Here is a 40,654-nt window from a genome sequence, read left to right as displayed (position 1 = left end):
GATTGTATAAAAATCACTTTGAAATCAGTTTCCCCATCACATAATCTTCCATCAAATACCCTTTTCCAATTTCTATATCCACGGTTTCTTTAATTTCAAAACCTATTTTTCTATAGAAATTCAAAGCGGTATTAAAACGATTTACGTTTAATAAAAGTTGATTGGAATTATTTTCTAAAGCCATTTTTGCGATTTCTTCAAATACTATTTTACCAAAACCTTTTCCTTGTGTTTCTGGCAAAAGATAGATTTTATGAATTTTGGTTATAGCTTCATTTTTATAATTGTGTTCAATTCCGATAAAACCAATTATAGAATCAGCATCGGAAATCATATAAAACAACTGCTCCTTATTCTGAATTTGTTTTGAAAGCGCTTCATCAGAATATATCATATCCAACATATATTCTAATTGTTCTGCAGTTAGAATTTCGCCATACGTAATGGGCCAAGTTATATGTGCAATCTCTTGAATTTTGGCAATATCTTTAATTGACGCTTCTGTAATTTGAATCATATTATTTTTTAAAAACTTGATTTTCTTGTTCGCTTACGCGGATGAAAGTGGTTCGTTTGGTTAACTCTTTTAATCTTGAAGCTCCTACGTAAGTGCAAGTGCTTCTTATTCCGCCTAAAATATCCAAAACAGTATGAATAACATCTCCTTTAAACGGAACTTGAACTGTTTTGCCTTCGCTAGCTCTGTATTCTGCAACGCCACCAGAGTGTTTATCCATGGCTGTTTTCGAACTCATTCCGTAAAATTGCTTGAATTTCTCTCCATTTGCTTCTATTAGTTCTCCCCCGCTTTCCGTATGACCTGCCAGCATTCCGCCTAACATTACAAAATCGGCTCCTGCTCCAAAAGCTTTGGCAACATCGCCTGGAGTTGTACAACCGCCGTCGCTTATAATGTGTCCGCCTAGTCCATGGGCAGCATCGGCACATTCAATAATAGCTGAAAGTTGCGGATAACCAACACCTGTTTTTACGCGAGTCGTACAAACTGAACCTGGTCCGATTCCGACTTTTACAATATCGGCTCCTGCCAACAATAGTTCTTCGGTCATTTCACCTGTAACGACATTTCCAGCGATAATGATTTTATCAGGATATTGTTTTCTGGTTTTCTTTAAAAACTGGACAAAATGTTCAGAATAGCCGTTAGCTACATCTATACAAATAAATTTCAGTAACGGATTTGCGGTGATTATTTTTTCAATCTTTTCAAAATCTTCTTTTCCTGTTCCAGTACTTACTGCAATGTAATCGTAAATATCAGGAACTGCATTTTTTAAGAAATTATTCCATTCCTCTAAAGTGTAATGTTTATGAATTGCCGTAAACAGCTTTTCTTTGGCCAAAACCTTCGCCATTTCAAAAGTTCCTACGGTATCCATATTAGCCGCCATAATTGGAATTCCTGTCCAAGTTGCAGTACTATGCAAAAATTTGAAATTTTGTTCTAAGGAAACTTCAGATCTGCTTTTAAGCGTTGATCTTTTAGGTCTAAACATTACATCTTTAAATCCTAATTTCAGGTCCATTTCTATTCTCATAGTTCGAGATTTTGGTTACTCTCAAATGTAAGAATTTCTGATTTTAGATTTCAGATATTAGATTAACAAAAACTTGAACTTTTGAACAATTAGGGTAACAAATCTGCTTTAGAATTCCACAGAGATTGACAAAAGATCTCGCAGAGATCCGCAAAGTCTAATGACAAAGAACGTTTCGACTTCGCTCAACGTGACAAACTTGAAACTTGAAACAAAAACTTATCCGTGAATCGTTTCGTTTTTCCCGTAATTGGTAATGATAGATTCTTCAAAAGCTAACCATTCTCTCCAACGTTTTTCAACATCAATTCCAACTCCGTATTTACGCGCGTAGGTAATAAAAGTGGTATAATGTCCTGCTTCACTTTCCATTAATTCTCTGTAAAAAACAGCCAATTCTTCATCTTGAATATTTTCTGAAAGCACTTTAAAACGTTCGCAGCTTCTGGCTTCGATCATAGCAGAGAAAAGAAGTCTTTCTACAAGACCAGAAACGCGACTTCCGTCTCCACTTCTTTTCATATATTGATATAGTTCGTTTACATATTCGTCTTTACGCTCACGACCTAATTTTAGTCCTCTTTTGATAATTATATTATGAACTTGTTCAAAATGATCTACTTCTTCTTTTACTAAAGCCAATAAATCCTGAACCAAATCCTGATGCTCTGGATTGTTTGTAATAATCGTAATGGCATTGGTTGCTGCTTTTTGCTCGCACCAAGCGTGGTCGGTTAGAATTTCTTCTATATTCTTCTCAACAATATTTACCCATCTTGGGTCGGTTGGCAATTGTAGTCTTAATACGCCCATTTCTTTAATTTGTTTCAGGTTTATTTTGTTTTAGGTTTCAAGTTTTTATTCTAAACGAAAAAAGTTTAAAGTTTCATAATGCGTTTATTATCACATTACAAAACTTTAAACTTGAAACCTTAAACTTTAAACTAATTAATAAGCAAAAATCGGTCTTTCGCTCATCATTTCGTTTACTTGTTCAGCAACTTCTTCGATAACCGCTTCATCTGTATGGTTAGATAAAACTTTATCGATAAGTTCAACAATAGTTTCCATATCTTTTTCAACTAAACCACGAGTTGTGATTGCAGCTGTTCCAACACGAATTCCAGATGTGATAAATGGAGATTTATCGTCAAAAGGAACCATGTTTTTGTTTACTGTAATTTCAGCTTTCACTAATGCATTTTCAGCTTCTTTACCAGAAATATTTTTATTTCTTAAGTCAATAAGCATCATGTGGTTATCTGTTCCGCCAGAGATAATGTTGTAACCTCTTTTTACGAAAGCATCAGCCATTGCGTTTGCATTTTTTTGTAATTGCATTGCATAAGTAAAGAATTCATCTTTTAATGCTTCACCAAAAGCAACTGCTTTAGCAGCAATAATGTGCATTAAAGGTCCACCTTGATTTCCAGGGAAAACCGCTAAATCCAATAATGAAGACATCATTCTGATTTCTCCTTTTGGCGTTGTTAATCCTTGTGGATTTGGGAAATCTTTACCCATTAAAATCAAACCTCCACGTGGTCCTCTTAATGTTTTGTGAGTTGTTGTAGAAACAATATGACAGTGAGGAATTGGATCGCTTAATAATCCTTTTGCGATAAGACCAGCTGGGTGAGAAATATCAGCAAATAAGATTGCTCCTACACTGTCAGCAATTTGTCTGAAACGAGCAAAATCCATATCACGAGAATAAGCAGAAGCTCCAGCGATGATTAATTTTGGCTGTTCTTTAGTTGCAATTTCTTGAATTTTATCATAATCTAAACGACCAGTTTCAGCATCTACACCGTAGAATACTGGACGATATAAACGTCCTGAAAAGTTTACAGGAGAACCGTGAGTTAAGTGACCTCCGTGAGATAAGTCAAAACCTAAAATAGTATCACCAGGATTTAAACAAGCGTGGTATACAGCTGTATTTGCCTGCGAACCTGAGTGAGGCTGTACGTTTGCATATTCAGCGCCAAACAATTCTTTAGCTCTGTCAATTGCAATCTGCTCAATAACGTCAACTACTTCGCAACCGCCGTAGTATCTTTTGCCAGGATAACCCTCAGCATATTTATTAGTTAAAACAGACCCTGCTGCTGCCATTACTTCATCACTTACAAAATTCTCAGAAGCAATAAGCTCTAGTCCGTGAATTTGTCTTTCTTTCTCCTCTTGGATAAGATCAAAAATTTGTTCGTCGCGTTGCATTTTTTTGTTTTTCGTTAATTTCACGCAAAAATACAAAAAAACGTTTGTCAAACAGCTAGATTATGATATATTTGACATGTAATTTTTCAACAAACAATTAACATTAAACATGCCAATAACCGCCAACGATACCAGTAGAAAATCATGGTTAGAAGTGCCTCAAAATAGCGACTTCCCTATTCAGAATATTCCTTTTGGTGTATTTCTTACCAAAGAAAATGTCGTTACAGTAGGAACGAGAATTGGCGATTATGCCATAGATTTAGGGGCTTTACAGCAATTAAACTATTTTGAAGGAATAGAATTGACCGATGATATGTTTATGCAGGATACGCTGAATGATTTTATTTCTGACGGAAAAAAAACATGGCGTCTGGTTCGAAATCGTATCGCAGATATTTTCGACGAAAACAATCCGCAACTAAGAGATTCAACAAAACACCGAGATATTGTTATATTTAAAATTGAAGATGTAGAAATGCAGCTTCCTGTTTTAATTGGTGATTATACTGACTTTTATTCAAGCAGAGAACATGCTACAAACGTAGGTAAAATGTTCCGTGATCCTGATAATGCATTATTGCCGAACTGGCTCCATATTCCGGTTGGATATCATGGAAGAAGTTCTACAATTGTGCCATCTGGAATTCCAGTTCACCGACCAATGGGACAAACCTTGCCTGCTGGCCATGACACGCCTGTTTTTGGTGCTTCACGCTTAGTAGACTTTGAATTAGAAACTGCTTTTATCACAACAGATGTGAATGTAATGGGCGAAAATATTTCAACTTATGAAGCTGAAGACTATATTTTCGGAATGGTTTTATTAAATGACTGGAGCGCTCGCGATATCCAGAAATGGGAATATGTGCCACTTGGACCATTTTTAGCTAAAAACTTTGCCACATCCATCTCGCCTTGGATTGTTACTATGGATGCTTTAGAGCCTTTTAGAACAAAAGGTCCAAAACAAGATCCGTCACCGCTTCCTTACTTACAGACAAAAGGTAAAAAAGCTTTTGACATTCATTTAGAAGTTTCGTTACAACCAGAAGACCAAGAAGAAACTGTGATCTCAAGATCTAACTTCAAATATATGTACTGGTCTATGGCTCAGCAATTGACACACCATACCTCAAACGGATGCCGTGTAAATTCTGGCGATATGATGGGTTCTGGAACTATTTCTGGCCCAACTCCTGATAGTTTTGGTTCTATGCTGGAATTAACTTGGGGTGGAAAAAATCCATTGAAGTTAAAAGACGGAAGCGAACGTAAATTTATTGAAGATAATGACACTGTAATTATTCGCGGTTTCTGTGAAAATAACGAAGTAAGAATTGGGTTTGGAGAAGTTTCTAGCCAATTGTTGCCTCCTTTTACAAGACAATGAAGAGCAGAACAGTCTGAAGAAATATAGAAATAGAAAAACCTTGGCGATAACCAAGGTTTTTTATGCTTTTTAATCTCTTAAAATCGTAGAAATTTTAAACCATATAAGTGATTTAAGCTCATTTAATTCAGACTTAATTTTCTTTTATTACTTATATGGCTTTATATATTAAGCAGGAATCTGCTGACTTAAGCAATGCAAAGTTCCGAATCCCCAGATAAAATCAATACAACTGATACCGATTACTTCTCTATCAGGAAAACATTCTGCTAATATGTTTAAGGCTACACGATCATTGCTGTCATTGAAGGTCGGAACTAAAACACAATTATTCAAAATCAAGAAATTAGCATAACTTGCTGGCAAACGTAAATCTTCAAAATCAACACGTTTTGGCATTGGAAGCGCTACAATAACTGGAGATTTCCCGTTTTCTAATTTTGCATTCTGAAGACGTTTCAAATTATCCTGCAAAGGCTTGTAATTTGAATCATTTTTATCTGTTTCAACAATCGTTACAATCGTATCTTCATTTACAAATCGACATAAATCATCAATGTGGCCGTGAGTATCATCACCTTCAATTCCATCTCCAAGCCAAATTACATTAGTCACACCAAGATATTCTTTAAAAACGGCTTCGTAATCTTCTTTGGTAAAACCTGGATTTCTAACCTGAATTGTTGGATGCATTAAACATTCTTCAGAAGTCAGTAAAGTCCCTTTTCCATTTACATCAATTGCTCCGCCTTCAACAATTACTGGCTTTCCTTTATACATGACCTGTGTTAGTGGAACATCAATAAAATCAGCCACTTTACCTGGAACAAATTTATCTAATTGATAATTTTTATATTTTGCCCAACCATTAAAATTAAAGTTTAACGCTTCTCTTTTTGAACCATTCTTTACAATAATTGGCCCTGAGTCGCGCATCCAGCTTCTGTTGGTTTTATGAAGAATATAAGAAACGTTTTTGATATTTACGCGGGCTCTTTCAAGCATATCAGCAACTTTTTCTTTTAGTTTTTCATCGGCAACCACCAAAAAAACAGTTTCAAAAGTGGCTACTTTTTTTATAAATTCTACAAAAGCCCATTGAACTGCTTCGTATTTTCCCGGCCAGTCATTGCCATTGTGCGGAAAACACAATACAATTCCTTGCTGTTTTTCCCACTCTGCAGGAAATCTTCTATTATTTGTTGACATAAATAGGTTCTAATTAAGAAAGTGCAAAGATAAGCATTCGTTAGGATTTTAAAACAAATGAGTAAAAATCATACTCCATTTCACAATAAATATCCTTCAAAAATTAAGTTAAAGATTAAATAATACATCCTTAATATTTAACAGAGACCTCAGAATTACTTTTGCCAAAACTAAAAACTAACACATGAAAAATTTATCAATCTCATTATTAGCGGCACTTTTCATATTAGCAAGCTGTAACAATGATGAAAATTCGAACACCGAACCTGAAGTTGTTGTTAACGAAAATCCTGGAACTTTTAAAGAAATTGGTTCTATCACAATTGGCGGAGAAGCTGCAGCTGAAATTTCTGCTTACTGCGAAAAAACAAAAAGACTTTTTACAGTAAACAACAGTGGCGTAAACCAGATTGACGTTATTGACATTACAGACCCTACAAAACCAATGAAAATTGGAAAAATTGATTTAACTGCTTATGAAGGTGTTGCGAACAGCGTTTCTGTTTTTGACGGAAAGCTAGCTGTTGCTTTAGAATCTACTGTAAATAAGCAAGGAAACGGAAAAGTAATTATTTTTAATACTTCTGATTACAGCTTAATCAAACAAGTAACTGTTGGAGCATTGCCTGATATGATTACTTTTTCTCCAGACGGAAAATTTATCATGACTGCTAATGAAGGTGAGCCAAATACTGATTATACACAAGATCCTAACGGAACGGTTTCTATTATTGAAACAAGCGCTTATAATGTTACAACACTTGATTTTAGCTCATTAGCTGGTCAAGCTGCGGCATTAGCAAAAGATGGATTTAGAGTTTCAAAATTTGCTAAAACGAGTTTTGCTCAGGATATTGAGCCTGAATACATTACAATTTCTGACGATTCTAAAACTGCTTGGGTAACTTTACAGGAGAATAATGGTGTTGCAAAAGTTGATTTAACTTCTAAAACTATTACTGCGATTTACCCTTTAGGATTAAAAGACTACAATACTGCTGAAAACGCAATTGACGTAAGCGACAGTGACAGTAAAATTGCTTTTAACCCTTGGAAAGTAAAGGGTCTTTATATGCCAGATGCTATCAGTCATTTTACTGTAAACAATACCCCTTATTTTGTTACAGCTAATGAAGGAGATGCAAGAGAATACACCGCCTATACTGATGTGAAACGTATGAAAAGCATGACACTTGATGCAACAGTTTTTCCAGATGCAGCAACCTTAAAATTAGATGCTAATTTGGGCAGATTAAATTTAGTTGCGGATATGGGAGATACTGATGGAGATGGCGATTTGGACCAAATGGTAAGTTTTGGAGGAAGATCGTTTTCTATATGGAATGGAAACACTGGAAAAATTGTTTTTGACAGCAAAAATGATGTTGACAAAAAGACCAACGAAATAGGCACGTACGACGATAAAAGAAGTGATGACAAAGGTTCTGAGCCAGAAGCTGTAGTTGCGGCTAAAATGGGAAATCAAAACATTTTGTTTGTTGGTCTAGAAAGATCTGACGCTTTTATGGTTTACGATGCTACAAATCCGACTTCACCACAATATTTGCAAACTGTAAAAACAGGAGATGCGCCAGAAGGAATTCTTTTCATCCCTGCTTCAAAAAGCCCTACAAAAAGAAGCTTATTAGTGGTAAGTAGCGAAGGAGATGGATCTGTTAAAATTTATCAGCCTGATTTAAAATAATAACTTTTTTTTTAGGATAGCAAACGGGACAAAATGTGAATTTTGTCCTTTTTTTATGCATTCTATTATACTAATATTAACGGATTTACACAATTAAATGCCAAAAGATGGGAATTATGTAAGGGTATATACAACACAATCTAAAATTCGACCTCTAATTTTGCTTCAGAGTTTAAAATAAAAACAATTTAATTTTTGATATCATGAAAAAGAAATTAGTATCAGTATCCTTATTATTGCTATCATTTGCTGCGGGCGCTCAAAATATGGCTACCACTTCTACCAAACCTAGTGTAGATCAAGAATACAACAAATGGTCGATCGAACTAAATGGCGGGGTTAATAAACCAACTAGAACAATGACTCCAGGTTATACTACAGAATCATTAAATTTTTTCCACGGTGATTTAGGTGTTAGATATATGTTTAGTCCAAAATTTGGGGTGAAATTAGATGTTGGTTACGATCAATTTAAAGAGAAAAAAAACACTCCAGATTTTGAAAGCCGTTATGTTAGAGCAAGTTTACAAGGAGTTATCAATGTTGGACGTGCTTTAAATTTTGAGACTTGGACAAACACAATTGGTCTTTTAGCTCATGGTGGTTTCGGGGTTTCTCAAATTAGTACTGAAACTGGATTTGGGGGTCAAGATTACATGGCTCACGGAATTGCCGGTTTAACGGGACAAATCAGATTGAGTGATCGTGTTGCTTTGACAGGAGATCTTACTGGAATTGTTAACGGAAGACAAAACTGGAACTTTGACGGAATGGGAACTACTTCTACAGGTGCTTTTGATGGTGTTTTATTAAACGCTTCTGTTGGTTTAACATTCTACTTAGGTAAAAACCAAAAACATGCTGATTGGGTTGGTGAAGAAGACAGAATTAGCGAATTGGAAAAAAGAGTGGACTTAATCGAAACTGGCCTTTTGGACACAGACAAAGATGGAGTTGCTGATTTATACGATTTAGAACCAAATTCTATTGCAGGAGTTGCCGTTAACACTAAAGGACAATCTATTGATACTAATCAAAATGGTGTACCAGATGAGTTAGAAAGCTACTTAGATAAAACTTACGAAAAGAAAGGTGCAGGAACAGCTACAAACAATACAGTTGAAGAATTAATCAACGGAGGTTATGTAAATGTTTATTTCGATTTCAATTCGTCTAAACCAACAAATGCATCTTTATCTGGTGTTGATTTCTTAGTGAAATACTTGAAAAATAATCCTGGAAAATCTGCTGACATTATTGGTTATGCTGACGAAATTGGAAATTCAAACTACAATGTTGAGTTATCTAGAAAAAGAGCTGAAGCTGTGAAAAAAGTAGCAGTAAATGCTGGAATTGACGCTTCAAGATTGAATGTAATTGCTAATGGAGAAGATACTTCTGTTAACAAAAATTCTAAAGAAGCACGTCAAATCGTGAGACGAGTTACTTTCCAAGTGAAGTAATCTATATATAAAGCTAAAAACGAGAAAAGGAGCTATTCAATTGAATGGCTCTTTTTTGTTTATAAAAATTAGAGTTTAAAAAACCAAATTTTGAAGACTGATTATAAAGCTTCGGAGAAGTTAAATATTTATAGCAAATAACAAATGTTTATAATATAAAGCTCAAGAGGAATAACATGCTCTTTTGAAACTTAATATATATCGCTCCTCCGGAGCTTTTCCATTTGCCGCTATAAACATTTAACTTCTTCGAAGCTTGCATAAAAAAAGGACAAAATTCACATTTTGTCCTTTTTTATATTTTAGATAAATTGATTATTTATCGATTGCTCTTTTTGTAATATCTCCAAAAGCATCAATTCTTCTGTCTCTGAAGAATGGCCAGTTCTGACGTACATTTTCTTGAAGATCTAAGTCAACCTCAGCAATTAAAATTTCTTCTTTATCATGTGAAGCTTGAGCTAAAATTTCTCCTTGCGGTCCAGCAATAAATGAAGCTCCCCAGAATTGAATCCCTTCTGTCCCGTCGATATACTTTTCTAAACCGATTCGGTTTGCAGCTGCAACGAAAACACCATTTGCTACAGCGTGACCTTTCATCACGTTCATCCAAGCGCCATATTGATTTTCTCCATATTGCTCTTTTTCTTTTGGATGCCATCCAATTGCTGTTGGATAGAATAAAACTTCTGCTCCTTTAAGCGCTGTGATACGAGCCGCTTCTGGATACCATTGATCCCAGCAGATTAAAGTTCCAACAGTTCCTTTTTTAGTTTCAATCGCTTGGAAACCTAAGTCACCTGGAGTGAAATAGAATTTTTCATAGAAATGAGGATCGTCTGGAATATGCATCTTACGATATAAACCAGCTTCAGTTCCATCAGTATCGATGATATAAGCACTATTATGATAGATTCCAGCCATTCTTTTCTCGAAGAAAGGAACAATAATTACTACTCCTAATTCTTTTGCCAATTCGCTGAATGCGATAAATGAAGTGCTGTAAAGTGGTTCTGCTAATGCAAAATTCTCTACATCTTCACTTTGACAAAAATAATGACTGCTATATAATTCAGGCAATAAGATAACTTCTGCACCTTGACTCGCAGCGTCTCTTACCCAGCTGATACATTTTTTAAGATTATTTTCGGCAACATCATTCAGGTTTAACTGAATAACCGATATTTTATACTTTCTTTTCGCCATGACATAAAATTTAGAGTGCAAAAATAGTACTTTTTAAAGGAATGGCAAAGTCGATAACTTTTATATAACAACTAATCGACCTGTATTATTTCATATAAATCAAAAAACCATTTTACATTGATTCAAATCTCTGTAAAATGGCTTTTAACCTAAAAAAATATCAGCTAAGCTTCTTATTATTCGATAACTACTTTCTGAGTTAAGAATTCTGTTTCTGATTTCTTGAATTTGATTTCAAAGGTTCCTTTTGTAGTAGACTTGAATTTATAAACTGTTTTCTTTGGTTCTGGCACTTGCTGGGTACAAACTTCTGATGGGTATTTCGCAATTACTTGCAAACCTTTTACAGATCCAATTGTTACTTCTGAGATTTTATCAAATTCTGCACAAGCGTTATCAACTGTGTAAGTCACATCGTAGCTTAGTTCATCATTAACTTTTCCTGTTGCCGGTCCTTTAATTTCTGTTACTAAAGCTGCCTTTGTGGTTGGAGCTGGTACTTGATCCTTATCATCATCACTGCTGCATGAAACAAATCCAATTGATAAAAATAATACTACTAAAGCTGTTTGTAATCTAAAACTTTTCATATAAAATAATAATTAATTGTTAATTACTATGAAGACAAGACTTAGTTGCAAAGGTTGCTTAGAAGAAATGTTAAAAAATTCAGATTATCAATTAATATTTTAAAAATCAACAACTTATTCAATAAAAATTATTTAAAAAAATACGGTTATTTCTTATAAAAACAAAAACTCTCTAAAATAGCCCCGATAGAAACGGCATCTTTTTGTTGTGGGGTTCACAACAAAAAATATAGTGGATAGCGGGACTGAACTTTCTTTTAAATGAATTGTTCCTGCTCCTAAACAAAAAAAACACCAGCGTCTAACTGGTGTTCCTTTTATTATTTTTAAAGCTGAATTAAGCTGTTTTCTTTTGAAAAATCTTTTTGAAAAGATTTATAAAAAGTAAAACTATAAATCCTAGAACCAATCCAACTGTAAATTCTTTGAAGATTGAAGGGATTTTAATTTCTTCTGACAAATGGTGAAAAAATGGAATATAGTGTACAAATATTCCTCCAGCCACTAAAAGCAATGCAATCGTCCCAATTACGGTTAAACTTTTGATTACAAATGGAAGAGCTTTTACTAACAGGTTTCCGATAAATCTTGAAAGACTCTTTTCACTTTTGCTAGATTTTATAAGCTTGAAACCTGCTTCATCCATTCTAACGATAAGCGCTACTATTCCATAAACCCCAATTGTTGCCACAAGTGCAATTATCGAAGTTACTATTATCTTCTGCATGAGAGGCTGTTCCATTACTGTTCCTAATGCGATAATCACAATTTCAACTGAAAGAATAAAATCAGTTACAATAGCTGATTTTACTTTGTCTTTTTCGATTAATAAAATTTGTTCTTCAGTAAGAACTTCATCTGTAATTCCCTCAGATTCTTCATGTTTATGAGGTACGATAAACTCGTAGATTTTTTCGGCTCCTTCGTATGCTAAAAAAAGCCCTCCTAAAACTAATATTATTATAATGGCAATCGGAAAAAATGCACTTAAAAGGAATGCAACTGGAAGAATAATGATTTTATTCAATAAAGAACCTTTACTGATAGCCCACAAAACCGGTAATTCTCGTGAAGATGCAAATCCAGAAGCTTTTTCTGCATTTACAGCTAAATCGTCACCTAAAATCCCTGCTGTTTTTTTTGCGGCAACTTTACTCATTACTGCAACATCATCCATAATTGCTGCGATATCATCTAATAGTGCGAAAAAACCTGAACCCATTTTTTAAATTTATTTTTTAGTGACGCGAATCTAGACATTTTGGCTTAATCTGCCCAATAATATTGCATCAAAATTTATCTTTTTATTCGTATTTTTCTGTACAGGATTTAGTTGCATTGTCCTAAAAGAACCCAAAGAATAATAAAAACTATAATGGTTCCGAAACATCCGCCTCCTAATTTTTTAGCACCATATCCTGCTAATAATCCTCTGAAAATATTGTTCATGATTTTAATTTTTTAATTAATAATTTGCTGATTTTTACAAACTTAAAATTGAATATTTCTTCAATATTTATTGTTATAAGAATTGTGTAAAAAGTTTCAGAATTCACGGCAAAAAAAAGCACCAGCTTTAACACTGATGCTCTTCAAGATTAACTAAACAAAAATAATTATTTAACTGTCTGGTTTCTAAAAACCAATTTGCCGTCGAAAGCATCTAATAAAATGATGCTGTCTGTTGTAATATTTCCTGCCAAAATTTCTTTTGACAATTGATTTAAAACTTCACGCTGAACCACACGTTTCACTGGTCGAGCTCCAAAATGTGGATCGTAACCTTTGTCTGCCAAATACCCAATAGCCTCTGGAGTAGCATCCATTGTAATGCCTTGCATAGCCAGCATTTTGGTCACGCTCTTTAATTGTAAACTCACAATTCTCGAGATATTTTCTACCGTAAGCGGTGTAAACATTACAATCTCGTCAATACGGTTGATAAACTCAGGACGAACAGTTTGTTTTAACAATCCTAAAACTTCGTTTTTAGCTACTTCTGTTGCTGCTTCAACACTTCCTTTTAGGTTTTCAAATTTCTCCTGAATAATATTACTTCCCATATTTGAGGTCATAATGATAATCGTATTTCTAAAATCAGCCAGACGTCCTTTGTTATCTGTCAAACGTCCTTCATCTAGAACCTGCAATAAAATATTGAACGTATCTGGATGCGCTTTTTCGATCTCATCCAACAATACAACAGAATATGGCTTTCTACGAACGGCTTCTGTCAGCTGACCTCCTTCATCGTAACCTACGTATCCTGGAGGCGCACCAACCAAACGGCTCACACTGTGGCGTTCTTGATACTCACTCATATCGATACGAGTCATTGCATTTTCATCATCAAAAAGGTATTCGGCCAAAGCTTTTGCCAGCTCTGTTTTACCCACTCCAGTTGTTCCTAAGAATAAGAATGATCCCACGGGTTTTTTCATATCCTGCAAACCGGCACGGCTTCTACGAACAGCATCACTCACGGCTTCTATCGCTTCTTCCTGTCCTACTACACGCTTGTGCAATTCATCTTCAAGATGCAATAGTTTTTCTCTTTCTGTCTGAAGCATCTTGGTTACCGGAATTCCTGTCCATTTTGCTACAACTTCCGCTATATCTTCTCTGGTAACTTCTTCTTTGATTAAAGAATTTCCAGATTGGAATTCAAGCAATTGTTTCTGCAATGTTTCTTGGCGTTCCTGTGCTTCTTTTATTTTTCCGTAACGAATTTCAGCTACTTTTCCGTAATCTCCGTCACGTTCTGCACGTTCTGCTTCGTATTTAAAGTCTTCAATTTCGTGTTTTACAGCCTGAATTCCGTCAACGATATCTTTTTCCTGTTTCCATTTTGCATAGATTTCGTTGCGTTCTTCTTTCAGGTTGGCCAATTCCATACCTAAAATTTTCAGTTTGCTTTCTTCTTTTTCACGCTTAATGGCTTCAATTTCGATTTCCAACTGCATGATTTTACGATCCAAAACATCTAATTCTTCTGGTTTCGAATTGATTTCCATACGCAATTTAGAAGCCGCTTCGTCCATTAAGTCGATCGCTTTATCTGGCAAGAAACGATTCGTAATATATCTTTGCGAAAGCTCAACTGCCGCAATAATTGCTTCATCTTTAATCTGAACTTTATGGTGCGTTTCGTATTTTTCTTTGATTCCACGAAGAATTGAAATCGCGCTTTCAGTATCAGGTTCATCGATTAATACTTTTTGGAAACGTCTTTCAAGCGCTTTATCTTTTTCAAAATATTTTTGATATTCATCTAAAGTCGTAGCTCCAATTGCTCTTAATTCTCCACGTGCTAAAGCTGGTTTTAAGATGTTTGCCGCGTCCATCGCACCTTCACCTCCACCCGCTCCAACAAGCGTATGAATCTCATCGATAAACAACACGATGTCACCTTCTGCAGCTGTAACTTCTTTTACAACCGATTTTAAACGTTCTTCGAATTCTCCTTTGTATTTCGCTCCGGCAATCAAAGCTCCCATATCTAATGAGAAAACGATTTTTTCTTTTAAGTTTTCAGGAACGTCACCATCCACAATTCTGTGCGCTAATCCTTCTGCAATCGCAGTTTTACCAACTCCAGGCTCACCAATAAGCATAGGGTTGTTTTTGGTTCTACGAGTCAAAATCTGCAATACACGACGAATTTCTTCGTCACGTCCAATAACTGGATCTAGTTTTCCTGTACGAGCTAATTCGTTTAAATTTTTAGCATATTTATTTAGCGAATTATAGGTTTCTTCTGCCGAAGCTGAAGTTACTCTTTCGCCTTTTCTTAATTCTTCAATAGCAGCTTTAAGACCCTTTCCTGTAACTCCCTGATCTTTTAAAATCTGAGAAACTTTACTTTTTGAGTCAAAAATGGCTAAAATTAAATGCTCGATCGAAACGTATTCGTCGTTCATTTTTTGTGCGATAATTTCAGCTTCATTCAAAGCTTTATTAGCATCTCTGGAAAGCATTACATCTCCTCCAGAAACTTTTGGAAAACTCTGAATTGTACTGTCTAAAATTTGTAAAAACAAAGGCACATTTACATTTAGTTTTTTCAAGATAAATGGTGCCACGTTTTCATCAACTTCAAAAATAGCTTTGAAAATGTGTTCATTTTCAATTTGCTGTTGGCCATTTCGCTGTGCTAACTGCTGAGACAGCTGAATGGCTTCTTGCGATTTAATAGTAAACTTATTTATATTCATATTTTTACGTTTTTGATTGATTTTATTTGTTTGACATTTTATAAGATTAAAGTTACGATTTATTGAGGTACTTTTTTAACTCAAATAATTTAACTTTGCATTGAAACAGACAAATTATATTCCATAGCATAAAAACAGACAAAAAGACAGTTTAAATCAAATTTTTCTCGATTTAACGCGTCAAAAAGTCATAAAACAAGCCAAATATGAGTTTTTTTAATTCAATCTTCGGAAGTTCAGAGAACTCAGAAGCCGCAAAAAGTAAAGTAAACTGGACAGAATTAACCGATATGCTTCAATTAATGGAAATTGAAGCCATTTCTCAAGAAAGACCAGTTGTAATTTTCAAGCATAGCACAAGATGCAGCATTAGCCGTATGGCTTTAAAGCAATTTGAAAGAGAATTTGATCTTGAAGGTGTGGTTGATGCGTATTTTTTAGATTTAATCGCACACAGAGATATTTCAAATGAAATCGCCAGCAGATTTGGCGTTTATCACGAATCTCCTCAATTGATTTTAATCAAAAACGGAAAAGCAGTTTACGATGTTTCGCACAGCAATATTGATGCTGAAGCGTTAAAAAGTAAGATCTAAGTTATAAATTATGAGTTGTGAATTATGAATTATGAGTTAATTACTTAACTTAGAATACAACAAATTTTAAAATCTAAAAACCTGATATTATTTGTATAATTCCAGGTTTTTAGATTTTTACGCCAAGTCCAATTTTAATTCAAATTAGCGCTCAACTCATAATTCATAATTCACAACTCATAATTAAACTTAAAAACTTCCATCAGATCCGCCTCCACTGAAACCTCCTCCTCCAAACTCCATTGGAGAAGCTTGCGGCTTTACTTCTGGTTTCATACCGAAAGTTGAAGCTACAACTAAAGCTTCTGCATTTAATAAGCTATCTGAATGATTGATTCTATCTGGTTTAAAAGTCAGACCGCTTTCTTTTTCTTTTAAATTTCTAATTGAAAAATAAGCAATTCCGAATAAAACTATACCGCCAAGTGTAAGCGCAACCTCAATCGGTAAAACCGAATGATAAAATCGAATCGTATAAATTGAAAATCCTATAGCTAAAAAGCTAATCCAAAGCATTAATCTGTCTTTCGTTTTTAAAGCCTGAACCAAATAAAGTACTGGAACTATAAAAGTGAAAGCATAAAAGAAAAATGCAAACGGAATATCTATTCCAGGTTTTACTTCTGTTCCTAAAAGCTCTGCTGAAAGTTCTCTAACAACCAAGTAATTACAAGAAAGATAAAATAAAACTAGACAAAAACTATTTGCCAATAATAGTCCGTTGTAATAATACCTTTCGTTCAGACGATTCATCATTTTTTTCGTCAAAAAGTAAAAAACTCCTGCAAAAATCATTGCTGTAAATGGTAAAATAGCTTTTCCGATATCTCCAAATTCAAACATTCCAAAAAACAAAAATGCCGTTGCAGAAAGGCAGAACACAAGCATTGAAATTACATGCAAATACCTTAGAAAGATAAAAAGCGCTCCAACTGCTACAAAAAAAGCAATTACCATTTCGTAACCTTCCGTTGTTATTCCTATTGCTGCTCCTAAGCATAAAAGCGCATTCAAAATAAAAGCATCGTCTAAACCGTGATTATGATACCCCTGATTTGCAAGCAATTCTACTCCTGCAAATCCAACTACAGCAAAAATATAACAGCAGATTTTAAAAAATGTATTCTCAGCGCTTAGCCCAAACAAAGAAATTGCTCCACAAATTGAACCAAATAATAAACAGCCAAGCAAAAAGAAACCTATTCTAACAAGGATATTTTTCTGGCTTTTTAAAACTGGAAGTTCTTTTTCTATAAATTTCTTCTGTTCTTTACTGATAAAACCTCCTTTGTACAAAGCATCCGCTTCATCCGTTAAAACCTCATTATCCAATAATTGTTTGTTGTATACTATCATTCTGCGATTTCTTTATGGAAGTTTTTAATCAATTTAATAAACATAATAATCGAACCAACAAAGTAAGCTGGCAACAAGAAAATAAGTAATTCCCAAATATCAGAGAAATCAACATTTTCAAAAATTCTGAACAAAACAATGTTTCCGCCGATATAAGCGTAAACAATCATAAATACATATAGAGACATGGCTTTATACTGATAACTGGCTTTATAAAAATAATACGTTGAACCAGCTAAAATTAGAGCAAATAGTATCCAAGTTAAAGTATCATAACCAGTTAAATTACTAATTGCCGCGATGCTTACAATGTGTAGCGCAAAAGTGAGAAAAACCAAACCAAAATGAGCTTTGAGTGAAATTCGCTGGCTATAGATTGTCCATAAAACCAATAAAACTCCTAACATTACTGCTGAATAGCTTAAACTTTGGCTTGCATACAAATTATTACTGTCATTAAATATATCTTGTGGTGTAACTGAAAGTCCCACATAAGCCGCCAAACCAGTAATTGCAATAGTTAAAACACTTCGATTATCAAAATAATATGCGCAAAAGAAACTAACAATGGTTGGTACTAAAGTAGCCAAACCGTAATGCTCTCCAAAGGGTTTATATTGAAATTGGAGATACCCAATGAAAATACAGGTTAGAATATTTCCCGCCAAAACCAGATATTCTAAAACAGGATGTTCAAATGTTGTTTCTGATTTCTGAAAACCTTTGGAATGTTTGAAACAATAAAAAAAGCAAACTGCAATCACAATTAAAAGCAATGATAGAATGGCAATATGCCCGATGGTATCAATATTTTCATAAATCAAAATTCCAATTCCTGAAGTAAACAGCAATACTGATAAATAAAGGAACAATTTTAATTCCGCGTTTAATGAAAAGATTTTTAGGCTTCTATAGGTTTTAACTTCTTCAAACTGATTTTCAGTAATTAAGCCTTTCTCAAAAAGATGGAGAGCAGACTGATCTTTAAATTTTTCCATTGGTACGTTTTAAACTGTCACATCAAATATATGTATTTAGCATGAATTTTCTGCTTTTACATAATAACCTTTACTGTTTTTTATAAACATATCTACAGTTTATTTGAATATTATAAACGTAAAAACAACATTTATAATTTTAAAAATCAAACCTTTAAAACACAAAAAATTAATAAATTAATTTGAAATTATTTTAATTCTTTTACATTTGTGCAATCGATTACATTTAACTATTAAACCACAAAAAACCAATACTTAAAAATGAAAGCAAAACTTATTTTATTAGCATTGTTTCTGCCTTGTTCCTTTCTGTTTGCTCAAAATTATTTCATGAGCACCCCAGAAGGTTTTGGAGCTTCTGCAACTGGCGGCGGAAGTGCAACTCCTGTTACAGTTACTACTCCAGCTGATTTGACTGCAAAACTAAAACTAAGTACTCCGCAAGTTATTCTAGTTTCGGGAACTATAAATTGCACTTATACAAGTTTACTAGTGAATGATAAGACCATAATTGGACTTCCGGGCGCACGATTAGTAAATCTGGATCAAACGGTTGCTGGCTCAGGGATTTTAAGTTTAAAACCTGGTTCAAACAACATTATTATTCGAAATTTAATTTTTGAAGGCCCTGGTGCATACGATGTAGACGGACGCGATAATCTTACTTCAGAAGCTACTAATCTCTGGGTTGATCATTGCGAATTTCAAGACGGAATGGACGGGAATTTTGACAATAAAGGCGCAGCAGATAACGTAACCGTTTCTTGGTGTAAATTTACCTATTTAAAAGCTCCAAAAGCTGGAGGTTCTGGCGGAGCCGATGATCATCGCTTTTCTGATTTGATTGGTTCTTCTAAAACTGACGCACCATCTGATGCCCATTACAGTATTACTTTTAAAAATTGCTATTGGGCTGAAGGCTGTAAAGAAAGAATGCCAAGGGCAAGAAATGCTGAGCTTCATATCTTAAACTGCTATTATAACACTTCTGTTTCTGGTTCGCTTGCCATTGGCTTAGGTGGCGGAAGCAACAATACAACTTGCTATGTTGAAGGAACTGATTTTGCTAAAATAGGAACAGCTTTTAAAAATTATATAAGCACTGATGGCGGAACAATCGGAATTGCTTTTACAGATTGCTTAAATGCTCCTGCAAATTCAGGAACTGCAGTTACAAAACCTTCTTACCCTTATAGCGTTCTGCCAATCGCGAATGTTGCGGGCTATATTTCAAATGCTTCATGCGGAGCCGGAGCAACACTTCAGGTTACTCCTCAAGGCGTTCTTTCTACAAGCTGCAATAATTTAGGCCTTAATGACAACAATGCAAATAATCTGGATTTGAAGTATTATCCATCAGTTATAAACCGTCTTTTGAATATTGATTTTTCAAGTTCCGATAATGGTTTAGCTGAAGTAAATTTGTTTTCTTCAAATGGTTCAAAAGTATATTCGCATTCCAAAAACGTTTCTCCTGACGAAAAATTAGAATTAAACGTCGGAAATCTTGCAAAAGGCATTTATGTCTGTAAAGTACAAATAGACAATCGAAGCAAAACATTTAAATTAGTAAAAAACTAATTCTTTTATAAAGCAAAAGGTCATTGAAACAAATCAATGACCTTTCTACATTTTATAGCTTACTTTTCACATTTAACAAAACTAAAAAGCTGCTTTCATTTTATCTTTAATCGCATCTAAGCATAAATTATTGATACTACCTTCGTGCGTGTGTTTTGTTGCTTTTGGAGATTGGTACGTTCCAGCTTCTAATTGTTCTGCAACAGCTTTGTAAGCATCTCTAAACGGCATTCCTGCAACTACCATTTCATTTAAAGTATCTACAGTAAACAAATAATCGTATTTTTTATCTTCTAAAATATGATCTTTTACCGTGATATCTTTTATAGAAAAGATTGCAATATCCAAACAAGCTTTCAAGTTCTGAATTGCTGGAAATAAACCTTCTTTCAAAAGCTGTAAATCTCTGTGGTACCCGCTTGGAAGATTATTTGTGATTAAAGTGATTTCATAAGGAAGCGCCTGAATCTTGTTGCATTTTCCTCTGATTAATTCGAAAACATCCGGATTTTTCTTGTGAGGCATAATACTAGAACCTGTTGTAAGATGCGCTGGAAGACCAATAAAATCAAAGTTTTGGCTCATATACAAACAAACGTCCATTGCAAATTTTGATAACGTTCCAGCAACGCTCGTCATAGCAAAAGCAACTGTTTTCTCAGCTTTTCCACGGCTCATTTGCGCTGCGACAGCATTATATTTTAAAGTTTCAAAACCTAATTCCTGTGTTGTAAATGTTCTGTTGATTGGAAATGAGCTTCCGTAACCCGCAGCAGAACCTAACGGATTCTGATCTACAATTTTTGAAGCTGCGTTCAGCATTGTAATATCATCGATCAAGCTTTCAGCGTAAGCTGAAAACCACATTCCGAAAGACGAAGGCATTGCGATTTGTAAATGCGTATAACCTGGCAATAATACATTTTGATGTTTTTCTGCCGATTCCATCAACAAATCAAACAAGGTCTTTACTTGCTCTTTTATCGCTTTTAACTCGTCTTTTAAATACAAATGCACATCAACCAAAACTTGATCGTTACGAGAACGCGCGGTATGGATTTTCTTTCCTGCATCACCTAGTTTTACTGTTAACAGATATTCGATTTTAGAATGGACGTCTTCAAAACTGTCTTCTATTTCGAAATTACCTACTACAATATCCGCAATGATTTCGTTTAAAGCATCAACTAAAGACGTTGTTTCTTCTTGAGTTAATAAACCAATTTGCCCTAACATTTTGGCATGAGCAATTGAACCTAAAGCATCGTATTTCGCCAAAACCAAATCTAGTTCACGGTCGTTTCCAACGGTGAATTGCTCGATTTGTTTATCTGTTGGTATTCCTTTTTCCCAAAGTTTCATAGGTTTTATTTTTTTTCGCCACGAATTCACGAATTATTTTTTGATAATCTTTGAAGATATAAATTCGTGAATTCGTGGCGGTTTTTCTTTTCTTATAATTTAAAGAAATCGGTTAGTATTTTAATATACAAATCAACTCCTTCTACAATTTCGTTTACAAAAATAAATTCGTCTGCTGAATGTGAACGTAATGTTTCTCCCGGCCCTAATTTCAAAGACTGACAACTTAGAACCGATTGGTCTGAAAGTGTTGGAGAACCATACGTTGTTCTTCCTAAAGCAATTCCTGCTAGCACTAAACCGTGATCGATGGGAATAGACGAAGCATTTAAATGCATAGATCTGGGCGTAACTTCTGCGTTTACATTTGCTTTGACTACTTCAAGAATTTCAGCATTGGTATAACGATCGGTTACGCGAATATCAACAACCAAATCACATTCTGATGGCACAACATTATGCTGTTTTCCAGCATTAATCTGAGTTACAGTCATTTTTACAGGACCTAAAACATCTGAGATTTTGTCGAATTTATAGTTTTTAAACCATTCCATTACCGGAATTGATTTGTATAAAGCGTTATCATCGTTTTGATGAGCGGCGTGGCTTGCTGTTCCCTTTACTTTTACGTCTAAAACCAAAAGTCCTTTTTCAGCAACTGCCAATTGCATTAAAGTCGGCTCACCTACAATTGCACAATCTAATTCTGGCAAATGTTTTAAAACACTGTTTAAGCCATTTTTTCCACTGCTTTCTTCTTCTGCAGAAGCCACAATTACAATATTGTGAGAAAGATTTTGATTTTCGTAGAAATATACAAAAGTTGCCAGTAACGAAACTAAACAGCCTCCTGCATCGTTACTTCCTAAACCGAATAGTTTTCCGTCTTTTTCAATTGCTTTAAACGGATCATTGGTGTATGCCTGATTTGGTCGTACAGTATCGTGATGTGAGTTTAATAAAACTGTTGGTTTATTTTCGTCGAAATATTTGTTGAAAGCCCACACATTGTTGTTTTCTCTCTTGAATGGAATTTCATTCTGATTGAACCAATTTTCTATTAAAAGAGCCGTCTGATCTTCTTCACTTGAAAATGAAGGGGTTTCAATAAGACTTTTTAACAAACTAATTGCTTCTTGGGTAAGCGTATCTATATTTTTCATTTTATTAAGGTTCAAAGGCTCAAAGGGACAAAGCAACAAAGTTTTTAAGTGCTTTCCAATGACCATTTTTACTTGCGCAAATTTATTTAAAATACCTTGTGCGCTCTATTTTTTTGCCACCAATTAAACGAATTTTCGCAAATTACTTTTTTGTTACAGATTTAAAATCAAAATAATCTTTTTAATCTGTGACTAAAATTATTTTCTATTTTTAACAGAAGAATTAGTGTCAATTTGTGACCCGAGCGACAGCGAACAGGCGAAGCAAATTCGTGCCAACATACTTTATAACGTAATCGTTGTATGCGGAATATCTGAATTTTGAAGCATTCTGTGATGTCCAATTTTGATTTTCTGCACGCCTCTTGACAAACTATTGAAACAGTTATCCAATTTTGGAATCATTCCTGAATGAATTACTTTTTCTTCTTTTAGTTTGTTATATAATGTCTCATTGATTTGGGTTATTACAGATGAATCGTCTTCTGAATCCATTAAAACGCCTTGTTTTTCAAAGCAATAAGTTAGCGTAACATCAAAAACTTCTGATAAAGCAATTGACAATTCACTTGCAATGGTATCGGCATTTGTGTTTAACAATTGTCCATTTTTATCGTGCGTAATGGCACAGAAAACAGGAACAACTCCAGCGTCCAATAAAGTTGCCAATAATTTGGTATTCACTTGCTTTACATCGCCTACAAATCCGTAATCTATTGTTGGATGGTTTCTTTTTGTAGATTGAATTAAATTTCCGTCAGCTCCCGAAAAACCAATTGCGTTATTTTCTCTTGCCTGCAATTGTGCTACAATATGTTTGTTTATTTGTCCTGCATAAATCATTACAACAACATCAAGCATTGGAGCATCTGTAATTCGTCGTCCGTCAACCATCTGCGGAACCAAACCAATGCTCTGCGCCATTTTCGTAGCCGATTTTCCACCGCCGTGAACTAAAACTTTATAGCCTTCGATTTTGGAAAAATCAGTTAAAAATTGTTCTAATTCTGCTGGATTATCGATGATGTTTCCACCTATTTTTATTACGGTAACTTTCTTCATGAGGTTCTAATTTGGTAAGGTTCTAAGGGACTAAGGTTTTTGTTAGGAAGTTTCTTAGCATCTCAGAAACTTAGAACCTTAGCACCTCAAAAACTATATTTTTTTAAGAATCTTTTGTAAAACTAATTGCGCTGAATACGTTCTATTATTTGCTTGCTCGATTACGATTGAATTTTCTCCATCTAAAACTTCATCCGTTACGATTACATTACGACGAACCGGAAGACAGTGCATGAATTTTCCGTTGTTGGTTAAAGCCATTTTTTCAGCTGTAACCGTCCAATTTGGATCGCTATTGGTGACTTTTCCGTAATCGTTGAAATTACTCCAGTTTTTTACGTAAACGAAATCAGCATTTTCGAAAGCTTTGTTTTGATCGTATTCGATTTTGCAGTCTTTTGTGATTTCCGGACTTAACTCGTAACCTTCTGGATGGGTGATTACAAAATCCATGTCTTTTTGCATCTGCATCATTTCTACGAATGAATTGGCTACAGCCTGCGGCAATGCTTTTGGATGTGGCGCCCAAGAAAGCACTACTTTGGGTTTGTCTTTGTGTCTAGGTTTGAATTCTTCCATTGTAATGGCATCTGCTAACGATTGCAAAGGGTGACGAATAGCGCTTTCCATATTTACAATCGGCACGGTAGCATATTTCAAAAATCCTGAAATTACTGTTTCCTGATAATCTTTTTCCTTATCAACTAAACCTGCAAAAGCACGAATTGCTATAATATCACAATATTGCGAAACCACTTCTGCCGCTTCTTTAATGTGTTCTGATGCTCCAGAATTCATCACAGCTCCGTCTTCGAACTCTAATGTCCATCCTTCGTTGGTAAAATTCATTACCATAACATTCATTCCTAAGTTCATTGCCGCTTTTTGAGTACTCAAACGCGTTCTTAAACTTGGATTGAAGAATAACATTCCAAGAGTTTTATTCTTTCCTAAACTTTGATTTTTAAGCGGATTCTTTTTGATCTTAATCGCTTGTTTTACCCATTTTGATAATGAGTTGATGTCTTTTATTGAAATATAGTTCATTTGTTTTCTTTTGTTTTTTGTTTCAATCAATCTTCTTGTAATATGTTTTCTCTTTTCCCAGATAAGCTTGTTCAGCTTCAAAAGTAATTGGATACAACTTTCTGCCTTTTATAAACAATAATTTTGTCATCCAGCTTACCATTGGATTTTTATCTTCAGCACCACTTTCTGACACAAAAATCTCAATATTGTTTGTATTTAATTTTGGATAAAAAGTATTTTCAATTAAGCCACTCTTATCATCGTTTAAATAAAAAAAATCCTTAATTTTTATTTTCTTAATTTCTGTTTTAGGTAAAATCAAAACACCAGATTGATCTGTTTCAATATATTCTCCGTCATTAATCGAAACTTTCCATTGTATTTTTGAATCTTCCCCAGTTTCTCCAATTTTAGAAACCTCCTGATAAACAATTGATATTCTGGTTGAATTTAAATTTCTGTCATCAGTTTCTAATACTTTTGTAGGCCTAGAAAAATAAACCTTATCAGGAGTTAATTTCAGTGTATCCTTAACCTTTAAATATTTACCTTTTATAATTCCTATTCCTAAAATATCTTGGCTATAATGAAATTCAAAAACGCCATTTTTATAAAATTGATAAGCAAAACAATTTGGTCCTACTTTACATATTTCATGTCGAAATTTCCCGTCAATCTGAGCATTCAATTTTAATGAAAAGATTACTAAAATTAAGGTAATTACTCTCATCTTTAATTATAATATCTTAGTAAAAGGAATTTCATCTTTTAACGCCTTCAAAATAAAATTATCATTCAGTCCATTGACAATCCAGGTTTCGATGTTTGCTGCTTTTGAAATTGCCGCTGCTTCTATTTTTGATTGCATTCCTCCTGTTCCGTGTGATGATTTTGATTCACCGATTTCCTTCTCGAGCGTTTTTAAATCATTTACTAATTTAATCGTTTCCGGATTTTCATCATGAATTGAATTCTTAGTGTAAATTCCGTTTGTATTGGTCGCAATTATAAGAATATCAACATTTAGCAATACCGCTGTTAAAGCCGCTAATTTGTCATTATCTCCAAACCTAATCTCATCTGTAGCAACGGTATCATTTTCATTGATAATCGGAATGTAATTGTTTTTAACTAATACATTAATGGTATTTACAATGTTTTTTTTGGTCTGTTCTTTTTCAAAATCAGAATAAGAAAGCAAGCACTGCGATGTATTTAACCCTAAATCCTTGAAATTCTCATTGTAAATCCGCATTAAATGTGGTTGTCCGATTGAAGCTAAAGCCTGTTTTACAAAAACATCTTTATCTTGATTATCCAGCTTTACAAATTGTTTTGCCGCCGCAATTGCTCCCGAACTCACTATGATAAATTCATATTCGTCATTTAAAGCTGCAATCTGTACTCCAAGATCTTCAATCTTTCCCCGCGAAATATGATTGGTTTCTTTGGTTAAAGTATTACTTCCTATTTTTAATAAAATCCGTTTTTTTGCCATGTCTTTTGTTTTTGCCGCGAAGGCGCTAAGGCACTAAGTTTTTTTTAAAACCGCAAAGTGCGCAAGGCTTTATATTCTTTGTGCTTACAAACGCTACGTTCGCAAAGCTTTATCTATAATAAATTCCAAAAAATAAATTCCAAATTCTAATAATCTGAAATCAAAAATCGTTAATCATCAATCTAAAATCTGAACTCTAAAATCTAAAATTCTAACGTATTTGTCCTTCTCCGTAAACATACCACTTATTGGTTACCAAATGCTGTAAACCAATTGGTCCTCTTTGGTGCAGTTTATCAGTGCTTATCGCTAATTCTCCACCAAGTCCGAATTGCCCGCCGTCTGTGAATCTCGTTGATGCATTTTGGTAAACCGCTGCTGCATCTATCGACTCCATAAACTGCTGAGCCACTTCATTATCTCTTGTAATAATTGCCGCAGAATGTCCTCCGCAGTATTTATTAATCATATCGATGGCGTGATCTTGAGAATCGATGTTTCCGATTACGATTTTATAATCTAGAAACTCTTCGTACCAGATATCTTCATTTTGAATGGTTTTCGTATTCTCGAAATTCTCTAACGATTTGTCGACAATAACTTCGACTTTTGATTCAATTAAAGCTTCGATTAACATTGCAACAAAACCTTCAAAATTTGGAAGCTTAGAACTGATCAAAACTTTATCTAGTGCATTACAAGCCGAAATTTTAGCAGTTTTAGCATTTAAAATCACTTTTAAAGCCAAATCAGTATCTGCTTTTTCATGAACATAAACAAAATTATTACCGCGTCCGCTTACGATTACCGGACAAGTGGCGTGCGCTTTTACGAATTCAATTAATTTTTCTCCGCCTCTTGGAACTATTAAATCAACTTTTTGAGTTGGTTTTTCTAGAAAAGCCTGAGTTTCTGTTCTATTATAATTCAGATATTCTACCCAGTCTTTTGAAACTCCGTTTTCTTCTAAAGCTTTATGCCAAAGACTTACGATTTTCAAATTTGATTTTAAAGATTCTTTACCACCTTTCAATAAAATCTTATTTCCAGATTTAAAAGCAATTCCGCCTGCTTCAATTGTAACATCAGGACGTGATTCGTAAATAATTAAAATCGTTCCGAAAGCAGCGGTTTTATTGACCACTTTAATTCCATTATCATGAGTAAAATGAAAACGCTCAACACCAACGGGATCATCTTGAGATGCTAGTTGATTTAATGATAAAATCATTTCATCAACTTTTTTATCATCTACTTTTAAGCGTTCTTCCATCGCTAAATCTGAGCCGTCGTAATCAGCAAGATCTTCCTGATTGGTTAAGATTATCTCATTCCGATCCTGCTCGACCAGCTTTGCCATAGTCCGCAAAACCGCATTGCGTGTTTCAATTGATAATGGTTTCATTTTTTTGGTTTAATTGGTTAATCGTCAATTCGTTTAATCGATTAACCAGTTAAACGATTAAACGAATTAACAGTTATAGGCAAACTTAGTTTTTAAGTTCTTCTAAACTTTCTTTCAAAGCTCTTACAAACGTATCGATATCTGCTTTTTTCACAGTTAAAGGCGGTAAAATTCTTAATAGATTTTTATTGTTCGCACTTCCTGTAAAAATGTGTTTTTCAATGATCAATTTTTTTCTTAATGCTGCCACATCAAAATCAAATTCAACTCCAAGCATTAATCCTTTTCCTTTTACTTGTTTGATTCCTTCAACTTCTTTGATTTTTTCTAAGAAATATTCGTAAACTTCATTTACATTCTTTTGTAAATCAAGCTTTTCAATTACATCTAAAACTGCAATTCCTGCTGCACAAGACAAGTGGCTTCCTCCGAAAGTAGTTCCTAATAATCCGAAACTTGCTTCGAATTTTGGAGAAATCAAAATCGCTCCAACTGGGAAACCATTCCCCATTCCTTTTGCAACTGAAATAATATCAGCATTGATTCCGTGGTGTTGAAACGCGAAGAATTTACCGCTTCTTCCGTATCCTGATTGCACTTCATCTAAAATTAAAACCACATCGTGTTTTTTACATACTTTTTCTAAAGCTTGAAAAAATTCTGTTGTTCCTTGGTCTAAACCTCCCACTCCTTGGATTCCTTCAATAATTACAGAAGAAACATCTCCTTTTTCTAGTTCAGCTTCAACCAATTCGATTTGGTTTAAAGGCAAAAATGTTACTTCGTGTTGTGCATTTATCGGCGCAACAATCTTTTTATTATCTGTAACCGCAACGGCTGCAGAAGTTCTTCCGTGGAAAGAATTATCAAAAGCTACAACTCTTGATTTTCCGTTATGGAAAGAAGCTAATTTTAAAGCATTTTCGTTTGCTTCAGCACCAGAACTGCATAAAAACAATTCATAATCTTCTAATCCTGAGAGCTTTCCTAATTTCTGAGCCAATTCAACCTGCATAGGATTCTGAATCGCATTCGAATAAAAACCTAAATGATCTAATTGATTTTTAAGTTTTGCTACATAATCCGGCTGCGTGTGTCCGATAGAAATCACACCATGTCCGCTGTATAAATCTAAATATTCTACTCCTTTGTCGTCAATGATTGTACAATCTACTGCTTTTACTGGAGTGATGTCATATAATGGGTAAACGTTGAATAAGTTCATTTTTTTTTAGTTTTTGGTTTTTGGTTGATGGTTGACAGTTTAAGCTCAATATTTCCATAAACTATAAACCAACAACCATCAACTATAATATTAAAATCCGCTTGGTTTCAAATGTAAACCTGTGGTTTCTTCTAATCCGAACATTAAATTCATGTTCTGGATTGCTTGTCCAGAAGCACCTTTGGTTAAGTTATCGATAATTGATGTTATGAGAACCCGGTTTCCTTTTTTCAATAAACTAATAATACATTTATTCGTCTGCACTACTTGTTTCATATTGATGTTAGTAGTTGTAATCGTTACGAAAGGCTCATTTTTATAGAACTCTTGGTATTTTTCAACTAATTGCTCTAAACTGTCATCACATAATGTGTAAAGCGTTGCAAAAATTCCTCTCGGAAAATCTCCTCTATTCGGAATAAAAAGTAATTCGCTGTCAAAATCGTCTTGCAATTGTACTAAGCTTTCTGATATTTCACCTAAATGTTGGTGTTCAAATGCTTTATAATGCGACATATTGTTGTTTCTCCAACTGAAATGAGAAGTTTCAGAAAGACTTACTCCTGCTCCTGTACTTCCGGTTGTAGCATTAATATGTACATCGTTATTCAACAAATTATGTTTTGCCAAAGGCAATAAAGCCAACTGAATAGCAGTTGCAAAACAACCTGGATTGGCAATATAATTTGTCTTTTTGATTTCGGCTTTATTGATTTCAGGCAAACCATAGACGAAATTTTTTCCTTCAAAATGCGCATCTTTATTCAATCTGAAATCATTTCCTAAATCAATAATCTTAGTATGACTTGCAAACTGATTTTCTTTCAAAAATGAAATTGATTTTCCGTGCCCTAAACACAAGAAAACTACATTCACATTCGGATTGATTTCGGCTGTGAAATTCATTTCGATATCTCCCATCAAATCGTGATGCGCTACAGAAAGTGGCTTTCCAGCATTTGTTGTACTGTAAACAAAATCGATGTTTACTTTTGGATGATACATTAAAATTCTGATGAGTTCTCCGGCCGTATAACCCGAACCACCAATAATTCCGACATTAATCATGATCTAATTTGTTTACAGATGAGAATATGTTTTGTGCATTTCCTAAAATCTTGATAAATCCTTTTGCATCTTCTGATGTCCAAGCATTGTTCATTTCTCCGTACTGACCAAAACCTGTGTTCATCAAATCGTTAGGAGATTCTATTCCGTCAAGCGAGAAATGATATGGTTTTAATGAAACGGTTACAGTTCCATTTACTGTTTTTTGAGTGTCTTGCAAGAAAGTTTCAATGTTTCTCATAACCGGATCTAAGAATTGACCTTCGTGGAATAACATCCCATACCAATTTCCTAACTGCTCTTTCCAGTATTGTTGCCATTTTCCTAGAGTGTGTTTCTCTAATAAATGGTGCGCTTTGATGATAATTAACGGAGCTGCAGCTTCAAAACCAACTCTTCCTTTAATTCCGATAATGGTATCTCCTACGTGAATATCTCTACCAATTGCGTAAGCACTTGCCAATTTTTCAAGAGCTACAATATTATTTGAAGGCTTATCCGTTTTTCCGTTTAAACCAACTAATTCTCCTTGCTCAAAATGAAGTGTTACTTTCTCTTCTCCTTCTTTTTGTAATTGCGATGGATAAGCTTCGCTTGGTAACGGTTGACCAGAAGTTAAAGTTTCCTTACCTCCAACACTTGTTCCCCAAAGTCCTTTATTGATAGAATATTGTGCTTTTTCCCAAGAATAGCTTACACCATTTTTTTGAAGATATTCCACTTCTTCTTGTCTTGACAATTTTAAATCTCTAATTGGAGTAATGATTTCGATTTCTGGAGCAATAGTCTGGAAAATCAAATCGAAACGAATTTGATCGTTTCCTGCACCAGTACTTCCGTGGGCGATAGCAGTTGCTCCCACTTTTTTAGCATATTTTATAGCTTCAATTGCTTGAAAAACACGTTCTGCACTAACTGATAACGGGTAAGTATTGTTTTTTAAAACATTTCCGAAAATTAGGTATTTGATAGCTTTATCGTAATATTTATCTAAAATGGTTAAGTTGGCGTGTTGCGCACTTCCTAACTCGTAAGCTCTTTTTTCTATTGCTGATAATTCTTCTGCACTAAATCCTCCTGTATCAACAAGAACGGTATGAACTTCATAACCTTTTTCGTTTTTTAAATATTTCAAACAATACGAAGTATCTAATCCTCCGCTATAAGCTAATACTACTTTTTTCATTTTATATAATTTAGGCTAATACTTTCGTATATAGCAGTTTGAGATTTCTTTTTAATTAAATTTTGAATAAAAAAATAAATGACAAGATTTTGTTTAAGAATAAAGCTTGTTTTATTTTTCTAAGTCTGTTTAAAACAGCCTCATTAAAAGGATGTCTTGGCGGTGTTTTTTGTTTTTCTTTTGGGTCATATAACATTCCCGTACAAAGGCACATTTTATTTTCTTTGCTTTGCAAAATGTGATAATTTGTACATGTTTTACAACCCGCCCAGAAACTCGGATCTGTTGTCAATTCTGAGAAAGGAACTGGTTTATAGCCTAATTCAGAGTTAATTTTCATTACAGCCAAACCAGTCGTAATTCCAAATATTTTAGCATCTGGGAATCTCTTCAAAGAATATTCAAAAACTTTTGATTTTATCTTTTTGGCCAAACCATGACTTCTATAATCTGGATGTACAATTAATCCAGAATGCGCAACGAATTTTCCGTGCTGCCAGCTTTCTATATAACAAAAACCTGCAAATTTTCCGTCTGCCAAAGCAATCATTGCATCACCATTTGCCATTTTTTTCTGAATGTACTCAGGAGTTCTTTTAGCAATCCCCGTACCTCTTAATAAGGCAGACGATTCTATCGTATCGCAAATTTCCTGCGCATACTTAAAATGTTCTTCTTGAGTTACAACAATAGAGATCTTCATTTCAATTATTGAAGTTAGAGTTAAAAATTAAAGCATATTGATTCGTTTGAAATCCAGAATTGAATCCAATAAAATTAAGCAAAAAAGAAGTAACACCTTCAAAATCAAAACATTGATTAAGAAAATTTACAAAATAATAAATACTTTTAGGATATGTTTGTCCAATGGACAAATTATGTGATTTCAAAATGAAAAATGGGTATGAATAAATATACGGCTATAAAACTCAGTGAACACTATAGAGATAGCGTCCGTACTTCGGGAGAAGTAATCGGTGAGTTTGTCCGTGACAAAGAAGTTATATGTAAACTTATTTTATTCATCGGTGCAAAAGTACATCTTTTTTTTATTCACAAAACAAAAAATTAAATTTCTAACATTTTTTTGACGTTTTGTTGTTTTTTAAAGATTTTAAAATCCTAAGGTACTGAGGTTCTAAGGCTTTACTTTTAACTTGAACGAATTAAAAACTTGAAACCTAAACTTGAAACCTAAACTTGAAACCTAAACCTGAAACTTAAAACAAAAGAAAAACCCGACAGTTAAAATAACTATCGGGCTTTAAATTTTTCTCTATTATTCTAAATTACTTTCTAGTAAAAGGTATTACTTGACCGTTTGAAAGTATCAAATCGAAACCGTTTTTAGCTTCGTTAAATTTAAGTTTTAAGCCAGCTCTAGCAGATTCGAATGTATCTTTTTCGTTTGCAACAGGCTCTAATGCAAATTTTGGATAATTAGGAAGTTCTGCATTTAAAACGCTATTTTTCTCTGTTAATTCAATTGTCAGAGGAGATTTTGCAGTAACATAATTACCTAAATACGGATCTAAAATAAGATCTTTTTCTATTTTACCTTTTCCCGCTGTCCAAACATTGTTTGACTCATTATTATCTGGGAAAGCATGGTCAGGATCTAAAGTAATGCTCTCAATTTCTTCAGTTGAATTATGTTTGAAAGACCAAGAGTTATTTCTTTGCCAAATCTCTACAGGTAAATTAACTCTTGTTACTTTTCCGCTCTTTGTTTTAACATCTAGCACAATTGGCATTGGCATTTTATCAAAATTCTCAACTGTGATTACAGCACCCTTAGCTGGATCGTTTTTCACATATTTAACTGAGTTAACACCTTGGTCAAAACGCCAGTTGTTTACATACCAGCTTCTCCAGAACCAGCTCAAGTCTTCTCCTGCCACATTTTCCATAGTTCTGAAAAAATCGTCTGGCTGCGGATGTTTATATGCCCAACGCTCAATATAAGTTCTAAAAGCAGTATCAAAACGTTCTTTTCCTAAAACTTGTTCCCTTAATAAAATAAGACCTGCGCTTGGTTTAAAATAACATAACATACCAATATTAGCTTCTTTCATATTGTCAGGAGAACTCATGATAGTTTCTAAATCTGGGCGTGTGAAAGATTCTGCTTCTTGATGCAAATCTGTTGGCTGTTCTTTGTATTCTCCATTATTAAACGCAGCAGTACTTAAAGAATTGATAAATGTATTAAATCCTTCATCCATCCAAGCAAATAATCTTTCGTTTGACCCCACAATCATTGGGAACCAAATATGCCCAAATTCGTGATCTGTTACTCCCCAAAGATCTTGTCCTTTAGATTTCCATCCACAGAAAACAATTCCTGGGTATTCCATACCACCTTCATTTCCAGCCACATTTGTTGCTGCTGGGTAAGGATATTCAAACCATTGTTTAGAATAATGCTCAATTGACGCTTTTACATATTCTGTAGAACGCCCATAAGCGCCTTGGCCTGCACTTTCAACAGGATAAGCAGATAATGCCAATGATTTTTTACCGCTTGGAAGGTTAATTTTTGCTCCATCTAAAATGAAAGCTGGAGACGATGCCCAAGAAAAATCACGCGCATTTTTAATTTTATAATGCCATGTTTTTTCTGTTCCTGAGTTACTATTTGCTGTTGCATTAACCTCTTGCTCTGAGCGAATTGTCACCGTTTTATCACTGTTTGCAGCATCTTTATATCTTTTTAATTGCTCAGCAGAAAATACTTCCTGACCGTTTAACAATTCTCCAGAAGCTACAACATAATGATTTCCTGGAACTGTAAGTTTTACATCAAAATCACCATACTCTAAATAAAATTCAGAAGCACCTAAATATGGAGCTGTATTCCAACCTCGTACATCATCGTACACACACATACGTGGGTACCACTGCGCAATTGTAAATATTTTTCCGTTTTTTGTTTCTAGAACTCCCATTCTGTCTGATCCTTCGAAAGGCGCAATAAATGAGAATTCAATTTTAACCTTTACAGAACCTCCTTTTGCAGCCAATGCTTGAGGAAGAAAAATCTGCATTCTGGTATCTGTAACTACATATTTAACATCAACTTCTGTTTTGTTTTTTCCTCCAGAAACTACTTTTACAGATTTAATTTTATTTCCGCCATCAAAAACTTGTCCTTGAGCTCCGTTACGGCTTCCTGTTAAAGGCACAACGGCATTTCCTCTAGAATCGTCTTTAAATAAATTCTGATCTAAATTCAGCCAAAGAAATGATAATTTTTCTGGACTATTATTAGTATAAGTGATTTCATCTGTCCCTACAATCTCGTTTGTAGTTGCATTTAATTTTGCCGTAATCTGATAATCGGCTCTATTCTGCCAATACTCTACTCCCGGTTCACCACTAGCAGTGCGGGTTGAAGTACCATTTTTAGTGTAAAAATGAGGTCCAAAGGCATCATGATAATTGTAATTGTTCACTGGATTTGCTGCTGGTGCTGACGGAGTTTGCTGCGCCCATACTGAAGAAATCCCAAAAAATAAAGCCGCGGTTAAAATGGCTTTTGCAGATTGCTTTTTCATATTTTTTAGCTGTTTATGTAGCAAATTAATGAAAAAAAAAGCTATTTACAGAGAAATTTCAAAACATAAATTTAATTTTAGCATAATTTTATCAATAAAATAATTTAAGCCTTTTTCTTAAAAAACTAAAATTTATAAAATATATTTACATCTATTAAAAGAACATTCATTTTAGATTCAACAATTGTGACTACAACTATTTCAAATTCTATATTAAAAGCTTCTATTAAACATGCTGGAGCCGAATTATTTTCTATAAAAGACAATCAAAACAATGAATATATATGGGAGGGGAATCCAGATTTTTGGGGTAAGCATTCGCCAATACTTTTTCCGATTGTAGGAACTTTAAAAAACAACACCTATACAATCAATGAAAAAGAATATCATTTGCCACGCCATGGTTTTGCACGTGACATGGATTTTGAATTGATCGAAAAAACTGAAAGTAAAGCTGTTTTTTCTCTTAAATCTTTTCAAGAAACATTAGCTAAATATCCTTTTGAATTTGAATTGCAACTTATTTATACGCTTAATGAAAATGCACTTGAACTTGAATATAGAGTCATAAATAATGGAAAAGAAAAAATGCCATTTTCAATTGGAGCGCATCCGGCAATAGCACTTCCTGATAACTTTGAAAATTATGCGTTTCAATTTGAAAAAGAGGAAAATTTAAAATATTATCTTCTTGAAAACGATTTGATTTCATCTAAGACTAAAGTTTTGGAGAAAAAAAACAGTTTAGTTCCTTTAAATTATAAGCTTTTTAAAAATGATGCTTTAATTTTCAAAACATTAGAATCAAAATCTTTAACTATCCTTAACAATTCAAAACCTTATATAAGAGTTAGCTATAATGATTTTCCAAGTTTAGGCATCTGGACTAAAGAAAACGCACCATTTATCTGTATTGAACCTTGGCTTGGCTATTCTGATACCGATCAGAATACTGGTGACTTATATAAAAAAGAAGGGATTTTGACATTAGAAGAAAACAAAAATTTCAGTGCAAAATTTAGTATTACAATATTATAAAGTAAAAAATGTTAAATTTTAATTTTACCCCATTTCCAGTAATAGAAACAGAAAGATTAGTTTTAGACAGGCTTACAGATAAGGACGTACAAGAAGTTTTTGACTTGCGTTCTAATCCTGAGACTATGAAATACATCCCAAGACCTTTAGTGAAAAACCATGAAGACGCTCTGGAACACATCAGAACTATTGATGAAAAAATTGAAACTAATGTTGGCATAAATTGGGCTATTAGACTTAAAGGCAACACCAAATTACTTGGGATTATTGGCTATTATCGGATGCAACCCGAAAATTACCGAGCTGAAATAGGTTATATCCTTTCGCCTGATCAGCATGGAAAAGGAATTATTCCAGAAGCTGTAAAGAAATTAATTACTTTTGGTTTTGAAGATCTAAAACTACATTCGATAGAAGCTGTAATCGATCCCGAAAATTATGCCTCTGAAAAGGTATTACAAAAATGCGGTTTTGTTAAAGAAGCACATCTGAGAGAAGTAGAATTTTGGGACGGAAAATTTTTAGACAAAGTAATTTATTCATTATTAGAAAAGTAAAGTTTTATACTTGTTAAAATAATCTTATAATTAATAGTTCTCAAGCATTATCTGCTATATTTGCGCTCGAAATCAGCTAAAAGGCTGTTTTGAATTCCCAAAAATATATGAAAAAGATATCCGCCTTAATTGTTCTTTTGTTTTGTGTGCAAATGCAAAGTCAGACTTTTGTAAAATTTAATGGAGCAACTGCCTTATTATTAGTTCCAAATATTGGGATTGAAACGAGTATTGGAGAAAAGACTACGTTTAGTGCTGATGTAATGGCTTCTTTTTGGGAATCTTTTAATGGAAATAACCCAATGAAATTTGTCACGGTTACTCCAGAAATCCGTTACCATTTTAAAGAAAAATACAGTGGTTTTTATGCAGGAGCTCATATAGGCGCTGATAAATACGAAATACAAAAATGGAATTATTGGAACAGCAACCGTTACGAAGATGGTTTCGGTTATAGAATTGGGGCTACAGTTGGTTACAATCTCAAATTAAGCGATAAATTTTTACTTGACTTTTTTGTAGGTGGCGGATGGCACCAAGGATTTTATCATGGATATTATAACGACGGAACTCCTGGAAGATATGAAAAAGCAATTCACTGGAATAAAAGCGGCGAATGGCTACCTTACCGTGGTGGTGTTATGATTTCGTATAAATTATAAAAATCAGCTTAATTTAGGAAGCGTTTTAATATAAAGATCCTCTACTTTTTTACGAGCCCAATCTGTTTTTCTTAAGAAAGTAAGACTTGATTTTACACTTGGATTTGAATTAAAACATTTAATTGGAATTAATTCACCCAAAGTATCAAACCCATAATAATCTACTAAAGTTTCAACAATTTTTTGAAGTGTAATCCCATGTAAGGGGTCTTTGGATTGATTTTGCATCTTATACTTTTTAAACAATATTAAAAGACCGTACTTCAAAAAAGTACGGTCTTCCTTTTTCGCAAAATTACTAAATAGAATTTTACATTAATCAAATAAAGAATAAATTAGAATATGAATTTAAATCCGACAGAAACAGGAGAAGTCAAGTTTGGATTACTTCCTGCTAATGCTGTATTGTAAAATGGATCTACATTGGCAACGTGTGCCAAACCAAAATTGGTAACTGTTGTTTTTTCTCCATCCTTCGCTTTAAGTGTTGTAGAAGTAAAATTGGCCAAATCGTAAGAGAACTCTACAGAGAAGTTTTTAGTAACAAAATAATCTAAACCTCCCGATACTGAAAGCCCTACCTGATTAACTTTCAACTCACTCTCTTTTTCTTTACCTGTAATAACTGGAATTGCTGCTTGTCCGAAGAAGTATAACGAACCAGCTACATTCCAGTATTTTCTAATTAAAGGCTGAACAACAATTAAATCTGTTTTAGCTGCTGTTCCTGCATCTGTATCGGCTTTGATATTAATATACCCTACACCCGCTCCAACAGCAACCGATGGAGTAACAAATGTACCTACAACTGGAATTACAGATAAATTTGTATTTTTATTGCCTTCATTTTTAGTCTGCTGATAACCAAATTGAGAAGTGGCAAACCAAGCCCCTTTTAATCCTTGAGACGAATCTTGAGCTTTAGCAGTTAAACTGATTAATACGATACTCACTAAGGTAACAATCTTTTTCATTTTTATTTTGTTTTTAATTACAGGACAAACTTATGAGTAAGGTTTCTGCTTAAGACTGATTTAAATCATATATTAAAAGAAAACTTTAATTATCTTTAACTGCAACATTTTTCAATTTTGTCTTACATTTGCAGCTATGATAAAATCAGTCAATATACTTAACAAGAGAGCCCGATTCGATTACGAAATAATCGATACTTATACTGCTGGAATTGTTTTGGCAGGAACAGAAATCAAATCTATCCGCTTAGGAAAAGCCAATATTACCGAAAGTTTCTGCGAGTTTAGCGGCATGGAACTTTTCGCCATTAACACTTATATTGAAGAGTATTCTTTTGGAAACCAATTCAACCATAAATCAAGAAGCGAAAGAAAACTACTTTTAAACAAAAAAGAATTAAAAACACTTCATAAAAATGTTCAGGCAAAAGGTTTAACCATTATACCTTTAAAGCTATTTACCAACGAAAAAGGTTTAGCAAAACTTCAGATCGGGTTGTGTAAGGGAAAGAAAAACTATGACAAACGTGAATCTCTAAAAGAACAAGACACAAAAAGAGATTTGGACAGAATTAAAAAAGCTTACAACTAATAGCAAATTTAATTTCCTCTTAATGACATATTTATAATATTTTATTGTTATTTTTATTACAAATAATTTAACAGTAAAATATGAAAAAGTATTTAGTTTTGTTTTTCGCTATTGTGTTTTCAAGTTGTGGCAGTAATACTTCAATTGTAAACAGCTGGAGAGATCCTGATGTAACTATAACTCAGGAACAATTTAAAAAAGTTTTGGTTGTAGCTTTAGTCAAAGACGAAGCTTCAAGACGAATTACAGAAAACAGAATTGCAGCGGCCAATCCGATATTCAAAACTTCGTATCAATATTTAAACGCAACTTCTCAATTAACGCAAGAACAAAAGCTAAAGGTTTTGCAAGATGAAAACTTTGATGGAGTAATCAGTATGCGATTAGTTAGCAAAGAAAAAGAAGTTAATTATGTTCCAGGCACTTATACAGGAATGTATTACGGAGGTTTTGACGGAATGTACACCGGAATGTATGGATATGGTTTTGGAAACTGGTACGGAATGTATTCTCCTAACTTTTATGATCCAGGTTATTATCAGGAGACCACTTCTTATATGGTAGAAACCAATGTTTTTTCTTTAAAACAAAACAAATTAATCTGGACAGGAACTACAGAATCTCAATATGTTACAGATTTAGGCCAGACGGTTGACGCCATTATGCAAGCTGTAGTGAAAGAAATGAGAAAAGACGGCTCTCTGCCTCCAAAATAATTATAGAAAAAGCGGTGTATAAACATCGCTTTTCTTTTGATCTAAAATTGACTAAATTTGTCAAGACTAAAATTTTCATTAAATGAAATCTTTATTAAAAAACGCCAGAGAACAGAAAGGATTAAAAACGCGTGAATTGGCTCATCTTGCAGGAATTGATCAAGCGTTGATTAGTAAATTTGAATCAGGAACACGAAAACCAACCAAAGATCAAATTATTAAACTTTCTCAACTTTTAGAAATTGATTATGAAACTTTAATGATTGCTTGGCTTAAAGAAAAGATTCTTAATGAAATTGGGGATGACGAACTTGCCTTAAAAGCATTAAAAGTTGCTGAAGACGAAATCAAATACAATAAAACGGTTTCAAATCTTAAATTATCTACTTCTTTAGAAAAAATCTTAAAAGAAATTGATGCCTTAAAAGAAAAACTAGGTTCTTACCGCCAGTATGACAGCTTTAAAATAAAACAAGCTTTAGAATTGGAATATACTTTTGAAAGCAATCGAATTGAAGGAAATACAATGACACTTCGTGAAACAGATATGGTCATCAATGAAGGTTTGACAATTTCTGGAAAAAGCATGCGGGAACATCTTGAAGCTATAAATCATCAGGAAGCAATTGGCTTTATTAAAGATTTAATGAATAAAAACAATTCTTTAAACGAACGTGATCTTTTATCTATTCATAATCTAATTTTACGCGGAATTATTCCAGAAGATGCAGGACGCTATAGAAAAGTTCAAGTTATGATTCAGGGAAGTAGTCACATGCCTCCACAACCTTTAATGATTCCACAGGAAATGGAAGAATATTTTGTTTGGTATGAAATCAATAAAAATAAATTACACCCCATTATTCTTGCTGCTGAAATGCATGAACGATTAGCTACAATTCATCCTTTTATTGATGGAAACGGAAGAACTTCAAGATTAATAATGAATTTAATTCTGATGCAAAAAGGTTATCCAATAGCCAATATTAAAGGAGATTATGAAACAAGAATGCAATATCACCAGTCTTTAGAAATTGCTCAAACCCAAAAAAACAAAGAAGATTTTTTTCTGTTTATAGCTCAAAAAGAAAAAGAATGTCTGGAAAGATATATTTCAATTCTTACACAATAAAAAAGCCCGTTCAAAACGGGCTTTCTCATTAATTTTTATCTTCTAATAAAGGAACAAATCGAAACTCTCCAAATTCATGTTTTTCAAATTGCGTTTCGTTTTTCCTGATTAATAAAGTCATAATCTGAACATCTTCTCCTAACGGAATAACAAGTCTTCCTCCTATTTTTAATTGTGCCATTAATGGCTGTGGAATAAACGGTGCGCCTGCTGTAACTATAATACTGTCAAAAGGCGCAAAATTTGGCAATCCTTTATAACCATCACCAAAAGTAACGTGTTTTGGACGAATGTTTAATTTAGGAAATAAATTAGACGTAGTTTTAAATAATTCG

The 40,654-nt window shown here is 33.8% G+C and carries 37 protein-coding genes (1 of these 37 cut by a window edge); 11 read left to right on the top strand and 26 right to left on the bottom strand.

The features are described from left to right. Nucleotides 1–13: 13 nt before the first annotated feature. From GR162_RS13945 to glyA, 4 genes are all read right to left on the bottom strand, one after another. Nucleotides 14–517, bottom strand: coding sequence for a GNAT family N-acetyltransferase (locus GR162_RS13945; protein ID WP_160782665.1), 504 nt, complete (start codon nt 515–517; stop codon nt 14–16). 1 nt (nt 518) lies between these two features. After that, nucleotides 519–1,559, bottom strand: a complete 1,041-nt coding sequence (locus GR162_RS13940) for a GMP reductase (protein ID WP_160782664.1) — start codon at nt 1,557–1,559, stop codon at nt 519–521. Between the two features lie 219 nt (nt 1,560–1,778). Further along, nucleotides 1,779–2,372 (bottom strand): tRNA-(ms[2]io[6]A)-hydroxylase, encoded by a 594-nt coding sequence (locus GR162_RS13935; protein ID WP_008463152.1) that lies wholly within the window; start codon nt 2,370–2,372, stop codon nt 1,779–1,781. A gap of 135 nt (nt 2,373–2,507) precedes the next feature. Continuing rightward, nucleotides 2,508–3,782 (bottom strand): serine hydroxymethyltransferase, encoded by a 1,275-nt coding sequence (glyA, locus tag GR162_RS13930; protein ID WP_160782663.1) that lies wholly within the window; start codon nt 3,780–3,782, stop codon nt 2,508–2,510. A 109-nt stretch (nt 3,783–3,891) separates the two neighbouring features. Here glyA and fahA point away from each other — a divergent pair, with 109 nt between their 5' ends. Further along, a complete protein-coding gene (gene fahA, locus GR162_RS13925) occupies nt 3,892–5,175 on the top strand; it encodes a fumarylacetoacetase (RefSeq protein WP_008463150.1) in 1,284 nt (427 codons plus the stop codon). A 168-nt stretch (nt 5,176–5,343) separates the two neighbouring features. On the opposite strand, the gene GR162_RS13920 is transcribed toward fahA, so the two are convergent. Continuing rightward, nucleotides 5,344–6,384 carry an agmatine/peptidylarginine deiminase gene (locus tag GR162_RS13920; RefSeq protein ID WP_160782662.1) on the bottom strand — a complete coding sequence of 347 codons (1,041 nt, stop codon included), beginning with the start codon at nt 6,382–6,384 and terminating at the stop codon, nt 5,344–5,346. Between the two features lie 184 nt (nt 6,385–6,568). On the opposite strand from GR162_RS13920, the gene GR162_RS13915 reads away from it, so the two are divergent. Continuing rightward, the gene (locus GR162_RS13915) at nt 6,569–8,089 is read left to right on the top strand and encodes a choice-of-anchor I family protein (RefSeq protein ID WP_160782661.1); all 1,521 of its coding nucleotides are present in this window, start codon (nt 6,569–6,571) and stop codon (nt 8,087–8,089) included. 203 nt (nt 8,090–8,292) lie between these two features. Then, nucleotides 8,293–9,552, top strand: a complete 1,260-nt coding sequence (locus GR162_RS13910) for an OmpA family protein (RefSeq protein WP_008463144.1) — start codon at nt 8,293–8,295, stop codon at nt 9,550–9,552. Between the two features lie 315 nt (nt 9,553–9,867). Here the strand turns inward: GR162_RS13910 and GR162_RS13905 are convergent, their stop codons facing one another. The 4 genes from GR162_RS13905 to clpB all read right to left on the bottom strand — a co-directional run bounded on the left by GR162_RS13905 (nt 9,868) and on the right by clpB (nt 15,562). Next, on the bottom strand, nt 9,868–10,758 hold the full coding sequence (locus tag GR162_RS13905) for a carbon-nitrogen hydrolase (RefSeq protein WP_008463142.1): 891 nt from the start codon (nt 10,756–10,758) through the stop codon (nt 9,868–9,870). Nucleotides 10,759–10,934: 176 nt separating this feature from the next. Beyond that, nucleotides 10,935–11,348, bottom strand: coding sequence for a hypothetical protein (locus tag GR162_RS13900; RefSeq protein ID WP_160782660.1), 414 nt, complete (start codon nt 11,346–11,348; stop codon nt 10,935–10,937). Nucleotides 11,349–11,685: 337 nt separating this feature from the next. Beyond that, the gene (locus tag GR162_RS13895; protein WP_160782659.1) at nt 11,686–12,570 is read right to left on the bottom strand and encodes a DUF808 domain-containing protein; all 885 of its coding nucleotides are present in this window, start codon (nt 12,568–12,570) and stop codon (nt 11,686–11,688) included. A gap of 394 nt (nt 12,571–12,964) precedes the next feature. Further along, nucleotides 12,965–15,562 carry an ATP-dependent chaperone ClpB gene (gene clpB / locus GR162_RS13890; RefSeq protein WP_160782658.1) on the bottom strand — a complete coding sequence of 866 codons (2,598 nt, stop codon included), beginning with the start codon at nt 15,560–15,562 and terminating at the stop codon, nt 12,965–12,967. A gap of 206 nt (nt 15,563–15,768) precedes the next feature. Between clpB and ytxJ the strand changes: the two genes are divergently transcribed. Then, nucleotides 15,769–16,158: a bacillithiol system redox-active protein YtxJ gene (gene ytxJ / locus GR162_RS13885; protein ID WP_160782657.1), complete on the top strand. Its 390-nt coding sequence runs from the start codon at nt 15,769–15,771 to the stop codon at nt 16,156–16,158. Between the two features lie 189 nt (nt 16,159–16,347). On the opposite strand, the gene GR162_RS13880 is transcribed toward ytxJ, so the two are convergent. Together GR162_RS13880 and GR162_RS13875 are read right to left on the bottom strand one after the other, a co-directional pair. Continuing rightward, nucleotides 16,348–17,514 carry a hypothetical protein gene (locus GR162_RS13880; RefSeq protein ID WP_066034989.1) on the bottom strand — a complete coding sequence of 389 codons (1,167 nt, stop codon included), beginning with the start codon at nt 17,512–17,514 and terminating at the stop codon, nt 16,348–16,350. After that, the gene (locus GR162_RS13875; RefSeq protein WP_160782656.1) at nt 17,511–18,512 is read right to left on the bottom strand and encodes a DUF2157 domain-containing protein; all 1,002 of its coding nucleotides are present in this window, start codon (nt 18,510–18,512) and stop codon (nt 17,511–17,513) included. Before GR162_RS13875 ends, GR162_RS13880 begins: the two co-directional genes overlap by 4 nt. Nucleotides 18,513–18,773: 261 nt before the next feature. Here GR162_RS13875 and GR162_RS13870 point away from each other — a divergent pair, with 261 nt between their 5' ends. Next, nucleotides 18,774–20,093: a T9SS type A sorting domain-containing protein gene (locus GR162_RS13870; protein WP_160782655.1), complete on the top strand. Its 1,320-nt coding sequence runs from the start codon at nt 18,774–18,776 to the stop codon at nt 20,091–20,093. Nucleotides 20,094–20,174: 81 nt separating this feature from the next. On the opposite strand, the gene argH is transcribed toward GR162_RS13870, so the two are convergent. The 12 genes from argH to GR162_RS13810 all read right to left on the bottom strand — a co-directional run bounded on the left by argH (nt 20,175) and on the right by GR162_RS13810 (nt 34,648). After that, nucleotides 20,175–21,455 (bottom strand): argininosuccinate lyase, encoded by a 1,281-nt coding sequence (gene argH, locus GR162_RS13865; RefSeq protein ID WP_160782654.1) that lies wholly within the window; start codon nt 21,453–21,455, stop codon nt 20,175–20,177. Between the two features lie 92 nt (nt 21,456–21,547). Next, nucleotides 21,548–22,618 carry a M20 family metallo-hydrolase gene (locus tag GR162_RS13860; RefSeq protein ID WP_160782653.1) on the bottom strand — a complete coding sequence of 357 codons (1,071 nt, stop codon included), beginning with the start codon at nt 22,616–22,618 and terminating at the stop codon, nt 21,548–21,550. Between the two features lie 285 nt (nt 22,619–22,903). After that, a complete protein-coding gene (gene argB / locus GR162_RS13855; RefSeq protein WP_160782652.1) occupies nt 22,904–23,680 on the bottom strand; it encodes an acetylglutamate kinase in 777 nt (258 codons plus the stop codon). Nucleotides 23,681–23,773: 93 nt separating this feature from the next. Further along, a complete protein-coding gene (locus GR162_RS13850; RefSeq protein WP_160782651.1) occupies nt 23,774–24,727 on the bottom strand; it encodes an N-acetylornithine carbamoyltransferase in 954 nt (317 codons plus the stop codon). 22 nt (nt 24,728–24,749) lie between these two features. Next, entirely contained in the window at nt 24,750–25,397 is a 648-nt protein-coding gene (locus tag GR162_RS13845) for a hypothetical protein (RefSeq protein ID WP_160782650.1), read from the bottom strand. Between the two features lie 48 nt (nt 25,398–25,445). After that, a complete protein-coding gene (gene proB / locus GR162_RS13840; protein WP_160782649.1) occupies nt 25,446–26,207 on the bottom strand; it encodes a glutamate 5-kinase in 762 nt (253 codons plus the stop codon). Nucleotides 26,208–26,418: 211 nt separating this feature from the next. Continuing rightward, nucleotides 26,419–27,612 carry a glutamate-5-semialdehyde dehydrogenase gene (locus GR162_RS13835; RefSeq protein WP_160782648.1) on the bottom strand — a complete coding sequence of 398 codons (1,194 nt, stop codon included), beginning with the start codon at nt 27,610–27,612 and terminating at the stop codon, nt 26,419–26,421. Nucleotides 27,613–27,697: 85 nt separating this feature from the next. Next, nucleotides 27,698–28,837 (bottom strand): aspartate aminotransferase family protein, encoded by a 1,140-nt coding sequence (locus tag GR162_RS13830; RefSeq protein ID WP_160782647.1) that lies wholly within the window; start codon nt 28,835–28,837, stop codon nt 27,698–27,700. Between the two features lie 90 nt (nt 28,838–28,927). Beyond that, on the bottom strand, nt 28,928–29,905 hold the full coding sequence (gene argC, locus GR162_RS13825) for an N-acetyl-gamma-glutamyl-phosphate reductase (protein WP_160782646.1): 978 nt from the start codon (nt 29,903–29,905) through the stop codon (nt 28,928–28,930). Next, nucleotides 29,898–31,091 (bottom strand): argininosuccinate synthase, encoded by a 1,194-nt coding sequence (locus tag GR162_RS13820; protein ID WP_066035001.1) that lies wholly within the window; start codon nt 31,089–31,091, stop codon nt 29,898–29,900. Before GR162_RS13820 ends, argC begins: the two co-directional genes overlap by 8 nt. A 55-nt stretch (nt 31,092–31,146) precedes the next feature. Beyond that, complete coding sequence (locus tag GR162_RS13815; protein ID WP_066035002.1) at nt 31,147–31,794, bottom strand: GNAT family N-acetyltransferase; 648 nt, start codon at nt 31,792–31,794, stop codon at nt 31,147–31,149. A gap of 586 nt (nt 31,795–32,380) precedes the next feature. Continuing rightward, nucleotides 32,381–34,648 carry a M1 family metallopeptidase gene (locus GR162_RS13810; protein WP_160782645.1) on the bottom strand — a complete coding sequence of 756 codons (2,268 nt, stop codon included), beginning with the start codon at nt 34,646–34,648 and terminating at the stop codon, nt 32,381–32,383. 186 nt (nt 34,649–34,834) lie between these two features. Between GR162_RS13810 and GR162_RS13805 the strand changes: the two genes are divergently transcribed. The 3 genes from GR162_RS13805 (at nt 34,835) to GR162_RS13795 (ending at nt 36,905) form a co-directional block, all read left to right on the top strand. Beyond that, nucleotides 34,835–35,686, top strand: a complete 852-nt coding sequence (locus GR162_RS13805) for an aldose 1-epimerase family protein (RefSeq protein ID WP_160782644.1) — start codon at nt 34,835–34,837, stop codon at nt 35,684–35,686. An 8-nt stretch (nt 35,687–35,694) separates the two neighbouring features. Further along, nucleotides 35,695–36,243: a GNAT family N-acetyltransferase gene (locus tag GR162_RS13800; protein ID WP_160782643.1), complete on the top strand. Its 549-nt coding sequence runs from the start codon at nt 35,695–35,697 to the stop codon at nt 36,241–36,243. Nucleotides 36,244–36,350: 107 nt separating this feature from the next. Continuing rightward, nucleotides 36,351–36,905, top strand: a complete 555-nt coding sequence (locus tag GR162_RS13795) for a DUF3575 domain-containing protein (RefSeq protein WP_160782642.1) — start codon at nt 36,351–36,353, stop codon at nt 36,903–36,905. Between the two features lie 3 nt (nt 36,906–36,908). On the opposite strand, the gene GR162_RS13790 is transcribed toward GR162_RS13795, so the two are convergent. Together GR162_RS13790 and GR162_RS13785 are read right to left on the bottom strand one after the other, a co-directional pair. Continuing rightward, complete coding sequence (locus tag GR162_RS13790; protein WP_066035006.1) at nt 36,909–37,133, bottom strand: VF530 family DNA-binding protein; 225 nt, start codon at nt 37,131–37,133, stop codon at nt 36,909–36,911. 107 nt (nt 37,134–37,240) lie between these two features. Beyond that, nucleotides 37,241–37,879, bottom strand: coding sequence for an outer membrane beta-barrel protein (locus tag GR162_RS13785; RefSeq protein WP_008463105.1), 639 nt, complete (start codon nt 37,877–37,879; stop codon nt 37,241–37,243). Nucleotides 37,880–38,015: 136 nt separating this feature from the next. Here GR162_RS13785 and smpB point away from each other — a divergent pair, with 136 nt between their 5' ends. From smpB to GR162_RS13770, 3 genes are all read left to right on the top strand, one after another. Next, nucleotides 38,016–38,471: an SsrA-binding protein SmpB gene (gene smpB / locus GR162_RS13780; protein ID WP_008463103.1), complete on the top strand. Its 456-nt coding sequence runs from the start codon at nt 38,016–38,018 to the stop codon at nt 38,469–38,471. A gap of 80 nt (nt 38,472–38,551) precedes the next feature. Beyond that, a complete protein-coding gene (locus tag GR162_RS13775) occupies nt 38,552–39,187 on the top strand; it encodes a hypothetical protein (protein WP_008463101.1) in 636 nt (211 codons plus the stop codon). An 82-nt stretch (nt 39,188–39,269) separates the two neighbouring features. After that, nucleotides 39,270–40,319, top strand: coding sequence for a Fic family protein (locus tag GR162_RS13770; protein WP_008463099.1), 1,050 nt, complete (start codon nt 39,270–39,272; stop codon nt 40,317–40,319). 28 nt (nt 40,320–40,347) lie between these two features. Here the strand turns inward: GR162_RS13770 and GR162_RS13765 are convergent, their stop codons facing one another. After that, on the bottom strand, nt 40,348–40,654 hold the final stretch of the coding sequence (locus tag GR162_RS13765; RefSeq protein WP_008463097.1) for a protein-L-isoaspartate(D-aspartate) O-methyltransferase. Its footprint extends 335 nt past the window's final position; only the last 307 of its 642 coding nucleotides appear in the window; the start codon falls outside the window, past its right edge — the gene reads right to left on this strand; its stop codon occupies nt 40,348–40,350.

It is taken from the genome of Flavobacterium sp. HBTb2-11-1, from assembly GCF_009826975.1.
Lineage (GTDB): Bacteria > Bacteroidota > Bacteroidia > Flavobacteriales > Flavobacteriaceae > Flavobacterium.
This window is presented reverse-complemented; position numbering and strand designations above follow the sequence as displayed.

Bases quoted from the DNA above. Each gene is read 5' to 3' on its own strand.
- GR162_RS13945 (WP_160782665.1), bottom strand. From the start codon at position 517: ATGATTCAAATTACAGAAGCGTCAATTAAAGATATTGCCAAAATTCAA.
- GR162_RS13940 (WP_160782664.1), bottom strand. From the start codon at position 1,559: ATGAGAATAGAAATGGACCTGAAATTAGGATTTAAAGATGTAATGTTT.
- GR162_RS13935 (WP_008463152.1), bottom strand. From the start codon at position 2,372: ATGGGCGTATTAAGACTACAATTGCCAACCGACCCAAGATGGGTAAAT.
- glyA (WP_160782663.1), bottom strand. From the start codon at position 3,782: ATGCAACGCGACGAACAAATTTTTGATCTTATCCAAGAGGAGAAAGAA.
- fahA (WP_008463150.1), top strand. From the start codon at position 3,892: ATGCCAATAACCGCCAACGATACCAGTAGAAAATCATGGTTAGAAGTG.
- GR162_RS13920 (WP_160782662.1), bottom strand. From the start codon at position 6,384: ATGTCAACAAATAATAGAAGATTTCCTGCAGAGTGGGAAAAACAGCAA.
- GR162_RS13915 (WP_160782661.1), top strand. From the start codon at position 6,569: ATGAAAAATTTATCAATCTCATTATTAGCGGCACTTTTCATATTAGCA.
- GR162_RS13910 (WP_008463144.1), top strand. From the start codon at position 8,293: ATGAAAAAGAAATTAGTATCAGTATCCTTATTATTGCTATCATTTGCT.
- GR162_RS13905 (WP_008463142.1), bottom strand. From the start codon at position 10,758: ATGGCGAAAAGAAAGTATAAAATATCGGTTATTCAGTTAAACCTGAAT.
- GR162_RS13900 (WP_160782660.1), bottom strand. From the start codon at position 11,348: ATGAAAAGTTTTAGATTACAAACAGCTTTAGTAGTATTATTTTTATCA.
- GR162_RS13895 (WP_160782659.1), bottom strand. From the start codon at position 12,570: ATGGGTTCAGGTTTTTTCGCACTATTAGATGATATCGCAGCAATTATG.
- clpB (WP_160782658.1), bottom strand. From the start codon at position 15,562: ATGAATATAAATAAGTTTACTATTAAATCGCAAGAAGCCATTCAGCTG.
- ytxJ (WP_160782657.1), top strand. From the start codon at position 15,769: ATGAGTTTTTTTAATTCAATCTTCGGAAGTTCAGAGAACTCAGAAGCC.
- GR162_RS13880 (WP_066034989.1), bottom strand. From the start codon at position 17,514: ATGATAGTATACAACAAACAATTATTGGATAATGAGGTTTTAACGGAT.
- GR162_RS13875 (WP_160782656.1), bottom strand. From the start codon at position 18,512: ATGGAAAAATTTAAAGATCAGTCTGCTCTCCATCTTTTTGAGAAAGGC.
- GR162_RS13870 (WP_160782655.1), top strand. From the start codon at position 18,774: ATGAAAGCAAAACTTATTTTATTAGCATTGTTTCTGCCTTGTTCCTTT.
- argH (WP_160782654.1), bottom strand. From the start codon at position 21,455: ATGAAACTTTGGGAAAAAGGAATACCAACAGATAAACAAATCGAGCAA.
- GR162_RS13860 (WP_160782653.1), bottom strand. From the start codon at position 22,618: ATGAAAAATATAGATACGCTTACCCAAGAAGCAATTAGTTTGTTAAAA.
- argB (WP_160782652.1), bottom strand. From the start codon at position 23,680: ATGAAGAAAGTTACCGTAATAAAAATAGGTGGAAACATCATCGATAAT.
- GR162_RS13850 (WP_160782651.1), bottom strand. From the start codon at position 24,727: ATGAACTATATTTCAATAAAAGACATCAACTCATTATCAAAATGGGTA.
- proB (WP_160782649.1), bottom strand. From the start codon at position 26,207: ATGGCAAAAAAACGGATTTTATTAAAAATAGGAAGTAATACTTTAACC.
- GR162_RS13835 (WP_160782648.1), bottom strand. From the start codon at position 27,612: ATGAAACCATTATCAATTGAAACACGCAATGCGGTTTTGCGGACTATG.
- GR162_RS13830 (WP_160782647.1), bottom strand. From the start codon at position 28,837: ATGAACTTATTCAACGTTTACCCATTATATGACATCACTCCAGTAAAA.
- argC (WP_160782646.1), bottom strand. From the start codon at position 29,905: ATGATTAATGTCGGAATTATTGGTGGTTCGGGTTATACGGCCGGAGAA.
- GR162_RS13820 (WP_066035001.1), bottom strand. From the start codon at position 31,091: ATGAAAAAAGTAGTATTAGCTTATAGCGGAGGATTAGATACTTCGTAT.
- GR162_RS13815 (WP_066035002.1), bottom strand. From the start codon at position 31,794: ATGAAGATCTCTATTGTTGTAACTCAAGAAGAACATTTTAAGTATGCG.
- GR162_RS13810 (WP_160782645.1), bottom strand. From the start codon at position 34,648: ATGAAAAAGCAATCTGCAAAAGCCATTTTAACCGCGGCTTTATTTTTT.
- GR162_RS13800 (WP_160782643.1), top strand. From the start codon at position 35,695: ATGTTAAATTTTAATTTTACCCCATTTCCAGTAATAGAAACAGAAAGA.
- GR162_RS13795 (WP_160782642.1), top strand. From the start codon at position 36,351: ATGAAAAAGATATCCGCCTTAATTGTTCTTTTGTTTTGTGTGCAAATG.
- GR162_RS13790 (WP_066035006.1), bottom strand. From the start codon at position 37,133: ATGCAAAATCAATCCAAAGACCCCTTACATGGGATTACACTTCAAAAA.
- GR162_RS13785 (WP_008463105.1), bottom strand. From the start codon at position 37,879: ATGAAAAAGATTGTTACCTTAGTGAGTATCGTATTAATCAGTTTAACT.
- smpB (WP_008463103.1), top strand. From the start codon at position 38,016: ATGATAAAATCAGTCAATATACTTAACAAGAGAGCCCGATTCGATTAC.
- GR162_RS13775 (WP_008463101.1), top strand. From the start codon at position 38,552: ATGAAAAAGTATTTAGTTTTGTTTTTCGCTATTGTGTTTTCAAGTTGT.
- GR162_RS13770 (WP_008463099.1), top strand. From the start codon at position 39,270: ATGAAATCTTTATTAAAAAACGCCAGAGAACAGAAAGGATTAAAAACG.